At 66.4% G+C, this 52,261-nt stretch carries 43 protein-coding genes and 2 pseudogenes; 24 read left to right on the top strand and 21 right to left on the bottom strand.

All coding sequences use genetic code 11. The features are described 5' to 3' along the window. Nucleotides 1–98: 98 nt before the first annotated feature. The 4 genes and pseudogenes from ACFTZC_RS38870 to larB form a co-directional block, all read right to left on the bottom strand. Nucleotides 99–458, bottom strand: a pseudogene (locus ACFTZC_RS38870) (transposase family protein); the annotation flags it as partial. Nucleotides 459–577: 119 nt separating this feature from the next. After that, nucleotides 578–2,299 carry a condensation domain-containing protein gene (locus ACFTZC_RS38865; RefSeq protein ID WP_382898441.1) on the bottom strand — a complete coding sequence of 574 codons (1,722 nt, stop codon included), beginning with the start codon at nt 2,297–2,299 and terminating at the stop codon, nt 578–580. Nucleotides 2,300–2,907: 608 nt separating this feature from the next. After that, nucleotides 2,908–3,660, bottom strand: a complete 753-nt coding sequence (locus tag ACFTZC_RS38860; protein ID WP_382898439.1) for a hypothetical protein — start codon at nt 3,658–3,660, stop codon at nt 2,908–2,910. An 89-nt stretch (nt 3,661–3,749) separates the two neighbouring features. Further along, on the bottom strand, nt 3,750–4,421 hold the full coding sequence (larB, locus tag ACFTZC_RS38855; protein ID WP_382898438.1) for a nickel pincer cofactor biosynthesis protein LarB: 672 nt from the start codon (nt 4,419–4,421) through the stop codon (nt 3,750–3,752). A gap of 414 nt (nt 4,422–4,835) precedes the next feature. On the opposite strand from larB, the gene larC reads away from it, so the two are divergent. From larC to ACFTZC_RS38835, 4 genes are all read left to right on the top strand, one after another. Beyond that, a complete protein-coding gene (gene larC, locus ACFTZC_RS38850; protein WP_382898436.1) occupies nt 4,836–6,017 on the top strand; it encodes a nickel pincer cofactor biosynthesis protein LarC in 1,182 nt (393 codons plus the stop codon). Nucleotides 6,018–6,186: 169 nt separating this feature from the next. Next, entirely contained in the window at nt 6,187–6,891 is a 705-nt protein-coding gene (locus tag ACFTZC_RS38845; protein ID WP_382898434.1) for a thiamine pyrophosphate-dependent enzyme, read from the top strand. A gap of 8 nt (nt 6,892–6,899) precedes the next feature. Then, entirely contained in the window at nt 6,900–7,778 is an 879-nt protein-coding gene (locus ACFTZC_RS38840; RefSeq protein ID WP_382898432.1) for a transketolase family protein, read from the top strand. Nucleotides 7,779–7,949: 171 nt separating this feature from the next. Beyond that, nucleotides 7,950–9,041 carry an isopenicillin N synthase family dioxygenase gene (locus tag ACFTZC_RS38835; RefSeq protein ID WP_382898430.1) on the top strand — a complete coding sequence of 364 codons (1,092 nt, stop codon included), beginning with the start codon at nt 7,950–7,952 and terminating at the stop codon, nt 9,039–9,041. 93 nt (nt 9,042–9,134) lie between these two features. Here ACFTZC_RS38835 and ACFTZC_RS38830 read toward each other — a convergent pair whose 3' ends face one another. The 8 genes from ACFTZC_RS38830 to ACFTZC_RS38795 all read right to left on the bottom strand — a co-directional run bounded on the left by ACFTZC_RS38830 (nt 9,135) and on the right by ACFTZC_RS38795 (nt 17,700). After that, nucleotides 9,135–10,019 carry an aldo/keto reductase gene (locus ACFTZC_RS38830; protein WP_382898429.1) on the bottom strand — a complete coding sequence of 295 codons (885 nt, stop codon included), beginning with the start codon at nt 10,017–10,019 and terminating at the stop codon, nt 9,135–9,137. A 125-nt stretch (nt 10,020–10,144) separates the two neighbouring features. Continuing rightward, complete coding sequence (locus ACFTZC_RS38825; protein ID WP_382898427.1) at nt 10,145–10,399, bottom strand: acyl carrier protein; 255 nt, start codon at nt 10,397–10,399, stop codon at nt 10,145–10,147. 108 nt (nt 10,400–10,507) lie between these two features. Further along, nucleotides 10,508–11,407, bottom strand: coding sequence for a glycosyltransferase family 2 protein (locus tag ACFTZC_RS38820; RefSeq protein WP_382898426.1), 900 nt, complete (start codon nt 11,405–11,407; stop codon nt 10,508–10,510). Nucleotides 11,408–11,555: 148 nt separating this feature from the next. Then, nucleotides 11,556–12,548 carry a ParB/RepB/Spo0J family partition protein gene (locus ACFTZC_RS38815; RefSeq protein ID WP_382898425.1) on the bottom strand — a complete coding sequence of 331 codons (993 nt, stop codon included), beginning with the start codon at nt 12,546–12,548 and terminating at the stop codon, nt 11,556–11,558. 333 nt (nt 12,549–12,881) lie between these two features. Then, complete coding sequence (locus tag ACFTZC_RS38810) at nt 12,882–13,628, bottom strand: NAD-dependent epimerase/dehydratase family protein (protein WP_382898423.1); 747 nt, start codon at nt 13,626–13,628, stop codon at nt 12,882–12,884. A gap of 168 nt (nt 13,629–13,796) precedes the next feature. Continuing rightward, a complete protein-coding gene (locus ACFTZC_RS38805) occupies nt 13,797–14,804 on the bottom strand; it encodes an isopenicillin N synthase family dioxygenase (RefSeq protein WP_382898422.1) in 1,008 nt (335 codons plus the stop codon). A gap of 41 nt (nt 14,805–14,845) precedes the next feature. Beyond that, on the bottom strand, nt 14,846–16,042 hold the full coding sequence (locus ACFTZC_RS38800; RefSeq protein ID WP_382898421.1) for a cytochrome P450: 1,197 nt from the start codon (nt 16,040–16,042) through the stop codon (nt 14,846–14,848). Then, nucleotides 16,039–17,700 (bottom strand): carbamoyltransferase, encoded by a 1,662-nt coding sequence (locus ACFTZC_RS38795; protein WP_382898420.1) that lies wholly within the window; start codon nt 17,698–17,700, stop codon nt 16,039–16,041. The genes ACFTZC_RS38800 and ACFTZC_RS38795 overlap by 4 nt, the downstream gene beginning before the upstream one ends. 318 nt (nt 17,701–18,018) lie before the next feature. On the opposite strand from ACFTZC_RS38795, the gene mpaD reads away from it, so the two are divergent. The 16 genes and pseudogenes from mpaD to ACFTZC_RS38715 all read left to right on the top strand — a co-directional run bounded on the left by mpaD (nt 18,019) and on the right by ACFTZC_RS38715 (nt 38,266). Then, nucleotides 18,019–19,308, top strand: coding sequence for a daptide-type RiPP biosynthesis aminotransferase (gene mpaD / locus ACFTZC_RS38790; RefSeq protein ID WP_382898418.1), 1,290 nt, complete (start codon nt 18,019–18,021; stop codon nt 19,306–19,308). Between the two features lie 28 nt (nt 19,309–19,336). After that, the gene (locus ACFTZC_RS38785; protein WP_382898417.1) at nt 19,337–20,119 is read left to right on the top strand and encodes a sugar phosphate nucleotidyltransferase; all 783 of its coding nucleotides are present in this window, start codon (nt 19,337–19,339) and stop codon (nt 20,117–20,119) included. Continuing rightward, nucleotides 20,101–21,252 (top strand): CDP-glucose 4,6-dehydratase, encoded by a 1,152-nt coding sequence (rfbG, locus tag ACFTZC_RS38780; protein WP_382898415.1) that lies wholly within the window; start codon nt 20,101–20,103, stop codon nt 21,250–21,252. The genes ACFTZC_RS38785 and rfbG overlap by 19 nt, the downstream gene beginning before the upstream one ends. Then, nucleotides 21,249–22,538 (top strand): glycosyltransferase family 4 protein, encoded by a 1,290-nt coding sequence (locus tag ACFTZC_RS38775; protein ID WP_382898413.1) that lies wholly within the window; start codon nt 21,249–21,251, stop codon nt 22,536–22,538. The genes rfbG and ACFTZC_RS38775 overlap by 4 nt, the downstream gene beginning before the upstream one ends. Next, nucleotides 22,531–23,619 (top strand): nicotinate-nucleotide--dimethylbenzimidazole phosphoribosyltransferase, encoded by a 1,089-nt coding sequence (locus ACFTZC_RS38770; protein ID WP_382898412.1) that lies wholly within the window; start codon nt 22,531–22,533, stop codon nt 23,617–23,619. Before ACFTZC_RS38775 ends, ACFTZC_RS38770 begins: the two co-directional genes overlap by 8 nt. 8 nt (nt 23,620–23,627) lie before the next feature. Then, a complete protein-coding gene (locus tag ACFTZC_RS38765; protein WP_382898411.1) occupies nt 23,628–24,260 on the top strand; it encodes an HAD family hydrolase in 633 nt (210 codons plus the stop codon). Continuing rightward, nucleotides 24,257–25,699: a class I adenylate-forming enzyme family protein gene (locus ACFTZC_RS38760; RefSeq protein ID WP_382898410.1), complete on the top strand. Its 1,443-nt coding sequence runs from the start codon at nt 24,257–24,259 to the stop codon at nt 25,697–25,699. The genes ACFTZC_RS38765 and ACFTZC_RS38760 overlap by 4 nt, the downstream gene beginning before the upstream one ends. Continuing rightward, nucleotides 25,696–26,190 (top strand): chorismate--pyruvate lyase family protein, encoded by a 495-nt coding sequence (locus ACFTZC_RS38755; RefSeq protein WP_382898409.1) that lies wholly within the window; start codon nt 25,696–25,698, stop codon nt 26,188–26,190. Before ACFTZC_RS38760 ends, ACFTZC_RS38755 begins: the two co-directional genes overlap by 4 nt. 140 nt (nt 26,191–26,330) lie before the next feature. Beyond that, nucleotides 26,331–28,088, top strand: a complete 1,758-nt coding sequence (locus ACFTZC_RS38750) for an ABC transporter ATP-binding protein (RefSeq protein ID WP_382898408.1) — start codon at nt 26,331–26,333, stop codon at nt 28,086–28,088. Next, the gene (locus ACFTZC_RS38745) at nt 28,012–29,910 is read left to right on the top strand and encodes an ABC transporter ATP-binding protein (protein WP_382898406.1); all 1,899 of its coding nucleotides are present in this window, start codon (nt 28,012–28,014) and stop codon (nt 29,908–29,910) included. Before ACFTZC_RS38750 ends, ACFTZC_RS38745 begins: the two co-directional genes overlap by 77 nt. Then, nucleotides 29,910–30,653: an SDR family oxidoreductase gene (locus ACFTZC_RS38740; RefSeq protein ID WP_382898405.1), complete on the top strand. Its 744-nt coding sequence runs from the start codon at nt 29,910–29,912 to the stop codon at nt 30,651–30,653. The genes ACFTZC_RS38745 and ACFTZC_RS38740 overlap by 1 nt, the downstream gene beginning before the upstream one ends. A 32-nt stretch (nt 30,654–30,685) precedes the next feature. Further along, nucleotides 30,686–31,579 (top strand): transglutaminase domain-containing protein, encoded by an 894-nt coding sequence (locus tag ACFTZC_RS38735; protein WP_382898403.1) that lies wholly within the window; start codon nt 30,686–30,688, stop codon nt 31,577–31,579. Between the two features lie 58 nt (nt 31,580–31,637). After that, a complete protein-coding gene (locus ACFTZC_RS38730) occupies nt 31,638–32,690 on the top strand; it encodes a MupA/Atu3671 family FMN-dependent luciferase-like monooxygenase (protein WP_382898401.1) in 1,053 nt (350 codons plus the stop codon). A gap of 18 nt (nt 32,691–32,708) precedes the next feature. Further along, the gene (locus ACFTZC_RS38725; protein ID WP_382898399.1) at nt 32,709–35,330 is read left to right on the top strand and encodes a beta-ketoacyl synthase N-terminal-like domain-containing protein; all 2,622 of its coding nucleotides are present in this window, start codon (nt 32,709–32,711) and stop codon (nt 35,328–35,330) included. A gap of 85 nt (nt 35,331–35,415) precedes the next feature. Beyond that, nucleotides 35,416–36,522 carry an aldo/keto reductase gene (locus tag ACFTZC_RS38720; RefSeq protein WP_382898397.1) on the top strand — a complete coding sequence of 369 codons (1,107 nt, stop codon included), beginning with the start codon at nt 35,416–35,418 and terminating at the stop codon, nt 36,520–36,522. 492 nt (nt 36,523–37,014) lie between these two features. Continuing rightward, nucleotides 37,015–38,266 (top strand): annotated as a pseudogene (locus ACFTZC_RS38715) (IS3 family transposase). Between the two features lie 80 nt (nt 38,267–38,346). Here ACFTZC_RS38715 and asnB read toward each other — a convergent pair. The 7 genes from asnB to ACFTZC_RS38680 all read right to left on the bottom strand — a co-directional run bounded on the left by asnB (nt 38,347) and on the right by ACFTZC_RS38680 (nt 46,747). Then, entirely contained in the window at nt 38,347–40,167 is a 1,821-nt protein-coding gene (asnB, locus tag ACFTZC_RS38710) for an asparagine synthase (glutamine-hydrolyzing) (protein ID WP_382898395.1), read from the bottom strand. After that, the gene (locus tag ACFTZC_RS38705) at nt 40,167–41,102 is read right to left on the bottom strand and encodes a hypothetical protein (RefSeq protein WP_382898393.1); all 936 of its coding nucleotides are present in this window, start codon (nt 41,100–41,102) and stop codon (nt 40,167–40,169) included. Before ACFTZC_RS38705 ends, asnB begins: the two co-directional genes overlap by 1 nt. A gap of 231 nt (nt 41,103–41,333) precedes the next feature. Continuing rightward, nucleotides 41,334–41,759, bottom strand: coding sequence for an aspartate 1-decarboxylase (panD, locus tag ACFTZC_RS38700; protein ID WP_382898391.1), 426 nt, complete (start codon nt 41,757–41,759; stop codon nt 41,334–41,336). Between the two features lie 348 nt (nt 41,760–42,107). Further along, nucleotides 42,108–43,352 (bottom strand): MFS transporter, encoded by a 1,245-nt coding sequence (locus ACFTZC_RS38695; RefSeq protein ID WP_382898443.1) that lies wholly within the window; start codon nt 43,350–43,352, stop codon nt 42,108–42,110. Nucleotides 43,353–43,416: 64 nt separating this feature from the next. Continuing rightward, entirely contained in the window at nt 43,417–44,064 is a 648-nt protein-coding gene (locus ACFTZC_RS38690) for a methyltransferase (protein ID WP_382898389.1), read from the bottom strand. After that, nucleotides 44,061–45,227 carry a hypothetical protein gene (locus ACFTZC_RS38685; RefSeq protein ID WP_382898387.1) on the bottom strand — a complete coding sequence of 389 codons (1,167 nt, stop codon included), beginning with the start codon at nt 45,225–45,227 and terminating at the stop codon, nt 44,061–44,063. Before ACFTZC_RS38685 ends, ACFTZC_RS38690 begins: the two co-directional genes overlap by 4 nt. A gap of 149 nt (nt 45,228–45,376) precedes the next feature. Beyond that, complete coding sequence (locus ACFTZC_RS38680; RefSeq protein ID WP_382898385.1) at nt 45,377–46,747, bottom strand: DUF6002 family protein; 1,371 nt, start codon at nt 46,745–46,747, stop codon at nt 45,377–45,379. 196 nt (nt 46,748–46,943) lie between these two features. Between ACFTZC_RS38680 and ACFTZC_RS38675 the strand changes: the two genes are divergently transcribed. From ACFTZC_RS38675 to ACFTZC_RS38660, 4 genes are all read left to right on the top strand, one after another. Further along, nucleotides 46,944–47,465: a transposase family protein gene (locus ACFTZC_RS38675; protein ID WP_382898384.1), complete on the top strand. Its 522-nt coding sequence runs from the start codon at nt 46,944–46,946 to the stop codon at nt 47,463–47,465. Between the two features lie 122 nt (nt 47,466–47,587). Beyond that, entirely contained in the window at nt 47,588–47,896 is a 309-nt protein-coding gene (locus ACFTZC_RS38670) for a transposase (RefSeq protein WP_382898382.1), read from the top strand. Beyond that, the gene (locus ACFTZC_RS38665; RefSeq protein WP_382898380.1) at nt 47,893–48,810 is read left to right on the top strand and encodes an IS3 family transposase; all 918 of its coding nucleotides are present in this window, start codon (nt 47,893–47,895) and stop codon (nt 48,808–48,810) included. The genes ACFTZC_RS38670 and ACFTZC_RS38665 overlap by 4 nt, the downstream gene beginning before the upstream one ends. Nucleotides 48,811–48,823: 13 nt before the next feature. Continuing rightward, entirely contained in the window at nt 48,824–49,012 is a 189-nt protein-coding gene (locus ACFTZC_RS38660) for a hypothetical protein (RefSeq protein ID WP_382898378.1), read from the top strand. 741 nt (nt 49,013–49,753) lie between these two features. Here the strand turns inward: ACFTZC_RS38660 and ACFTZC_RS38655 are convergent. Beyond that, the gene (locus tag ACFTZC_RS38655; protein WP_382898377.1) at nt 49,754–50,611 is read right to left on the bottom strand and encodes a phytanoyl-CoA dioxygenase family protein; all 858 of its coding nucleotides are present in this window, start codon (nt 50,609–50,611) and stop codon (nt 49,754–49,756) included. A gap of 462 nt (nt 50,612–51,073) precedes the next feature. Beyond that, nucleotides 51,074–52,261: thioesterase domain-containing protein (locus ACFTZC_RS38650; protein ID WP_382898375.1), on the bottom strand; the 1,188-nt coding region annotated here is incomplete at its 5' end.

Below are 52,261 nucleotides of genomic sequence, written 5' to 3'. Positions count from 1 at the left end.
TCAGGCCGCCTCCTTGTGGATACCGCATGCTCCGGTGATACCGCACGGGCAACGAGCCGTCAGCCCCTACGACTCCACGAGTTCAACCTCAGTAGACCAGCGAGGCGTGCGGCCGCCCGGCCCCATAACTCCCGCGCCACCTGGGATATCTGCCAGGCAAGCCGCACCGTGCGGCTCTGATGGCGCTCCAGCAGTCCGGAAATCTGCTTGCGGAAGGTCTGTCTCCTGCAGCCCAGGGCTGGACAGACCAGCCGCCGTACCCGCATGTGGACGATGACCGGGCGGCCGTCGACCGGCACGTCCGTCACCGTCCGGCGGTGATACCCGTGCACCTTCGCCGTCGGCGTCCGGCACGCCGGACACGGCACCGCCACATCCCGCGTGCGGGCCGTGACCACCAGTGCGTCACCACCGTCCACCACGTCCTCGAGGACGAGCACCGACGGCCCGGAAAACACCGTCCCGACAAGGGAGTTGACATCCATCACAAGATCATGATAGTGGATGGCTACTCGGCGTCACCACCGACTACGGGCCAGACCCGTTCGTTTGGCAGACCCGCTCACTCCACGCCTTCTCAGTTTGGTCTCCCTGAACCGTCGGCCCATGCTGGCTGCGCCTCCCACGCCTTGCGGCTGGGAGTCTCCGGAGCGGCGGCGCAAACAACATACCGATTAGGGGTTACCGCGAATCTCTCTCCAGTCAGAGCCTTGGTACAGACGGAATGAATATGTTCGAGAGTCGTTGACGATTCATCCAGCATCAGAAATAGCTCCAACCTGACATCGCCGCCAGCGCCATCGGGAGCGAGGAAGAGCCCGATCTGACCGTCTCGAAGTTCAAAAGCAGCAAGAATTGCGCACCGCATAACTTCCACGTCGACCCAACAATCACCCATCTTCATCAGTCCGGGAGAAACTTGAGCGGGATCAATTTCCAAGTGTCGCGAAATGGTTTCAAGGTCGAGCGAGTCATCCGAAACGGCGGAAACAATCAGACTTTCCAAGTTCCGCGCGAACTCCGTCAACTCTGCCTCCGATAGTAACGCACTAAGTAAAGAGAATTTCATTGATGGCTCAATTTCCTGCAGCTCGAGATACAGATTATGGGAATACTTCCTTCCGTTATCGAGCCTCCGGTAAATGGAATCCTTCTTCATTTCAACAATTTCGCCAAAAGTGCACTCTCCTGCCAAAGCTGGCTGCTTCAAAGCCTCCCTTGTGATTATATTCACTGTGCAATCGAGGTCCGGGGTATATCCTGTAGCCACCTGATTCTCGTGCAGCATGGACGGGAACTGCCCCCAGTCAAACTCTGAATGCTTATGCGCCAGGAGGGTGCTGGCCCAGGTGCGCCGCACCATATCCCTGAAAGGGACCCCTCTGAAGCTGACCGAGAGCGCCACCCAATGGTACATGTTTCCGATGGCTCTGCGCTCCTCGATGGCTCTTCGGGTGGTCGAGTAAATCCCAAACCCACTCCTGTCTCTGCCGGTTTTAAGGGCCATAAGTGCGGCGAAGCTAGCAACGATCGGAGTCGTGGTGCTCACGCTGTATCGGGCGGCAAGGATGCGAGTTGCCGTTGTGATTGCCCTTGATTCGGCGTTTATTTGTATTGCGGCAGGACCCGTATCGGACCCCCTGACAGGAAACCAGGAATTAGGATAACTTTGCAGTTGTCGCTCCCAATATTCTTTAGACAGGGAGAGGCGGCGTTGGCTGGAATCACTGCCCTGGCGAGCCACAAGGTCCAGTGGGTTGAACTCCTTGGAGCACTCACGGCGATGACCAGTAAAAAATTCGTCAATTTTCTCCAGGAGGACTTGCTTGCTCCATTCGTCTGCCGAAAGATGTGACAATACAATAGACAGGTATCTCGGGTTACCCCCTGACGTTACTATGGCAAGTCTAATCGGCCACTCATCCCATCCGAAGCACATTCTCCAATGCCTGCGATTTACAGTCAAACAGGCTTGGCGTGGATCGTTGTCGCCGGTCCGATATATCTCTACAGGAAAATCTCCTTCTGCTGTGACGACTTGCTCTGGCTCCCCGAGCTCGTTAACTCGAAATTTGGTCCGTAGGGCTTCGTGTTGCGAAATCATCCATTGGATCGCCTCTAAAACTTGGGGCACGGATTGGCCGATCGGGACTTCGTAGATTGCAGGTATATTACTCGTATATGCCTCACCCCCATCATCAATATACATTTGATAGAACCTTTTTTGTCCCCATGTTAGCGAGCCCACTGCGGATCTATTGCCGTGAAATGTCACAGTTTCAATTGCTTGGCACTCCATAGGTCAGCTCTCCATTTCTGGTAGACCAAATCAGACTCGAAGCTGCTCGTGCGGCGAGGTCTCTGATGAAAGCACAAGAAATGATCGCCCAAATTCTCTCCAAATGGTAGCTTCGGCGGCGGTGCCGGCCAAGAGCGGGAGCTTTCAAGGACCACTGTGAACCGTTCCGCGATCGGTGGAGGCTCTATGCGCTGACTCCACCCGCCGGTCGGGACACCGATCCGACACACGTCCTGCATGGGTCGAACTGGCATCGCCGACACCAGTATCGTGCGACGTCCTGCCACCACAGATGGGGAAATGTCACAGCAGTGGCCATCGCCTGACAGGAACCTCATGAGTCACGAACTACAGCTGCCGTAACTATCGCGCCCTCGGCAGACCGTGCGATCCCCATGCGGAGCATCGGGCACACGGCCCGGGTGGAATGCCGCACGCACCTGCTCGCCATCGAGCCGGACTCGCAGGCGAAAGTCCAATTGGCACGTGTGCCGCTGCCGCTGCCGCAGGTCGGTCAGTCCGTCATCCCGACCGGACATCCAGCCCTGCTGTGCCCAGGTGAAGGGGGTTTGCCTCAGCGCCTCCAGGGTCCAGCCGTCCTTTCGCATTCAGTCAGAAGCTGTCGGGTCGAATGGTCCGATCCGGTCGGGACCTCTGAGGAAAGCGCTACCGGGCAGGTAGGGCCGCAGCTCGACAGGGTAGTCATGCCCGTCGGCGCGCCACCGGTCCACAGTCCAGGCTCGTACGTCCTCCCGCTGAGCGGGGGCCAAGCTGTGCAGGGTGGACTCGTCCAGTTCCACGACGATCCGCCCCGCGCGCACCCGACAGCGCACCACCTGAGGGGCGAGTCGTTGGGTCAGCTCACGCTCCACGTCGTGCACCAGGGCAAGTACGTGCGGCTGGATGGCGAGTCCGGTCTCGATACGGCTAGAGAGGCAGGGGGCCGACGGCAGTTCGGCGAGGTCGGTCAGTTCGAGTGCTCGGGCGAGGGACCGTACGGCCCGTTTGTCGAATCCTGCGTCGACGTAGGGGTGGCGTACGCCGTACCGCTGTGCTGCCTTCAGGCCGGGGCGGAAGTCATCCAGATCGTCGGTATTGGTGCCTGAGACGATCACGGCGTCGGTGCGGGGGGCGATGGTGCCGTACAAGTGGTTCTTGCAGTGGAAACAACGGTTGACCGGATTGTTGAGGTAGGCGTCGTCGCTGAACTCTTCGGCGTCGATGATGTGCAGTGTCCAGCCTTCTAACGTCGCGTGTGCGTGTACCCGTGCAGTCGCCTCCGGGGGCACTGCCGGTGAAATGGCATGGAAGATCTCGACTCGCACACCGGGCAGCCGGTGCGCGGTGACAGCGAGCGTCATGCTGTCCACTCCTCCGCTCACGGCTACTGCGACCCGCCCCAGTCGTGTCAGCTGGCTCTCCAGAGCGCCGAGTTGCTCCCGGACGTCGATCACGACGCTGACGGGCGGTCATAGGACAAGACCCGCAGCGCCGCGCAGGCAGCCCCGTATCCGTTGCCGATATTGACGACGACCAGGCCAGGCGCACAACTCGCCAGCAGACTGTGCAGCGCTGTCACTCCTCGCTGGGCGATCCCGTATCCGGTGTCCGCGGGAACGGCGATGACCAGACCGGGCACGAGTCCAGCCAGGACGGTAGGCAGGGCGCCGTCCATCCCGGCCACCGCGATGACCACCCTGTGTGCCTCGATGTCTGCGAGGCGTCGCTGTAGGCGCCACAGTCCCGCCACACCGACGTCGTGCACTTCCAGAGCGGCATGTCCGTAGAAGGCGAGTGTGCGCAATGCTTCCCGGGCGATACGGCTGTCGGACGTCCCGGCAGTGACGACCGCGATCTCCGCTGGCCGCTCAGGTGGCGGCGGGTCGCCGAAGAATGCGGTGCGTGAGTCTTCCTCGTATTGCAGCCGTTGCCGCCAGGGTGCGGGGAGCGCGGAGAACTGTTCCGGGCGCAGCCGCGTGAACAGCATCGTCAGCCCGGCCTCGTCCGCCTGCCGTAGAACGGTGACCAACTGCTCCACGGTCTTCGAGTCGCTGAGGACCGCCTCGCCTAAACCAATGCGCTGCCCCCGGGTGACGTCGAGCGTGACATCGGATCTCGTCATGTGTGTGCCTCCTGTGGGTACCGGCCGGCGCGCAGTGTGGTGGCGGCGGCAGATGTGTCACTTGCAGTCGTAGGGCACGAAGAAGCTTCTGCCCGACCAGGCGGCACCAGGCAACCGGGGCCGTTCCGTTGCGGAGCGACGGCCAGCAAAACATGGGCGTAAACGGTTGTCGAGACAGGTGAACAGCCGGGCGGAGGGGGTCGGTTGGGCGTCGTACGACTGCTGTCGGCGACCAGGTGGCGCTGATCGTCTCGCCCGGGCGGCCTCTATGACGGGCTTCGCCGACGGATCCGAGCGGACCATGAGAACACCGACCGTCGCCGGGCCGTCGGCACGGAGTCATGGCCACGGGATTGCATCCGCGTGGCCGGGAAGCGACAGTGGGGCGGTCGCTCTTCGTCTGGAGGCAGCCCGGTGACCACTGTCCTGTACCTCGACTGCGTGGGCGGAATCGCCGGCGACATGCTGCTCGCGGCGCTCCTCGACGCCGGCGCCTCGCTGGAAGCCGTTCACGCGGGGTTGCCGGACGTAGGAGTCGACGTCCGGGTGAACCGGGTACGGCGGGGCGGGGTGGACGCCGCGCTGCTCGTCGTCGACGCTCCCGACGACGGCCTCCCTCATCGCACTTGGCGCGACGTCAGGGCTCTGGTGGACTCCGCTCCTCTGCCGGGACGGGCCCGTGCCCGCGCCCACACCGCCTTCCGGCTCCTCGCCGAGGCGGAGGGCCGTGTGCATGGTGTGCCTGCCGAGGAGGTCACCTTCCATGAAGTGGGGGCGCTGGACGCGATCGCCGACATCTGCGGTGTCGCGCTCGCGCTGGAGAGCCTGGGCGTCGACGAAGTGATCAGCTCCCCGCTGCCCCTCAGCAGGGGAGCCACGGTCGGCGCTCACGGTGTGCTGCCGCTGCCCGCCCCCGCGACCCTCGAACTGCTGCGCGACGCCGAGGTGTACGGTGTGAGGCTGCCCGGTGAGACCGTCACTCCGACCGGCGCTGCCCTGGTCGCCTCGCTCGCCAACTCGTACGGGCCACTGCCCCGGATGCGGCTCGCGGCGACCGGCACGGGAGCCGGCCGCCGCGACTCCGCGCAGGTGCCGAACATCGTGCGGGCCATGCTCGGTACGACGACGGACCGTGTCATCTCTCACCAGGACATGCTGGTGCTGGAAACCAACCTCGACGACCTGTTGCCCGAACTCGTACCCGACGCGGTCGACGCCTGCCTGGCGGCCGGAGCGCGAGACGCCTGGACGGCACCGGCCATGATGAAGAACGGCCGTCCTGGACTCGTTCTCTCCGCGCTGGTGGATGCCGACCAGGAACGTGCCGTGGCCGAAACGATCCTCCGCCACACCAGTGCGCTCGGCCTGCGCGTCCGCCGCAGCGAACGCCGCTGGGAGCTGCGGCGCGAGTTCATCACCGTCGAGATTGATGGCTGGGCCCTGCCGGTGAAACTCGGCCTGCTGGACACCGAAGTGGTGAACATCGCACCGGAGCACCGTGACTGTGTACGGGTGGCTCGCGACACTGGACGCAGCGTCAAGGCCGTCTGGGCGGCGGCGCTGGCTGCGGCCCATGAACAGGTGTCCGCACGCTGACCGACGCGGTCGACTATTTCGTACCGGAATTCCAATCAGCCAAACATAATTCATCCGACACAGGGTTCCTGAGAATTTCAGTGTATAACCAGTTACTCTATTTGTCGAGCTGGGTGAATCCGCACCCCATTCGCTTGACCGCGTCATTCACGTGCCCAAAAATTCAGTCATGAGGGACGCTGCCGAGACACCTCCCGTTTTCTCCTATCAGGATCTGCCTCGTCTCATGTCGATGATGGCTGGGGACGAGAAACACGATGACAGTGCCACCTCGACACTCGACGTACTGTGGGTGCTCTATGACCGGATACTGCGGGTGTTTCCGGATCGGCCGGACGACCCGGACCGCGATCGATTTCTCCTGTCCAAGGGGCATGGGCCTACTGCGTTCTACGCCGTACTGGCGGCGAAGCAGTTCATTTCCGTCGAGGAACTCTCCTCTTATGGACAGGCCGGGTCCTCGCTGGGATTCCATCCGGATCGTTCGCTGATCTCCGGCGTCGAGGTGTCGAGCGGCTCTCTCGGGCACGGACTGCCGTTAGCCACCGGGATCGCGCTCGCCCTGCGTGCACAGCAACGCACGCGACCCCGGGTTTTCTGCCTGATCGGCGACGGCGAACTTGACGAAGGTAGCAACCACGAGGCGATCGCGTTCGCCGGATCGGTGAATCTCGGCGGCCTCCATGTGGTCGTCATCGACAACGACTCTTCGACACACGGCTGGTCGGGTGGGATCGCGACGCGTTTCGATCGTGAGAGCTGGTCCACCGCGGTCGTCGACGGTCGCGATCACGCCGACCTCGAGCGTGCCCTGACGGCGCCCCACCCCGACCGCCCTCACGCGGTCGTCGCCATGATGAAACCGAAGGAGTAGATAGGCCGATGCGCAGACAATTCGCCGCCACGGCCACCCGACTGCTCGACGAGGACCCCCGCACTGCCGTCGTCCTCGCGGACATCAGTGCTGTCCGGTTCACCGTGGCCTGGGCGCGGCACCCCACGCGAGTGATCAATGTCGGCATCAGGGAACAGCTCATGATCGGGGTGGCCGGCGGGCTCGCGCTCACCGGTATGCGGCCGATCGTGCATACGTACGCGCCTTTTTTGGTGTCCCGGCCGTTCGAACAGATCAAGCTGGATCTGGCCCATCAGGACGTCGGCGCCGTGCTGGTGAGCATCGGCGCGTCGTACGACCTGTCTGGCTGCGGCCTGACGCATCACGGTCCCGAGGACGTGGCGCTCCTCGACACCCAGAACGACTGGGATGTGTACGTTCCCGGCCATCGCGCGGAGGTCGAGCCGGTGCTGCGTGCGGCGGTCCGGGGCAATGGCCGTGTATACGTACGCCTGTCGGAGCGGACGAACCGTATGGCGTTCCGCCCCGAGGCCGGCCGAATGGAGGTCGTGCGACGGGGACAGCGGGGCACCGTCATAGCGGTCGGCCCCATGCTCGACCCCTGCCTCGACGCCGTGGGAGACCTCGACGTTAATCTGCTGTACGCCACGACGGTCCGCCCCTTCGACGTCACAACGCTGCGGTCCACGCTCACCACTCCTGACGTGGTCCTCGTCGAGCCCTACCTGGCCGGCACCTCGGCCAGGCCGGTCGACCAGGCCCTGACCGATGTCCCGCACCGACTGCTGCTCCTGGGCGTCGGGTGCCAGGATGTGCGCTCCTACGGAACCGTCGAGGACCACGACCGGCTCCACGGCCTGGACGCGCGGAGTCTCAGGCAGCGCATGGAAGCGTTCCTGCGCTGAGTTACCGGGTCCGCAGGGCGTGCCCAGCACGCCGTCACCGCACCAGCACTCGTCGCCGTTCCCTTCGGGGGAGCGGCCCGGCAAGGCCCGACCATCACTGGCCGCCCCACTCACCAGCCCGTTCAACCGTGTACGTGCGTCAAGGGCGTGCGCCGCAGAAAGGAGCACCGGATGTCCGGCAGGCAGGAACCTGGGCCCGCACCGAACCGGCAGGCTGCTGCCGAGCAGGACGGCCTGGGTCGCGTTCCCTTCGTCGACCTGGGGCTGGACCGGCCTCATGACCCGGCCCGTCGAGCCGCCAACGCCCGAGCCATCGGCCGCGCATGCGAGACGGGCGGATTCTTCCTCGCGACCGGGCACGGTGTTCCGCGCGACACGATCGCGGCCGTGTACGACGCAGCAGCACGTTTCTTCAGCCTCCCCGACGGGGTCAAGAGCACCATGGACGCGGAGCCCGGGGATCCCCTTCAGCGCGGCTTCATCCGGGGCGACCTGGAGAAGTACTCGCTGAGCAGGCTCGGGGAACCCGTGGCGGCGGGCTGGAAACCACTCCAGGATCCTGTTCTGGGCATTCCCAACAAGTGGCCGGCTCTGCCGGAGTTCCGCGAACCGTGTCTGGCCTACTACGCCGCCGTCGAGGCGGTGGCCATGCAGGTCACACAGCTGTTCGCGCTCGCCCTGGAGCTGCCTGAGAACTGGTTCCACGACAAGTTCGACCGTCACATGACGCAGCTCGCCGTCAACCACTACCAGCCGCACTCGGCGGCCTTCGAGGGCCGCCGGTTCCGCAACGACCCGCACCAGGACTGGGGGACGCTGACGCTGCTTCACCAGGGTGACGACGACACCGACGGCCTGCAGATCCTAGGTGAGTCGGAACAATGGCTGGACATCCCTTACAGCCCCGACACCTTCGTGGTCCACATAGGGGACCTCATGGCCCGTTGGACGAACGACCGGTGGGCGAGTGCCATCCATCGTGTGCTCAATCCACCGCCGGAGGACCGGCGCCGCGACCGGACGTCGCTCGCGTTCTTCTACCAGCCCAACCACGACGCGGTTGTCGAGTGCATACCGACCTGCGCCACCGAGTCCGATCCTCCGAAGTACCCACCGGTCGTCTCCCACGATTACATCGCGGCAAAGATCCGGCGCGCCTACGTGGTCGGTCGACTCGCCCAGGCCGGCCGGACACTGCAACAGGTCGGCGGCGTGCCCAGACTGCGCCCCGACGACGCCCGGCGGGCGGCTCCCCGATCGTAGGCACATCCGGTACGGCGATGGCCGGGAGGGGGATCCCCTCCCGGCCATCCGGAGAACGAGCACATGGAGAACGGAAACGGTCGCCGAGGCGGCTCAGGACAAGGAACCCGTCCGTGGCGGCCTGCCGAATCCGGACGAGTAGTCCGGCACACCGGTGAGCACGGCGGCGGCCTCGTCCGCCGTGTACCGGTTGGCCGCATGCTCCGCGGTGATGTACGCGGACAGCAGTCCACAGTCCCCGGGACTCGGCAGCCCGGTGACCGCGTCGTGGGACAGGGCCCAGGCCACCGAAGCGGTGATGTGCTCCTGTCGGGTCAATGGCTCGTACCAGGTTGTGTGCGACCGTACGCTGGAGCGCCAGTTGCGCAGGGCGCCCGCCTTGATGGCCATGAACCCCACGTCCTGGCGCCGGACTTCCTCGGCCAGGCTGAGAAAGTCGCGGTAGAACCCCTCTCGCTTGGCCAGGGCATGGTTCAGCGGTGTCAGCACCGAGTTGAAGGGGAACCGGCGCAGCGCTTCCAGATGCGTGGCGGGTGCGGCGAATCCATGTCCGGTGATGCCGATCGCTCGCGCCAGACCCTCGTCGCGGGCCCGCACTAAGGCTTCCAGAGCCCCTCCGGCGCCGGTCACCCGGTCGAGGTCGGAGGCAGTGCAGACCGCGTGCAGCTGAATGAGGTCGACATGATCCGTCCGCAGCCGCTCCAACGACTCGCTGATCTGCCGATAGGCCCCTTCGGCCGTGCGCTCGGCCGTCTTGGTCCCCAGGAAGATCCGGTTCCTGATGTCCGGCATCCACCGGCCGAGCCGCACCTCGGCGTCGCCGTACACACGGGCGACGTCGAAGTGGTTGACGCCCGCGTCGAGAGCCTCCTCGATGGAGCGGTCCGCTGTGTCCTGATCGACGGAGGCGAGCATCGAGGCCCCGTAGATGATCACCGAACTGTTGTGGCCAAGTCGGCCGAACCTGCGTTTGCGCACCGGATGTCTCCCTGGAGTTCGCTCGCCGATGGGTACGCATGACGGCTGCCCGGTGCCGTGCGTGCAACCGCTGAGGATCCGCGGCTGAACGGGTCACCGGGCGTCACGCGTCGCGGGGAGGGCCGTCAGACCTGGTGGCTCACGACGTAGTCCGCCATCTTCGCGATCGAGTCGAACCGGTCGGCCACCAGTTCTTCATCGGGGATCGACACGTCGAATGCCTCTTCGAGCCATACCAGGGTTTCCAGAATGCCTAGCGAGTCGAAGCTCGGGAATTCGCTCAGCACCCGGTCCTCGGTCAGATCCGAAATATCTGCCTCGGTAATCACCGTGGCAAGACGTTCGGTAATTGCTTTGACGACCAGCTGTCGATCAGCCACCTTGACTCCTTTTCGACCGGACATCCACCGCTGTCTATTCAAGATACAAATGGCCGTGAATCCTGACAAGGTAATGTCACCGCACGGGGCGGACGAACACCCGACCGGTCACCGTCTCGTGTGAAAGAAGGTGAGGCCCATGCGCTGCTCGAAGGACACCAAGCGGCGCTCCTGCACCGAGGCACACAACTCCTCCAGGGAAAGCTTGCCGAAAACAAAGGAGCGGAACGCGGCCGGTTCCACTCCCCGATGTTTCTCAGCGAAATACGTGAGGCTCACCCGCAGGGCGTCGAGCTTGCCCGGCGGAAGCGGCGTCTCCAGATGGTAGACGCGGGCCTCGGCGCGGTAATGATAGTGCGCACCGGCATGATGCATTCGCAGACCGAGTTCGATGTCGTCCACGCCCCACCGGACGAACCCTTCGTCGTATCCGCCTAGGTCCAGGGCATCGGCACGTCGGAAGGACACGTTGCGGTTGACGAAGCACAGCCACGGCGCAGGAAGTGCGTGGGGGTGCCGGTCGAACAGCTTCAGCGTTTGGGCTGCGTAGTAGTCGCGTCGGCTCCGTCGATTCAGGGGGCCCCAGTCGCCGCGGAGTGCTGCGTTCAGCCGCGCCCGGTTCTCCCGTGTGTCCAGGTTCGACAGGTAGGTGTTGAACCGGTCCCCGACAACGATCGCCGACGGGGTGTCCAGGTGCGTACTCAAATGCGTCGCCACCAGTTCCTCGTCGAATAGCACGTCATCGTCGAGACAAAGGATCACCTCCCCGGCCGCGGCACGCAGCCCGGCGTTGCGGGCGACGGTGTAGCCCAGAGGAGGTTGTCGTACCAGCCTGACGTCGAGTCCGCGATGTTCCTCCAACGCTGGTGCGAGATCGGTCTGCGACCCGTCGTCCACCACTACCACCTCCATGGCGCCGGGCAGGTTGCGTTGTTGTTGTAGTGATGACAGCAGCAGTCGGAGGCGATCGGGCCGGTCACGGGTGTTGACAACTATTGAGACGTCCATCGCATGATCCCTTTCCACGGTGTTCACATGCCGGGTGTTCACCTGCTGCGCATCCGCGGTTGAACACCCGGCGCTGCCCGGGCACGCCGGGGCCACACAGCCGCCGCCGTCGTCCTCGGCGCATCGCCTCGGACCACCTATCGGGACGTCAGGTGCTCTCGTGCTGCCGCTGTTCCAGTTCGTTCGCCAACTCCGCCCATGCGGTCGCGCACTCCCGTGCGATCCGGGCCACGAACACAGCACAGTGCGGGGGCACCTCGGAGGCCGTCGTACGCCACTGGTCCCGCGTCACCACCCGCTGGGCGAGCCAGCGCAGGAGTGTGCGGCCGGACTCCGTGTAGCGGACGGACGGGTCGCGGCGCAGGCCGTCGATGAGGGACTGAATATCCGCCTGCTGCTGGACGTGGCTCGGGCGGGACCCCGGTCGCAGAGCGGGCGAGGACGTGGTGGCCGCCTCGGCCTGCGGTACGGCGGGCACTACGTCCTTGCCCGCTTCGAACCGCGTACGCACGTCCCGTGCCGTGCCCAGCGAGATGCCGGCCTCCCTGGCAATCTGCCGGAGAGACGAATCGGGACGTGCCGCTATCACCGCGCCGGCTCTGCGGCGTCCCTCAATGGCGCTGACCGGATGTTTCCGTCCGTCCCGTCCGACGCGCGTGTGCGCCTCGGCCCCCGCGCTCTGCCGGATCGACGCGACTGTCCTGGCGGCGAGTCCGGTGGTGACGGCGATCGAGCGATCAGACTTTTCCGGGTGGGACCTGATGATCCGCGACGCGGCGGCCCTGCGATCGCCCAAGGTGAGCGGCAGTCCGTGCTCCGTATTGGCCTTCACTGCGAGGAAGAAGGCTTCCTCGCGGCTTCCGTAGAAGAACCGCGCGTCGATCTCCTCGCAACCCTTCATCCGGGCAGCGAGAACTCGGTGCATTCCGTCGATGACGTCAAGGTTCTCATGGTGGACAAATATCGGAGGAAGGTTTCCCTCGGCTTCCGCCAGGACACGGACGTGCTCGGGGTCCACGCCGTTCCGTCTGGGTGAGTCAGAATCCCGGAGTTCGCTGATCCGGATTCGGATGATTCCTTTACCTTCTTGTTCCTGCTCGGCGTCGACAGTCGATCCGGATTCATTTAGCCGATGAAACATTTGCGATCACCCCACGCGACACGAATCGATGCGGAATCATGGTGTTCGGCCATTAGGTCAAGGCATGCAAGCAAAAATTTATCCGTACTTGTTCCGGCAGACTGATGAGGTTCGGACGACCTGATACGCGGTCCTGTCATGCGACGTGCCCCGGCCATGCTCTTGCGGCATACGCAGATCCACTCCCGTTCGAATCGATGGGACGAAATCGGTTCCAGGTCAGGCCGGCGGAGCGAGGTGCTCAGGGCGGGCGCAGGTCAGGAGGCGCGCTGCCGCCGGACGGACCCAGGCGATGGTGCGGGACAGCCCTTGACGTGCTCCCACTGCGGGCTTCTAGCCGAGCGCGTCGAGCGTGAGCCGGATGTCGGGGCAGCGCACCGACGGATTGTCGGCCGGACGCGCGACGAACCGGATCGTGGACGCGGATCCGGTTAGCTCGACCACCAGGTCCGCGAGAGCCAGCACCGTCAGTTCGTCGTCGTTGCCGATGTTGACCGGGCCGGTCAGCGAGGAGCGGGCCAGGGCGACGAGCCCAGCGACGATGTCGTCCACATAGGTGAGGGAGTGGGTCTGGCTGCCGTCACCGGCGACCGTCAGAGGCTCCCCGGCCAGCGCCTGTTGGAGGAAGGTGGGCACCGCCCGCCCGTCGTCCGGGCGAATGCGGGGGCCGTACGTGTTGAAGATTCGAACGATCGCCACATTCGTGTCGTGTGCCTCGCCCTTCGCCATGGTCAAGACCTCCGTGAAACGCTTGGCCTCGCCATAGACGCTGCGCGGGCCGACCGGATTGACGTTGCCCCAGTAGCCCTCGTGCTGCGGATGCCGCAACGGATCGCCGTACACCTCAGAGGTGGGGGCGAGCACGAAGTGGGCGCCTCGCTCGCGGGCCAGGGCGAGAGCGTTGCGTGTGCCGAGACTGCTGGCCTTCATCGTTTGCAGGGGCAGACGCAGATAGTCCACGGGGGAGGCCGGCGACGCCAGATGGAACACCAGGTCGACGCGGCCCGCTACCTCCAGGCCCGCATTCAGGTCGGCCGGGCGACGTTCACCGACGAGCCCGTGCAGAAGTCGTCGACGCACATGATGTCGTACCCCCCCCGCGATCATTGCGTTGCAGAGGTGGGAACCCAGAAAAACCGGCTCCGCCGGTCACCACCGCCCGCGGTGGACGGTCCCGGGAACCGGGAAGACGCCGGTCGGCAGCGGGCTGCCCCGCTGCCCGATACGGACCCGGGAGCGGCGCGCCGGTCACTCCGGAGCGCCGGGTGCGGATGCATGCCGCATCAGGTGTTGCACATAGACCCTGCGGGCTCGCGCGGCGAAGTAGTCGCCGGAGGCGACCTCCCGATGGCGCGCCGGACTCCGTTCGTCGGCACAGGTGGGAATGCAGCTGATCAGCGCGTCGGCGTTGGGCTGGAGGAGGAAGGCGATCGAGATCCGGTCGCGGTGGCACTCGTCCGCCGGTGGGCACACAACACGGTGCCGAGTACTGAGCCAGCGGTCGTTGGCCCTGGTGGTCATCAGTCGGCCGAGGTTGACGACGAAGGTACCGGGGATGGAGGGGGACGTTCGCCCAGTGGCCCGCGCGGTCCAGGATCTGCAGGCCCCGCCCGGGGCGTCGTCCTGCTGGAGAAGGGTCGCCGTGCCGAAATCGGTGTGATCGGCGATCCGCAGGGCTCCGGGCGGCGCCGGTTCACTCAGCGGCGGGTAGTAGTCGATGCCCAACGGGGTCATGTGGTGGTCGAACTTGTCGTCGAACCAGCCCTCGGACAGCCCGAGCGCGGTCGCGAGCAGTCGCGTGATCTCCAGTGCCAGCGTGCCGACCGCGTCGTAGTAGGCGAGGCAGGTCTCGCGGAGTCCCGGCATGTCCGGCCGCCGGTTCGGGGAGGCGGAACCGTCGTCGGCGACCGCGCCGGGCTCGCCGAGGCGGCTGGCGCTGAACATCTCGATCCCGTCGTAGGCGCAGTAGCCGAGCTGCAGCAGATCCACGGGGTCGTTCGCGACCAGTTGTTTCGCCCGGTCGGGCCAGCCGAAGAACTCCCGTGCCAGCCTGTGCAGCCCGGTGATCGTCTCCTGCGGCACTCCGTGCTCGGCGACGACGAAGAAGCCGCTGGTCTCGCATGCCTTTGCGAGGGCACGTACCACCGCGCCACGCCGTATGGGATCGTGCGGTCCGGCGCGATCGAGGCCGATGACGGGGACATAGCCGTCCACCAGCACCACGTCCGTGCCGGTGGCCGGATTACTGTCTGGCACCTGAGCTCCTTCCGTCGTCGCTGTACGGGCGGGCAGTGATGTCACCAGGCAACCGGCAAAGCCCGCAGACCGTAGATGAGCATGTCGTCGAGGAACGACAGATCCGTAGAAGTGACGGCCGCCCGCAGGCCGGGCAAGCGAGAGAACAACTCGGCAACCGCCAGTTCCGCCTGCGCGTGCGCGACGAAACTGCCCAGGCAGCGGTGGACTCCGTGGCCGAACGCCAACTGCCCCTGCACATCACGGGTGATGTCGAAGCGGTCCGGATCGGGGTACACGGTCGGATCCCGGTTCACCGACGGCAGGCTCACCACTACCGCGTCCCCCTCCACTATGCGGCACCCCCCGAGTTCGAAGTCACGCGTGGCGACCCTGGCGACGCCGTGCTGTACGACGGTCCAGTAGCGCAGCGCCTCTCCGACGGTGGGCCCCGCCCACCGCCCCGGGTCCGTGCGCACGAGGTCCGCTTGGTCGGGGTGTTCGAGCAGCGAGAGCACGGTCAGCGAGAGCAGTCCGGCGGTGGTCTCCAGGCCCGCCACGACGATCAGGTTCGCCACTCCGACGGCCTCGTCCAGATCCACCTGCCCCTCGTCCAGCGCGCGTGCCAGGCGGCCCAGAACGTTGGCGCCCGGTTTGCGGCGCTTGGCGGTGATCAGCCGTGCCAGGTACTGGTTCAGCCGGCCCGCAGCGGCGGCCCGCTGCGCATAGCTCGCGTCATGCCGTTGCATGCGCCGCACGCACTCGACGAAGAACTCGCGGTCCTCGAGCGGTGTGCCGAGCATCTGGGAGGCGGTGATCGCTGGCAGCGGCAGCGCCACGTCCGCCACCACGTCGGCAGAGCCGTCCCGGGCGCCCAGTCCGTCCACCAGTCCGGCGACGGTCGCGGCGATCGCCGGGCGCGTCCTTTTCACCCGGCCCGCAGTGAATTCGTCGGCCACCAGGCGCCGCAGACGGGTGTGTTCAGGCGGATCCATGGACAGGAAGTGGCCGGGTATTGGCCGTTTCGAGGCCAGAGGGAAGGCAGGGAAGCCTGGCCGAGCCGTGTCCGAGCTGAACGACTTGCTATCGGCGAGGATGCCCCGCGCTGACTGCATGCCTGTCACCAGCCATGCTTCGCCGCCGTATGCGAGGGGACAGCGCCGCAGCTCCGCCCCGTCCTTGGGCCGGTATTCCGGCGGAGGGGTGTAGGGGTCCGGCCGTTTCAAGGGAAAGACCGGAGCGCTCTCCTCCGCTTTCATGCCTCACCTGCCTTGCGGAGCACGGTGTCCCCCAGCGCCAGGAGGTCCATATCCGTGGCCAGGAAACAGCGCAGCGCATCCTCGGGGGTCTCGACGATGGGTTCCTCATTGTCGTTGAACGACGTATTGAGCAGGACGGGCACCCCGGTGATCCGGTCGAACGCGGTCAGCAGGTCACACAGCCGCGGGTTGAGTCCGGGTACGGCGGTCTGTAGCCGGGCGGAGCCGTCCACATGGGTGACGGCCGGAATCACTGCCTGCTTGTCCGGCAGGACGTGCGGAACCAGCAGCATGTACAGCGCGGGTGTGCCAGAGGTGAAGTACTCCGTCTGCCGATCGTGCAGCACGACCGGCGCGAACGGCCTGAACCATTCGCGGTGCTTGACCTTGGCGTTGATCCGGTCCTTCATGTCGGGGCTACGTGGATCGGCCAGGATGCTGCGGTTCCCCAGCGCTCGCGGACCGATTTCCGACCTGCCCTGGAACCAGCCGACCACGGCACCATTCGCCAGCTCGCCAGCCACGTACACGAAGAGATCCCCCGGATGTTCCACCCGCAGCAGGTCACCGTACGGGGCGATCGCAGCCCGGATCCGTTCCTCGCTGTACTCGGTTCCCAGGTACGGCGAGAAGGGCACGGGGGCCCAGGGCCGCTGTCCCAGGCCGTAGTGGCCGTACAGGGCTGCCCCGACCGAGGTGCCGCTATCCCCTGCGGCAGGGATGATATGGATCTCGTCGAAGGGTGTCTCTTCGAGAATCCGGTAGTTGGCTACGCTGTTGAGCGCGACACCGCCGGCCATGCAGAGCCGTCGGGCGCCCGTGCGCTCGTACAGCCGGCGCGCGAGTTCGATGACGATGCGTTCGGCGTGGGCCTGCACCGCGAAGGCAAAGTCGGCCCGTATCTCGTCGGCGGCTTCAGCGCCCGGGGCCCGGGCCAGCTCCTGGACGATAAGGTTCTCCAGTTCGCGCAGCTGGGCCCGCGACTGCCGGAACTCTCCGTCCTCCAGTTCGTAGAGCCCGGCAAGGCTGGGCACGTACCGCGGTGTGCCGTAGGGCGCGAGGCCCATGGCTTTGCCCGGGGCTCCCACGGAACCGACAGTCCGCAGGCCGATGTACTTGGCCACTGCCTCGTACATGCCGCCGACCGAGTTCTCGCACTGCTCGTCGATACGACGCTCCGCAGGCGTGATCAACCCGTGCACCGCGTGCAGCGGGCGCAGACCTTCCTCGTCGGCCGTGTAGCACGTGATCGTCTCGCCGTACCGCTGTCCCCGCACGGTGTGTTCCGAGCCCCGGCCGTCCATCACTAGGACCGCCGCGCGCTCGAACGGCGAGGTGTGAAAGGTGCTGGCCGCGTGTGCTAGATGGTGGCCGATCCACTCGACGCGGTTCTTGAAACGCAGCGCGTAGACCGGGTTCAGAAAGTCATTAGCGACGACCAGATCAACGTCGGCGGACGTGATCCCGGCTTCGGCGAGCACGTAATCCGCGGCAAGGCAACGCTGCAGACGCGGACCGAGTCCGAAGCCGACCTTCTTCCGGGTCAGCCGTTCCTCCTCCACAGCCGAAACGATCCGTCCGTCCTCCACGAGACAGGCACTAAAATCATGGTGAGATCCACCAAGGCCGAGCACGCGCACAAAGTACCTACCTTCCATGCGAGTATACCTGATTCCGGAATAGGAATAGACAATTCAACGACCGCACGGACTGAATTAATCAAGCTGCTGGATTCGCGCCACGAGTCACATGGATGTATAGGTGGTTCGCTTGTGCACACGATAAGAGCATGACTTGATGTTCGGGGCATGTCAAGGTCGCTAATCAGTGCCTTACTCGCCTGCTACCGTCCCCGCCTTCGCCCCCTTGACGCCCTTCCATGTCCCCTGCATCATCATTTGGGTTCCAGTGATTCATCGGCCATGTCAGCTCATGCTTTGCGCCGTCAACGGACAATCGGTCGCTGGGAGAAACCTGTGAAAGTCGATCCTCAACGATATCCGCTATGGGAACTCCTAAACGCGCCCGGCGGTTTTGGTCGGGATGCAGCCACTGCCGTCCGGGCGGAAGGAAGAAGAGTGCTCTTCGCTGACGGCACATGGCGATTGTGTGCAACCAGTGGTTTGTGGAATGTGAATCTTGGGTACGGGAACCGTCGGGTTGCCAATGCCATATACAAGGCATTGGTCGAATCGTCGTACCTCTCTGTCTGGCGGGGAGGACACATGCTCGCGGTCGACGCGTCCAGGGCGCTACTCGAGATCTGCGGGGCCGAACACTTCGGCAGCGTCATCTACTCAACGTCCGGCGGCGCGGCGAACGACCTCACCATGAAACTCGCACGTCAGTACTGGGCGCTGCACCGGCAGTTCCGGCGGCAGATCGTCGTCGGACTCAGGGACAGCTATCACGGTCTGACCTACGGGAGTCACGGCCTGACCGGGATGCGGCTCGGGCAGGGCTACTACGGCGTCGACCAACGATCGATCCGTCATGTCGGCCACCAAGACAGCGCCGAACTCGCCGAATTGCTCGCCCGCGAAGGCGACCGCATCGCGGCGGTCGTAGTGGAACCGGTGCTCGGCACCGGTGCCCACCCGCTGTCGGACACGATGCTCGCCGATCTGTGCCGACTACGCGACGAATACGGATTTCTGCTGGTCGCCGACGAGGTGGCCACCGGATTCGGCCGCACTGGCAGCTACTTCGCCTCCCGCACCTGGCCCGGCCGCCCCGACGTTCTCCTGGCGTCCAAGGGCCTCACAAACGGCACGTGCGCTGCGGCGGCCGTCCTCGTCTCGCACCGGATCTGCGAGGTGTTCGAACGGCATGACGCCTCGCTGACGCATGCGGAGACACAAGCTGGCACACCACCCACCTGCGCCGCGATCCTGGCGACCGTCGGCGAGATGGAACGCCTGCGGGCGCTCGACCGTGCGGCGCAAGTCACCCTGTGGATCGACGGACTGCTGGCGGATCTGGCCGATCACCCCCTGGTGGCCGGCGACCGCGGCACCGGCTGTTTCCGCGCCTTACGGCTGGCCGTCGACGGCGTGGACCTGCCGCCCGAGGACGTGCAGCACGTCGCCGACGAGGTCCGCCGCGCCGGTGCCCTGGTGTCCGTTGGCCCGGGATGCGTGCAACTGGCCCCAGCCCTCGTCTACGAACGTGAGGACGTTGAGCAGCTGAGCCAGGCGCTGAGCACGGGACTCGACAGGGCTGCCGAGGCACTCTCCGGACGACGCTCCGTGCATTCCACTCCGTGACCAGAAGGGTGATCCCTTGCTCCGCCCAGTGAAACGGCAGGAGCCGCCCGCCCCGCCGGTCGTACTCCTGTGCGGCGGCCTCGGTCTGCGGCAGCGCACCGAGGGCGACGACCTGCCCAAGCCGCTGCGCCCGCTCCCCGACGGCCGCCCCCTGCTCCTGCACGTCATGGACTACTACCGAGCCTTCGGGCTGTGCGAGTTCATCCTGTGTGTCGGCTACGGGGCAGAGGACATCGAGAAGCTGCTGCTGAACGAATTCCTGGTGCGGCCGGACGCGATCGACGCTGGGGCCGGGTGGCATCGCTTCGAGGCGGCGGGCCTGCGGATCACGCTGGTCGACAGCGGGCCCCGGGCCGCGAAGAACCTGCGGCTGCTAGACGCCAGGGAGCACATAGGAGAGGGCCCCTTCCTGCTCGGCTACGCGGATGTGCTCTCAGACTTCGACCTGAACGCCCTGGTCGAGCGCCACACGGCCACGGACGGACTGCTCACGCTGGTTGCGACGCGCGTCCGCTCACGCTTCGGGGAGCTCGTGGTCGACGGAGGAACGACGGTCACCGGCTTCGAGGAGAAACCACAGCGGCCTGCTCTGGTGTCGGCCGGCTACTTCATGTGCGCGCCGGAGCTGTTCGACGCGCTTGCCCCCGACACGGAGTTGGAGACCCACGTACTGCCAGGGCTGGTCGCAGAGCGGGCCGTGCACGCCGTCGTCCACGAGGGACTGTGGCTGCCGCTCGACACGTACAAGGACTTCATCGACGTCGAGGAATTGATGAAGAGGGAGGGTTTTCCATGGCTCGAACCGATTTGACCGCGCACCCGGCGGCGCGGCCCCGTGTCCCGGCGGACACCTGGCGCGGCCAGCGCGTCCTGGTCAGCGGCCACAGCGGCTTCGTCGGCTCCTGGCTCACCACCGCCCTGCTGAGTCTGGGGGCCGAGGTCAGCGGATTCGCCTTGAACGGCGACCGGCATAGCCGTGACCGCGACGCCGCCCTGACCACGTTGGGGGCGACTGCGACCACGGGTGACGTACGGGACTTCGCGGCTGTGCACCGGGCGATGTCCGCGCGCCCCTTCGACGTCGTCTTCCACCTGGCCGCGCAGCCCCTGGTGAGTGTCGGCCTGAGCGAACCGGGCACCACGCTCGCCACCAACGTCGGGGGCTCGATCAACGTCCTTGAGGCGGCCCGCCTGTGCCCGCCCACCGTTCTGGTGCACGTCACCTCGGACAAGTGCTACCGCAACGAGGGCTGGCGAAGGCCCTACCGTGAAGTGGATGCCTTGGGCGCGGGCTGCCCGTACAGCACCTCCAAGGCCGCTGCGGAACTCGTCTTCGAGACCTATGCCGGTCTGTTCAGGGCAGCGGACCGGCCGGTGCGTGCCGCCTCGGTGCGCTTCGGCAACATCATCGGCGGCGGGGACCACGCGGCCAACCGGCTGGTGCCCGACGTCATGAGGGCGCTGCGGGCGCAGCAACCGGTCCGGCTCCGCAGACCCGGTGCGGTACGGCCCTGGCAGCATGTCCTGGACGTGGTCGCCGGCCTGCTGCTGCTGGCCACAGCCCTGGCCGAGGGGTCGGTCGGACCGGGGGAGGTGTTCAACTTCGCTCCTCCCGGGGACGGCGCGACCGTGCACGAGCTGGTAACCTCAGTCGTCGCCGCGTGGCGCCGCAGCGGTGGCCCGGCCGTGCCCGTTCTCGTCGACGAGGACGCGTGGTTCGCCGAGGCGGAGTTGCTGCGGCTCGACGGACGCAAGGCTGCGGACGCGCTCTGCTGGACGCATTCCTTCGGCCTGGAGGACTCGGCGCGCGCCATCGTCGAGTGGGACCGCGCGGTGGCGGCCGGGCTGCCACCGGCCGACGCGATCTCCCGCCAGGTCCACGGGTTCCTGATAGCGCCTGTCCCATCACCACAGACCGGCCGACGGAAAGGCGACCACTCGTGACCGGAAACCAGCGCGTCTTCGTCTTCTCCCGCGAGTACCCGCCCATCACGGTGGGCGGTACCAGCACCGTGGCCCGCAACGTCGCCGTCGGCATGGCGGCCGAGGGATGGGACGTCACCGTCGTCACCACCGGTCCACAGTCGCGGACCGAGGAACGTGAACGGACCGACGGGGTGCTGGTTCACCGGTGCGGCACGGACACCGTCTACAACGCCGTCACCGGCATGGCCGGCCACGGCATCCGCGTCCACCGCCGCCTGTACGCGGCCGCGGACCTCCTGGCCGCCGAGTTCGGACCGCCGGCCGTGGTCGTCCTTCCCGACCTGTTCTGCTATCCCGAGGCAGCCATGTTCGCCCGCCGTCACCAGGTGCCGGTCGTCAACATCCTGCTGCAGGACTTCCGGGCCATCACGCCGTACGACCGCGACACCCATCATGTGACGACCGGAGTGTCGGCCACTCGTCAGCACCTGCTGGACCTGGAGCGCAAGGCGGTGCACGAGAGTGACCACACTGTGTACATCAGTCGGGCACTGTCCGATGCCGTGACCGGCTACTACCCCGCTGGCCAGGCACCGCACAGCGTGGTGCACCTCGGTGTGGATCCGGTCGAGATCGCCGCCGTGGAGGCCGACCCGCAGTGGCGACGATGCCGGTCCGAGCTGCTCGGCGCCGCCCCGGACCGCCCCCTGCTGGTCGCCTGCGGCCGACTCGTCCCGGTCAAGGGATTCGCCCCGCTGATCACCGCGCTGGACCTGCTGGGCCCGGTGCCCCGGCCTGCCGGCGGAGCAGCGGTCCTGCCCCACCTGGCTCTGGTCGGCATCGGGCCTGAAGAAGCCCCGTTGCGCCAGCTCGCCGCAGAGCTTGGAGTGGCGTCCCGGGTCTCCTTCCTCGGTGACGTGCCCCGCGCCGAAGCGCTCGGCTGGATGTCTGTGGCCGATGTCGTGGTGGTCCCCAGCCTCTGGGAGTCCTTCTGCTACGTGTGCGCCGAGATGATGGCGTTCGGCCGCCCGGTCGTGGCCTCGGCCGTCGACTCGCTGCGCGAGCTCGTCCCGAGCACGGAGTACGGATATCCGGTGGCCGTCGATGGACCGCTGGGCGAACGTTCCCTCTCTCCCACGAACCTGGCATACGCACTGAGGGAGGCCCTCACCCACCCGGACGAAGCCGAACGGCGCGGTGCCGCGGCCCGGGCCAGGGTCGCCGAACACTTCACCAACGCCCTCTTCGCCCAGGGGATATCCGCCCTCTGCCACGACCTTAGGTCGGCGAACGCCAGTGCGTGAACACCCCCTCGGCGCCCCCACAGCCCGGAGTCCCAACCAGGACAGCCTCATCGAGGATCTCTGCTCGGACGTCACCGCCGCGGACCCACGCAGTGCCCGCCTCTCCGTGGTCCGCCAGCTCACCCGGGCCCGCACCCCGGGCAGTCTCGGCAGACTCGACGATCTGGTGCATCGCATCGCCGGCATCCGGCGCACCGCCACCCCGGGTCCACTGCCGGCCGCAGTGAGTGTGCTGGCCGGCGACCACGGAGTTGCGGCACATGGCGTGTCCATGCACTCGCACGGGTTGACCAGCCAGGTCCTGCGGCTCGTCGCGGCGGGCCGGGCGCCGGTGAACATCCTGGCCGCCCGGATACCGGCGAGGGTGGAATGCGCGGACTTCGGCCTGCTGGAGCCGGTGGGAAACCAGCGGTACAAGGTCGCTCCCGGCACCAGCGACATTTCCGGGCAGGACGCCATGTCACCGGCCCAGGCACGGCAGGCCGTGCTGAACGGCGCCGCGTACGCCAGGTGTCGCCTGGCCGGGGCGGCGTTGCTGGCGGTCGGTGAGATCGGAGTGGGCAACACGACGGCGGCGTCCGCGCTCGCGGTCCGGTTACTCGGTACCTCTCCGGCGCAAATGGTGGGCGCCGGCTCTGGAGTGGACGCGGACACCGTGGCGCACAAGCGCGGACTAGTCGAGCAGGCGCTACGCCGGACCCGGAAGGTGCCGGACGATCCGCTGCGGCTCCTCGCGGCCCTGGGTGGGTACGAGATCGCGGGAAACGTCGGGGTCGTCCTCGCGGCGGCTGGGAGGCAGCAGGTCACGGTGATCGACGGCATGATCACTGCGGTCGCAGCCTTGATCGCAGTACGCCTGTGCCCAGCGACAGCCGACGCCGTCGTCGCCTCGCACTGCTCGGCGGAACCGGCCCATCGGGCGCTACTCGACGCGCTCAGCCGATCACCCCTGCTCGAACTGGGCATGCGGCTCGGCATGGCCTCGGGGGCCGCGCTCGCCCTCGGCGTGATCAACTCGGCGTTGGCGGTCGCAGACCTGACGCCGCCTGCGGCCTCGGTGGGCCTGGCGGCACGCCCGTGATCCGCGGTGTGGTATTCGACCTGGACGGCACCCTGGTCGATTCCTGGGTCGTGCATCGGTACTGCCTGCGGCAGGCGGCCGCAGCCGCTGGGCTGGAGGAACCGAGCGCGGCGCGGATCGCGACGGCCCAGCGGGCCACCGACGTCGCGACGCTGCGGGCCCTGGTTGGCGAGGAGCGTCTTGGCACGGCCCTGCCCGTCTACGGGCGAGCGCTGCGCGAAGCCCTCTTACGCCGTCCGGTACCGGCGATGCCGGGCGCCCGGGCGGCCGTCGAGCGCCTGCGCGAGGGCGCATGGGTTCTTGGCGTATGCACCGGACGGTCCCGCGAGGACGCCCAGGCGCTGCTCGATGCGAGCGGGCTCGCTGTCGGCCTAACCGTCGCACGGGAGGACGCTCCGCGTCCCAAACCAGCGCCAGACGGGCTGGCACGCGCGCTGCGTCTGTTGGGGCTCACAGCGGACGAGGCCCTGTACGTCGGCGACAGCACGGTCGACGCACAGCAGGGCCGTGCCGCCGGGATCCGCACCCTGCTGGTCGGGCCGCACGGAGCGGTCTTGTCCGGCGTCCCCGCCCCGGACAGTGCTACCTGGATCGCGGGGCTGCGCGATCTCCCCACGCTGCTGCGAAAGGAGCTCCGATGAGTATCGAGAGTCTCTACGAGGCCGTCCGTGCGGGCGCCGGGAGGCATGCGGACACTGCACTGCTCGCCGAAGGGAGGACGTGGGCCTACGGCGAACTGTTGGATGCGGCAGATGCGTTCGCGGCGCAGCTCCGGCGTCGCCCTGAGTCGGCCGAGCCGTTGGTCGCGGAGTTGGCCGATCCTGTAGGCACCGCCGTGGTCACCCTGGGGTGCGACCTGGCCGGCGTTGCCCTGGTCCACCGGGATCCCTCCTCACCCGCGCCGGTGGCAGGCCCAGTGGTCCACGACGGCCGTGCCCGGGCAGTCGGCCCCGATGAGGTTCCCTGCTTCGACGGGCGCCTGTGGCTGCATACCGACGGCCGGTCACCGCTGCCCCCTGACCTGCCGGACGGTGCGCAGATTTTCCTCACCTCGGGGTCCACCGGGACCCCGAGGGCCGTGGTGCGCACGGTCGACGCGGTCCGGGCGGACGCCCTGCGGGTCGCCGGCTTCCTCGGCTACGCGCCGGACGCGCCTGTGGTGTGCTCGGCGCCCTTCTTCCACGCGTACGGGTTTAACTACGGCCTGATGGGCCCCCTGCTGACAGGGGCGACAGTGCGCTGGTGCCCGTCGCGGACGGTTCCCTCCCAGCTCGCGCGCTCCGTCCAGGAGTGTGGCGCGCGGACACTGATCGCCCTACCTGCCCACTACGGGCTCCTCGCGGCCTCGACCGGACTGGCCGATCCCGTCTGGGACACCCGGCTGGCCACCTTGCGGGCGGCCGTCTCCGCGGGCGCGCCGCTCGCGGCGGGCGTGGCCCCCACTGTGGTGCAACGTTTCACGTTCGGCCTCTACAACTGTTATGGGTCCTCGGAGGCCGGTGCCGTGACGCTCACCCCTCTCACCGGCGACGAGGAAGGCGGCTGGATCGGAGCCCCACTGCCCGGTGTGACAGCCCGTGTCGAGCCGCTCGACGAGGCGTCGAAAGTGGGCGAACTCCTGTTGCGTACAACCTCGTTGGCCGCCTTGCGGCTGGGACCGCGCGGCACGGAGCCGCTGGCCCGGGACGACGGCTGGTACCCGACCGGGGACCTCGCTCTCGCGCAGACGCCGGGCGGGGGGATCCGGCTCGTCGGCCGGGTGACGGCCGTCATTAACGTCGCGGGGAAGAAGGTGAGCCCCGGAGAGGTCGAACGGGTGCTGGCCGCCCACCCGCAGGTCGCGGACGTCCAGGTGGTCGCCGCTGCCGACCCGGCCCGGGGACAGGTGCCCGTTGCCCGGGTCGTCCTGCTGGATGAGTCGGCGGCATCGCAACTGACCGGCTGGTGCCGGCAGAGGCTGGCGCCGCATCAGGTGCCCCGGCGTTTCGACATGGTCGAGGAGATCCCCCGGTCGGCGACTGGGAAGCCGCTCGCCGTCGCGACGGCCCAGGAACCCACGGCGGCCGGGGAGGCGCGATGATCCCGGAGCGCGGCGGACTCGACTCCGTACGGCGCCTCATGCTGACCACCGACGGCACGGTCACCCCCATGCTGGAGCACCTGGTGGGCGAGCGTCTCCTCGTCGCCCGGTTGGTCCAGTCGTACGGAACGGCCGACAACCGGACACGTACAGTGCTGGCCACGTCCGGTGACGGTGAGTTCCTGTTCCGCTCCAGCGAGTTGGTGGGCGCGGATTCGGGGACAACCTACGTCCGGGCGACCTCGGTCGGCGTGCCCCACGCCCTGCCGCCGGCGGTGCGAACCGGGCTGCTGCGCACCCAGGAGCCCATCGGGCGTCTGCTGCGACGGAACCGGACGGAGACCTTCCGGGAAATTCTCGATGTCGACCTACGGACCGGCAGCGGGTCCGCCGAGGCATGCCGCCGCTACCGGATCTTCGTCGGCGGGGCCCCCGCGCTGCTCATCACCGAGACCTTCTTGTGGGATCAGCTGCGTGACGCCTTGGCATAGATCATCTTGTAACGTGCTCAACTCCGCTACAGGGAAGTCATTTCGTGTCCTCAACACAACCGCATACAGCCCAACCGGACGCTCCTCCCACCAGCCCACCACCCAGCTCTCTGCTCGGTTGGCTGCGCAGCCGGGAGGAGGTGAAGTTCTTCTCGGTGCTGCCGCGCGCGTCCCGCGCGCTCGGCTGGGCGTGGTGGGTTCTGATCGTGTCTCGCGGCATATTGCCTGCCCTGTTCTCTGTCACAGTCGCGGCGGTGGTGAATGCCGTCAACGAAAACGATTCGCTTGTGGGGCCGGTGATCGCGGCAGGCATCGTGTTCGTGACGGTCCAACTGCTCGCGCCCCTGCACTCACAAGTGGGTGCCAACCTCGGTGAGAGACTCTCGTACTGGCTGCACGACCGACTCCTGATCGCCACGACCGGGCCGACGGGCCTCGCCCACCTGGAGTCGCGCAGACTGACGGACCGGTTGACCGGCGCACGCGACTTCGACCTGGGCATCGCGGGACCGCCGATGCACGTCTCGCTGGGCATCATCGCGGGAGGGCTGGTCGAGGTGGTGGCCGGGCTGGGACAGACCGCCGTTCTCGCGGCCTACGCCTGGTGGGCGCCCTTGCTGGTGGGTGGCGCCTGGGGGGCGACCCACTGGCTGCTGCGGGAGAGCAGCGTGTGGGGAGACCGAGACGAGGGCGAGGTGCTCGACGCCCAGCGGCGGGCCGAATACGCCTACCGGCAGGCCGTCGGCTCCCCTGCGGCAAAGGAGCTACGGCTGTTCGGCCTGAGCGAATGGACGGTGGCCCGGTTCAACGTCAGCAGGCGCAGGCTGGTCGATCTGCGCTGGCAGGCGACACGGCTGCGGCGCAAGCCATTGCACTGGACGGTCGTCATGCTGGTCACGGCCAACGGCGTGCTGCTGTGGTCGCTGGCGAGCGATGCGGTGTCGGGCGCTGTCGGCACCGGCGAGGTGGTCCTGTACGCACAGGCCGCAGTGGGCGCGAGCGCCCTGGCCTTCGGCGGCCTCAGCTGGGCGCTGCCGCCAGCCGCACACTCGGTGGCGCTGGTACTCGCGCTGGAGGCGGAGATGGCCGAGGCTGGGCGACTTAGCTCGGGCGAGCGCGACGCGGACGGACTCCCCGGGAAGACCCTGCGTTTCCGACAGGTCGCCTTCACCTACCCGGGAGCGAGTCGGCCGGTACTCGAGGGACTCGACCTGACCATCGAGGCGGGCACCTCGCTGGCGGTGGTCGGCCTGAACGGCGCGGGCAAGACCACGCTGGCCAAACTGGTGTGTGGGCTGTACGAACCCATGCGGGGCGTTGTCGAGGCCGACGGCGTCGACCTGCGAGACATCGACCCGAAGGCGTGGCGCCGTCGCGTCACTGCGGTGTTCCAGGACTTCGTCCGCTACGAGATGCCACTGCGCGACAACGTGGCGCCACTGGAAGCCCCGGACGAGACGATCCTGGCGGCCCTCGCCGACGCGGGCGCCGCCGGAGTCGCGGAGCTGGACACCGTACTGGCCCGCGGTTATGACGGCGGCACGGAACTGTCCGGCGGGCAGTGGCAGCGGGTGGCGGTGGCACGCGCGCTGTGTGCGGTGCGGCAGGGCGCGGGCGTCGTCGTGCTGGACGAGCCGACCGCGCAGCTGGACGTCAAGGGCGAGCGCGAGATCTTCGAGCGCATCCTCCGGGCCACCAAGGGATGCACGACGCTGCTCATCTCTCACCGCTTCTCCACCGTGCGGCACGCAGACCGCATCTGTGTGCTGGAATCCGGACGCGTCACGGAACTGGGCACGCACGACGAACTCGTGGCCCTCGGTGGCCGCTACCGGCGGATGTTTGACCTGCAGGCATCCCGATTCGTTTCCGAGGAGCCCGATGCCACCGGCCACTGACCGCCTGCCGTCCGCAGCGTCGGCCCTCTTCCGCTCCCTGCGGATGGGTTACCAGGCCAGTCCCGGCCTGATCCTGGTGGCCTTCGCGACCACCGTCGCCGCGGCGGCGCCGGACGCGCTGATCGCCGTGGGCCTCGCGGAACTCGTGCACGGCGTGATGACCGGCGACGGTGGGCGCATCGCGCAGGCCGTGACGTTCGTCGGAGTACTGGCCACGGCCGGCTGGCTGCTGGACGTCGTCAGCGACCGCGCCAACCGCCGCTTTGCCGACCGGGCCGCCGTCGTGCTCGAGGCGCACGTGGCCCATCTGCAGTCCTCGGTGGTCACGATCGAACACCACGAGCGCCCCGATCACCTGGACCGGCTTTCCGTGCTGCGCGATCACGCCAGCGCGCTGAGCATGCTGTACCAACAACTGTTCTCCACTCTCGGCGCGGTTGTCCGGTTGGGCTTCACGCTGGCCCTGCTGATGTCGGTCCATCCGATGCTGGGCCTGCTCGGCTTCGTAGCCGTTCCGGGCGTGCTGGTCTCGCACTGGCGTTCCGGCGCGGAGAAGGCGGCCGAGGAGGCAGGAGCCCGGCACGAACGACGAGCCCGGCACCTGTTCACGCTGGGCACGTCGGCAGCCGCCGGCAAGGAAATCCGGGTCGCGGGTGTGCAGCGCTGGCTGCGCGACAGGTACCGGGACGACTGGAGGAGGCGCTATGTGCCGCTGGCCAGGGCGAGGTGGACCTCGGCGGCCTGGCAGTCCGCCGCCCAGGCCGTGCTTGGGGCCGCTTTCGTCGCCGCGGTGGCCTACACCGCGCGGGGCGGCGTCTCGGCGGCCGGGGACGTGACCCTGGTGCTGACGGCGGGCAGCCGCCTGTCGCAGTACATCGGCCAGACGGTCAGCCAGACCCAGTTCTTCCGCGCCATCTGGGTGGACGTTTCCCGTCGGCTCGCCTGGCTGGAGGACTACGCCGAAGCGGCCCTGGCCGCGGCCGACCTCCCGGCCCCCGAGAACCTCGGCAAGGGCATCCGTCTGGAGAAGATTTCCTTCCGGTATCCCGGGACCGACCGGCTGATCCTGGACGACGTCAGCCTCGACCTCCCGGCGGGGAAAGTGGTCGCCGTCGTCGGTGAGAACGGGGCCGGGAAGTCGACCCTGGTCAAGCTCCTGTGCGGCTTCTACCGCCCCTCTGCGGGAAAGATCACCGTCGACGGGACAGACCTGGGCAGAGTCCGCCCGGCCGACTGGCGGGACCGGCTCACTGGGGCCTTTCAGGACTTCTTCAAGTTCGAATATCCGGTGCGGCAGTCAGTGGGCGTGGGAGACCTCCCCAGGATCGCCGACCTGTCCGCCGTCAAGACCGCCGTCGCCCGTGCCGGGGCCGACGATGTTGTGGAGAAACTGGAGCGCGGCCTGGACAGCCAGCTTGGAGCAAACTGGGACCAGGGCACCGATCTCTCGCACGGCCAGTGGCAGAAGATCGCGCTCGCCCGCGGGTTCATGCAGGAGACACCGTTGCTGCTGGTCCTAGACGAACCCACGTCCGCGCTGGACGCCGAGATCGAGCACGCGTTGTTCGAGAGCTTCGCGGAGGCGGCACGTTCGGACGCAAACGCCTCGACGGGCCGCATCACGCTCCTCGTCTCCCACCGGTTCTCCACGGTGCGCATGGCAGACCTGATCGTGGTCCTGGACGGGGCGCGGGTGGCCGAGTACGGAACGCACGACGAACTGGTCGCCCGGGGGGGGCCGTACGCCGAGTTGTACGGCATTCAGGCGTCCTCTTACCGCGAGGGCTATGGCATGAACGGGACACCGAAGGAGACCGGCTGATGGAGAAACCGCTGGACGGCAAGGTGGCGGTCGTGACCGGTGGTTCGCGAGGGGTCGGTCGAGGGATCGTGGCCCGTCTCCTCCACGACGGCGCGGTGGTGGTGATCGGGTTCCGGGAAAGCGTGGACCTGGCACACGAGATGGTGGCCCGGGCAGAAGCCGGCGAGGGCCGGGCCCACGCCGTCCAGTCCGACCTGAGCCGGCTGGACGGCGTCCGACGGCTGTTCGCCCGGGCCGAGGAGTTGACCGGAGGACTCGACATCCTGGTCAACAACGCGGCCGTGATGCATCGTGCCAAGTTCGCGGACACCACGGAGGACGCTTTCGACAGCACCATCTCCCTCAACGTCAAAGGGGTCTTCTTCGCCATCCAGCAGGCTGCCCACCGCATGCGCGAGGGGGGGAGAATCGTGAACATTTCGTCCGCCGCGACGGCCCTGGCGCACCCGTCGCAGGCTGTCTACTCTGCCAGCAAGGCCGCCGTGGACCAGCTGACCCGGGTGGCGGCGAAGGAACTCGCTGGCCGGGGCATCACCGTCAACACCGTGTCACCCGGCGCCGTGGAGACGGAGGAGGTGTCGGCTTCCGTCAGACCGGAGGTACTCCGGCAGTGGCGCAGGTCCAACGGATTCGGTCGGCTCGCCCAGCCGCAGGACATCGCCGACGTCGTCGGATTCCTCGTGGGTCCCGACGCACGGTGGCTCACCGGCCAGAACCTGCTGGCCTCCGGCGGGACACTCTGATGACGGCGACCGTTCCGGGCCGGACCAGGTCCGTGCCCGGCGAGGAATCCCTGTGCCGCGTCGTCGGACGTCTGCGGCGGATCCCCGATGGGTTCCGCGAATTCACGCAGACCGGCTCCGACGCCGGACGCAGGCACGGCATCCACGCCGAACTGCTCGACGCCCTGGTTGTGTCGGGCCTGCCATACCGTGCGACGGGCGCTGGCCCACGGTTCGACGGGCTGGACCTCGCCAACGTGTCGCTCGGTCTTGCCCTGCCCTCACCTCGGTTCATGGCGATGCGCGGCTGGTCGGCCGCCATCCGTTCGGCCGCGCACGCCGCCGCGGTGACCTACGTCGTGACGGTGGAGCCCAGTTGTCCAAAGGACTCCCACCCGGGGCTCTGCTCCGCCGAGCCTGCTCCCCACTTGCGGCAGCTGCCCGGGTACCGCGCATCGTCGCGCGGCGCCTTCACGCTTACCCGGCGCGTACATGGCCAGACCGCACACGTCCGTTCGGACGTCACCCGGCTCACCGACCTCGTACAACCGCTTCATTTTCATCTACTTCCTGACGGCCTGCGCGCGGATCTCGGCTTTCTGCGCGAGACCCGTCTCGCCGACTGCGGTCTCGCCGCGCGTCACCTCGTGGCGGAGGCGGCGGCGCTGGGGCTCCGGGCCCGGCGTTCCTTCGGCCTGTTCATCTCCGCGCCCTACTCGATCCCCCACGCATGGTTCGACCTGTACCTAAACGACGCCTGGGTGCCTTTCGACCCGCATCTGCTGAACGTCCTGACCGGCTGGGATCTGCTGCGTCCGGGTGAGTGGCCGCCCCACCGCTCGATCGGCGATGCCGCCTGGCGGCTCGGCGAGGACGAATTCATGATCGCCACGCATATCGAAGGAGTGGCCGCGCTCTCCTTTCCGACCCGGGCCGACGGCACGTGACAACGCGGCCGAGCCCTCTGCCGTCCGGCCCTCACCTCGATGAAGGGATGTCTGGTACATGGATGAGAGCACCAGAGGAACCGTCGGTCCCGAAGGCCGGACGGGTCCCTCACTCGGGCTGTACTTCTTCTCCGCCCTTGAGGAGAACGTCGCCGACGCCGACGGATACCGGCTGCTGCTGGACGCGGCACGGGCCGCGGACGACCAGGGCCTGCGTTTCGTCTGGGTCCCGGAACGACACTTCACACCCTTCGGCGGCGGCCACCCCAACCCTGCGGTGCTGGCGGCGGCCATCGCCGCGGTCACCCACTCGGTCCGTATCCGGGCGGGCAGTGTCGTCTTGCCCCTGCACGATCCGCTGCGGGTGGCCGAGGAATGGGCCGTCGTGGACAACCTCTCGGGCGGACGTGCGGAGATTTCGTCCGCCACCGGATGGAACGCCCGGGACTTCGTCCTGGCCCCGGAGAACTTCACGGACCGTGCGGAGCGGGCACGGCACGACCTGCGGACCGTCCAGGATCTGTGGCGCGGAAACGCCGTCCGCAGGAAGGGCCCGGACGGCGTCGACCACACAGTCCGTACCTACCCCCGTCCGGTTCAGCCTGGTCTGCCGTGCTGGATCACGGCCACCGGAAATACGGACACCTTCGCGTATGCCGGTGAGCTGGGCGCCGGTCTGCTCACCGGCTACGGAGCCTTCACCACGCGGCAACTCGGGGAGTGTATCGGCGCCTATCGGCGTGCTTACGCCGCTCACCACGGCGGACGGGGCCGGGTATGCGTTATGGCGCACGCCGCGATAGGCGCCTCGGGCGAGGAGATGCGGCGCCGTGCGGAGGGTCCACTGCGCCGGTACCTCGCGGCCTTCCTGAGCCAGGGCGACCCGCCCGCCGACACCCTTCTCGGTGAGAAGCGGCTCGTCTTCGCCGCGCAACTCCATCTCCGCGGCCGCTCCCTCATCGGCGACCGGGCCGAGGCACTCGAGACGGTGCATCGGATGCATGCCGTGGGCGCGGACGAGATCGCCTGTCTGGTCGACTTCGGACTTCCCCGGCAGACCGTCCTGGACACAGTGGCCGAACTCGCGGCCATCCATGCGCACCTGTCGTAACCCCTGAGCGAAGGGATCATGATGTCGTCCGAACCCCACCGCCCGGCCAACTCGTCGGCCACGCCCTCCCGGGCTGCCGTGCTGTCGTACGTCCGTGAAGTGATAGCGGGCGTCACCGACACCACGACGGCCGCACTGACGTCTCCGGACGCGCTGCGCGACCTGCGCATGGACTCGCTGACACGGATGAACGTCACGTTGGCCTTCGAGCGCGACCTCGGAGAGATGCCTGCCACCCTCATGTTCCAGAACCAGACGGTCGAAGACCTGGCGGACCACTTCCTCGCCACCCGTCCGACGCCGTTGTCGGACGTCGTGGCGAACAGCGAACCGACACGTTGCCCGGCAGCCCCGAGGGCAGCACACCAGGCCGCTCCGCCGTCGGCGACGCCGGACCACAGGTCGCGTGACAGCGAGGACATCGCGGTCGTCGCGGTGACCGGACGCTATCCGGGGGCACCAGACATCGAGTCGCTGTGGCGCAATCTGCGGGACGGTGTGACCGCCATCACCGAGGTGCCCGCAGACCGTTGGGACTGGCGGGAGTACTTCGACCCCCGGCGCGGTCAGCCGAACATGTCGTACGGCCGCTGGGGCGGCTTTATCGACGGCGTGGCCGACTTCGACGCGGAGTTCTTCGGCATCCTGCCGAGCGAAGCCGCGAACATCGATCCTCAGGAGCGCCTCTTCCTCCACGCGTGCTGGAACCTTCTAGAGCAGGCGGGTCACCTGGGCTTGAGCACCCATCAGCCGGACACGGGTGTCTTCGTAGGCACCATGAACTCCACCTACGGCAAGATGGGCGCCGCCGAATGGCCGCTCGGAAAGCTGACCGGAGCCAATTCCGCAGCCTGGTCGATCGCCAACCGTGTCTCCTACGTCTTCGACTTCCACGGCCCGTCCTTCGCGGTCGACTCGGCGTGCTCGTCCTCCCTCGTAGCCGTCCACCTGGCCTGCGAGAGTCTGCGAAGTGGGGAGTGCGCGGCAGCCATCGCCGGCGGTGTCAACCTCATCCTCCACCCCTCCCACCTGGTCGGTCTCTCAGCGACCGGCATGCTAGCGTCCGGCAAGGCATGCCGGGTGTTCGACGCGGCGGCCGACGGCTACGTGCCCGGCGAAGGTGTCGGCGCGGTACTGCTCAAACCTCTCGCGGCCGCCCTGGCCGACAATGACCACGTCTGGGGGGTGATCAAGGCCGGTGCTCTCAACACCGCTGGCCGGACATCCGGTTTCACGGTGCCCAACCCGACCATCCAGTCGGACCTCGTGACCACCGCCATCCGTCGAGCCGGCATCACGCCAGGTGACATCTCCTACTTCGAAGCCCATGGCACCGGTACGAAGCTGGGCGACCCCATCGAAACCGCGGGCCTGGCCCGCTCGCTGGAGCCAGGGCGGCCGGACGCCCAGACGTGCGCTGTCGGCTCTGTCAAAGCGAACATCGGGCACCTGGAGGGGGCAGCGGGGATCGCGGGTCTGACGAAGGTCCTCCTCCAACTGAAGCACCGTCACATACCGCCGTGCGTGGGCCTCGACACTCTCAATCCGCAGATCTCCAGCACCTCGTCCGTGCTGCACTTCCCGCGTTTCCTGACGCCATGGCACGGCCCGGAGGGTGAAGCGGACGGGCATCCGCTTCGCGCCGGCGTGAGTTCCTTTGGCGCGGGGGGAGCTAACGCCCATCTGATAGTCGAGGAGTTCGTCCCATTGCACCCGGTGGCCGGTACGCCCGCGGAACACGACGCGGCAGGAGGGAGCGCCGAGCACGTAGTGCTGCTTTCGACCCGTACCGTTGAACAGTTGCGCGCCCTGGCTGCCGAAGTCGCCGGGAACCTCCCTGACACACCAGAAGCGGGGGACTTCCCGGAGCGCCTGGCGTACAGCACCCAGATCGGGCGGAAGGAGATGGCCGAGCGGCTGGCCGTGCCCTTCACCGGCCTCGCGCAACTTCGCACCGCATTGGAGGACTTCATCGCAGGCAAACAAACCGCTGCGGTCATGACGGGTTCGGTCCTCGGAGGGAACTCGCGAAGGCTCCAGCCCTACGACGAGGACGACCAGGCTTATGTTGACGCCCTGACCCACAAGCACCGTGCCGACAAGCTCGCCCGGCTTTGGGTCGACGGCGCGCCGGTGGACTGGTCCCGGCTGTGGACCGGCCGACGACCGTACCGCGTCAACCTGCCGTCCTATCCCTTCGCCATGAGGCGCTTTTGGTCCCCGGCCGCCCCCACGGCGACGGCCCTCTCCGCCACATCCGGGTCCGTGTCCGCCCCACCGGTGTCGGCGTCCGCTTTCTTGGCCTACGGCATCCCCGTCGACTCGTCCGACCCCGCTGCCAACCCGGATCAGCGGGCCACGGTGGAAGGAGATCTGCGGCTGGCCGCCTGCGGGTTCCTACTGGTCGATCCCAGTGAGGTCGACATTGACGCGGATCTGATGGAACTCGGCTTCGACTCCCTCACGCTGGTGCAGTTGATAGATCTGATCGAGGAGACCTACGACATCGCACTCGAAGCGGTGGTCGTCTTCGATCATCCGACTCTACGGGCGATCGTGGACCACCTGCTGCACGAACATACCGCAGCCGTCGCCGAACGACACCGCCGGGGCGCAGGGCCCCAGGGCGGCGAAGAGTGAAACACCGCAGCCCGAGGCTCCGGTGGCAGTACCCCCGACCGGGTGGCTGGCCCGCTCCGGCGCCCGCTCTGACGCGGAGGCATTTATGACGCTGAACGCATACTACACGCTCGGCCGTTCCGGACTGCGGGTCAGCCGACTGGCACTCGGCACCATGACCTTCGGCCAGGCGGGCTGGGGCTGCGACGCCGGGACTGCCGGACAGATACTCGACACCTATCTGGAGGCCGGCGGCAATTTCGTCGACACTGCAGACATCTACGGCGAGGGCGTCGGCGAGGAATTGGTCGGCAGCCTGATCGCCGAACGCGGTGTCCGCGATCGTACGGTGCTGGCGACCAAGTTCACCCTGAGTGCTCGGGCAGGCGACCCCAACGCCGGTGGCAACGGTCGAAAAGCCATGCTGCGCGCTCTGGAGGGCTCGCTGCGCCGACTTGGCACGGATTACGTAGACCTCTACATCCTGCACGCTTGGGACGCGCACACCCCGGTGGAGGAGGTCATGCGCGGACTGGATGATCTGGTCTCCTCGGGCAAGGTGCGCTACGTCGCCTTCTCTAATGTGCCCGCCTGGTATGCGGCCCGAGCCCAGACACTCGCCGAGTGGCGCGCGTATGAACCCCTGTGCGCGCTGCAACTGGAGTACTCACTCGTCGAGCGCGGCATCGAGTACGAATTTCCCCCTCTGTGCCAGGAGTTGGGCATGGGGCTGATGACCTGGGGTCCTCTTGCCAGCGGGCTGTTGTCGGGCAAGTACTCTGGCGCGTCCGAGAGCGGCGGGCTGCCCGACGGGCGTCTCAAAACCACCGCCGCCCGCACACCGCGCACCCTGGACAAGCGGACCGAACGCTCCTGGGGCATCGTTGCCGAACTGACCAAGGTAGCTGGCGAAATCGGGCAAAGCCCGGCTCAGGTTGCGGTGAACTGGGTGGCCAACCGCCCCACCGTTACCTCAGTGCTCCTGGGAGCCAGCAAACGCCACCAAATCCAGTCGACCGTGGCTGCACTGAGCTTCAACCTGCCCGACGACCTCCAGGCACGACTGAACACAGCCAGCGCCCTGCCCCGCACCGCGCCGTACGGCTTGTTGCCCTGGCTGCAACGGAGCGTCAATGCCAGAACTCGGGACAAGCCCGACGGACCACGGGCATTGCGCGATTGGGTCGGTCCGGTTCGCCGGTCTCGTGAGTGACGCGGCGTCATGTTTGTTGTGTAACAGGGAAAATTGGGGAGCAGAGCAGGCACGGTGCTGGTGATCACGTGGCGAGACCCATGAGGACCGAGCGAGACCGTGCCTGTCCGGACATCATCGCCCATCCCTTCTTCCGCAACTGGAGCAACTGGACTCCCAGACTGATCCCTTCACCTCCAGCGGTGGTTTGTTAAACCGAGGCGTAGAGGTTGAGAGGTTGTCTTCTGGTGACGGCTTCGAGTAGTTGCTAGAGTTCGGTGGGTGGGGGCGTGTTGGACCATACCTGCCACCAGCGACGTAGCACGATGGACGGGGTCAGCCAGCTGCGGACCGTGCGGAGTGTTTGTGGCCAGCAGGGTGCAGGGGGCTGGTGGGGTAAACGTGGGCCCCTCTCTGGCCGCCCAGGTGGGTCGGCTTCGGCGGAGGGCTCGGCTGGAGGGTCTGAACCGCCCCGGTTCGAATGGAGATTCGATTTCATGAAAGGATCGAGTCATGGCACGACCTTCCCGTTACCCGCTTGAGCTCCGCCGCCGTGCGGTGCGCATGGTCGCCGAGGTGCGCGACGATCACCCGACCGAGACGGCCGCTCTGCAGGCGGTGACCGAGAAGCTCGGCATCGGCTCACGCGAGACGCTGCGGAACTGGGTGAAGCAGCAGGAGACCGACGCGGGGACGCGTCCAGGGACGACGACGGACGAATCCGCCCAGCTCAAGGCGTGAAGAAGGAAAACGCCGAACTCAAGCGGGAGAACGAGATCCTGAAGGCCGCGGCGAGTTTCTTCGCGGCCGAGCTCGACCGGCCACACACACGCTCGTAGCGTTCATCGACGAGCACCGGGACCGCTTCGGCGGCGTCGAGCCGATCTGCAGAACACTCACCGGACATGACTGCAAGATCGCCCGTTCCACGTATTACACCCACAGGAAACGCCTTGAAACTCCCTCCGCCCGTTCCGTGCGCGACGAGGAACTCAAAGAACGGATCCAGGAGGTCCACACGTCCAACTACCGTGTTTACGGGGCCCAGAAGATCTGGCGCGAGCTGAACCGGCAGGGACATGCGGTGGCCCGCTGCACCGTCGAGCGCCTCATGCGGGAACTCGGCATCTCCGGCGCTGTCCGCGGCAAGAAGGTGATCACTACACTCCCCGGCGGACAAGTCGAACGGGCTCCCGACCGCCTGGAGCGCGACTTCGTCGCCAAGGCCCCGAACCGCTGCTGGGCCGCGGACTTCACCCACGTGAAGACCTGGGCCGGCGTCGTCTACATCGCCCTGGTCATGGACACCTTCTCCCGCCGGATCGTCGGCTGGTCCGCGGCCACCGTGAAGGCGACGGGCTTCGTCCTGGACGCTGTGGAGATGGCGATCTGGCAGCGCGACCGCGACCAACATCCCGTTCAGCGAGGCGAGTTGATCCATTACTCGGACGCGGGGTCGCAGTACACGAGTTTCCGCCTCGCCGGGCACCTGGACGCCGCCGGCATCGCCGCCTCGATCGGATCAGTCGGAGACGCCTACGACAATGCCCTGATGGAAAGCACGATCGGTCTGTTCAAGACCGAGCTGATCAAACCCCGGCGGCCCTGGAAGACGCTGTCCCAGGTCGAACTCGCCACCGCTGAATACGTCGACTGGTACAACCACCGCAGGCCCCACGGTGAGATAAGCCACGTCCCACCGGCCGAGTACGAAGCCACCTACTACACCGAACTCACGAAACCCCAGGTCACAACCACAACCTGAGATCTCTACCGAACCCGAGGCGGTTCACCCATTGTCGTCTCCTCGCTCTCGATCCGTCCGACGCCCGGGAACCGGACCCCTCATGCCGTCCACGAGATGTTGTAGCTGCGCATCCAGCGATCTACCTCGATCAGGGGCAGAAGTAGGTGCAGGTTGTCGGCCATGGTCATCATGCGGCCCTCCCCAGCGGCCAGTTCCCGTACCTTGCGCACGTCGAGCAGCCCGGCGAGTGGCGAGTCGCCGTCGGCCAGCACGGCATCCAGAGCAGCTCGGACCGTCTTGGCGTGGGCTGGCGAGAAGGTGGCGGGATAAGCGCTCTTGCGACGTTCGAGCACCTTGGCCGGGAGCAGGTCGGCTACAGCGGCTCGGAGCAGGCTTTTCTCGCGGCCGTCGGAGACCTTCATCTTCCACGGCACGTTCCACACGTACTCGAGGAGCGTGTGATCGCAGAACGGCACCCTCACCTCCAAGCCCACGGCCATGCTCATCCGGTCCTTGCGGTCCAGGAGATAGACGAGTGGCCCCTGGAGGCTCAGGTAGAGCACTTCGCGCATCCGGGCTTGAAGGCCGGACTCGCCGGTAAGACGCGGGACGCGGGCGAGCATTGTGGCGTAGCGGTCACGTTCGTCCTCGTCCGGGTGAATCCGGGCCCGGACATCGGGTGTCAGGCAGTCCGTGAGTCGGGGGCTGTTGCCGAGCCAGGGAAAGGTGTCACCCCAGACAGTTTCGTGATCAAAGAACCAGGGGTACCCGCCGAACACCTCGTCGGCCGCCTCCCCGGACAGGGCAACCGTGGACTGCTCCCGGATCGCCCGGAAGAGCAGGTACATGGAGGAATCGAACTGGCCGAGGCTGGGCGTGTCCCGGGCGGTCAGCGTCTCCGGTACGACCTCGGGCAGTGCCTCCGGGGCGAGCATGAGCGAGGTGTGCTCGACGCCGAGGTGCGCGGCTGCCGCGAGGGCGAACGGGGTGTCGCGTTCGGGACGCAGGGTTGTGGCGTGGAAGTCGTCGTCGGCGCCCTGGAAGTCCACGGAGAAGGAGCGCAACCCCGGCGGCTGGTATGCGGCGGCCAGCGCGGTGATCGCCGACGAGTCTAGGCCACCCGACAGCAGCGTGCACAGCGGCACGTCCGCTATCAGCTGGTGGATGACGACGTCCTCCAGGATCTCGCGGACCCGGGCCGCGGTGGTCGCGGCGTCGTCGTGGTGCTCCCGGCTCACCAGCCGCCAGTAGGGCGTCTCGTGGGCGCCCACGCGGTCGAAATGCACCATGTGGCCCGGCTGTACCTGACGCAGATCAGTGAAGGGCGTCTCCCACGGCATGGACAGGCGGGGGTTGAACAGGATAGGGAGCTTGTCCTCGCTGGTGCGGGCCGTGAACAGCGGGTTGGCCAGGACTGCCTTGGGCTCGGAGCCGAACAGCAGGCCCCCGTCGTAGACGTGGTAGTACAGGGGCTTCACCCCGAGCCTGTCCCGCACCAGGAGTAGTTCCTCGCGGCCGGCGTCCCAGATCGCGAAGGCGAACATGCCCGTCAGGTGATCGACGAAGGCCGCGCCCCACTCCAGATAGGCGTGCAGGAGCACCTCGGTGTCGGACACCGTCTCGAACCGGTGCCCGCGTGCCGTCAACTGTGACCGAAGCTCACGGAAGTTGTACACCTCGCCGCTGTACGTAAGCACCACTGGCGCCCCGGTCGCACGCGGGTGCACCACCATGGGCTGCTTGCCGCCCTCCAGGTCGACGATGGCTAGACGACGGTGACCGAGGGCGACGTGTGGGGCGAGCCACACCCCGTCCGCGTCCGGACCCCGCCGCTGCAGAGAACCGGTCATCGCCTCCACGGTCTGCCGTTCCAGGGTGAGGTCACGGGAGAAATCGATCCAACCGGCAATGCCGCACATCAGGCGCTCCTGGTGCAATCGTCAGGGGAGTTCGGGTGGACGGCGGGCCGCTGTCGCACGGTGTCCGGGAGACTGGCGAAGAAGTCGTCGAAATGGACGAGGCGCTGCCCCCGAACCCTGGGACATCTCCAGCGCAGGTCGAGCCGGGGCGGACGGTCATCGTCGTGGAAGTAGACCGCCTCGAAGCCCTGCTCCTGCCCGAACGCGAGAACGGGGTTGGCAGCGAGGAAATCACGGACAAAGGGGTTGTCTCGGCGGACCCGCAGCATTAGCCGCTCCCCGCTGAAGTGGTTGCGAGGAAGGGCCACTTCAGGGGGCATCTTCCGTTTGAACTGGAAGATCCCCTTGCTCAGGAACGGCTCGCACTCCGACAGGTGCACCCGGGTGAGGCCGTGCTCGCCTGCCCATTGCAGGATCAGCACGTACATCGCCGAGTAGGTGCCGGAGGCGTACGCCTCGTCGTCAGCCCGGGCCACGCCAGCCAGGCGGACGACCAGCGTGCCTCCTTCGAGCCAGCACAGCATACCCGCCACCCGGCGGCCCGACTCGCACAGGAAGAACAGCACCCCGCGTCGGAAGAGACACACTGGCGCACTGTCCCGGCCTTCCGAACGGGCGGCGTCACCATGCCTGTTCACCAGGGACAGCCGGTGCATACCGTCGTAGAAGAACGCGAAATAGTCCTCGCCGGCAGCCACTTCGAGCGTGCGGTTGTGGGAGCGCACTTCGTGTGCGTGCTGCTGTCGAGCCTTGCGCGAGAGCCTGCCGAGCACGTCCTGTGGTTCGGGCCCGACCGGCACCGCCAGAGTGACCCGGAACGGCAGCAGCAGGCTGTGCCGCGGCAGCCGGGTCGGGACGCGGTCGCGCAACATCCCGACCGCGAGGATGTCGGCGCCCGGGGCGGCCTGGCTGTGCATCAGATCGGCCCAGGTCATGCCCTGCCGGGTGCGCTGCGGACGACGCCGTACCGCGCCGCTGCTCCAGGAATGGCAGCACGTGCGTCTGGCCCTGCGGCAGACCGCCGTACGCCAGCACCGGACCTTCGCCATCCGGCCGGGATAGCGTGACCCGAGGCCGCGCGGCGAGGGCGGCGTCGGCAAGGGTGTGAGCCCGTACGACGCGGGGGTCGGTGCTGTTGTTCCAGACGTAACGCCAGGTCGGTGGGATCACCCCGCGTCCACCGTGTCCCCGGCGATCAGACCGGAGCCGGCGGGAGCGGACGTGAGGGCGGCGTCGCGGCCTGCGACACGGTTGCGCTCGTCCACGAACACCACGCTGGGCACGATCTTGGCCGCGTCCTTGTCAGGCACCGTCGCGTAGGCGTAGGCGTAGGCGATGACGAGGTTACCGTTCTGGACGAGGCGGGCCGCCGCACCGTTGACGCCGATGATGCCACTGCCGCGCAACCCCTCGATCACATACGTCGCGAGCCGGTTGCCGTTGTTGATGTCCGCCAGGTGGGCCAGCTCGCCGGGGAGTAGATTGGCGGCGTCCATCAGATGGGCGTCGACGGTGAGCGAGCCGACGAAGTTCAGATCGCACTGGGTGACCGTGGCGCGGTGGATCTTGGATTTCAACATCGTACGGAACATGGATGTCTCCCTAAGAATGTGAGGAGGTCCGGGTGTGGCTGGCGTTTGTTTGCCGTTGATGGTTCGAGAAGAATGGCCGCCCAGTTCTCCCGGACGCTCCGACCAATGATTGAGAACTGCGGTCATCGCTGGTTGGGGACCTGTCGGCGGGGTGCTCTTCGGATCCGAAGTACTGGTCACGAGGGATACGGAGCGACGGGCTTGAGCACGCGACAGGCGCGGATTTGGGTCGGTATCGACGCCGACTCGGCGGTTAGGGGGCAGTTGCGCAGCTTGGACCGCGACGCCTCGGGAGCACCATGACGAAGTACGGGCACCGGCGGGAGTTGGCCTGCGTGTTCGGCACGGTCACCGTGGAGCGGTGTGCCTGGCCTCCTGGCGCGCCGGCTTCGCGGAGAGTGTTTCCTCGTATTCGCCGGGGCGAGGCCGACCGCCCTGTTGCCGAAGCAGACCTGGTCTGAGAGTCACGGTAACAGCCAGGGAGGCCGTGGCCATCGCGGCCATGGCGCTCGTGGGCGACGTCAGTTCGGCTAGCGAACCCGCCAGCGTGGCGCCCACACCCTGCATGGCGAGCATGCCGGAGCTGTGCAGTCCCAAGGCGTGCCCGCCGAGTTCCTCGGGCGTCGTCGCCATCAGACGATCCAGCAACAGGAGGGTCGAGGAGTAGCCGAACGTCGCGAGGGTGACGAGCGCGAAGGCAACCGGCAATGCTGGTTTGAGAGCGAAGAACAGATGGGGGACCGCGAGAAGCGCGCACAGGGGGACGACGAGTCTGTCCCTCCGCCCGGGCGGGAGGAAGCGTCCAACGATCACGTCCCCGGCCAGCATGCCCAGAGCGCCGCAGGCGAAGAGCGTGCCCGCGTCCCGGGGAGCGTACGGAAGGTAGAGGGACTCAACTCCGACGATCAGGCCGTTGGGGATCCATAAGGCGAGATAGATGCACCGGCGGGTCGCCGAGGACCAAAGGCGCGCGTTGTTCCGCCAGGTGTCACTGACCGACGGCTTCCCAGCGGCTCGGGATGGTCGGCGTGTGAGCCCGAAGCGCGTCACCATGGCAGTGGAGAGGTAGACGACAGCGGCCAGGTACAGCGTGCCGGGCGGCGACAGGACAGTCAGCAGCACACCTCCGATCACGAAGCCGCCGATCTGCATCATGCCTACAGACATATTGAAGACGGAACGGCCGAGTAAATAGCCTTTACTTGTGAGGATTTCGTTGAGCAGCCCGTATCGCATCCCGCCGTAGACGGAGCCGAGTGTTCCGAGGGCCAGAAGCACCACGAACACTGCCCACACAGGCAGCCCAGGGACTCCCTGAATTGCCGTGCCCAGTCCGAAGAGGAGAGTCAGCCCCGTCATGGCGGCACGTGGCGGTAGTCGATCCGCACCTGACAGAAAGGTAGTGGCTCCGACCAACTGCGCCAAGGCAGGGCCGAACATGGCCAGAGACGACAGCAGTGGCGAGTTCGTCTGCTCGAAGACCATAGTCCCTAGCGCGAGACCGCTCATTGTCTGTGCCGCGGTGTGCCCAGCCGAGATAAGAAAAAGAGGTGTGAACTCGGGAGTGTGGAAGAGTTCTCGATACGTCAGCACGTAGGGAATGCTCCTGGAAAGACGGCAAGTCGTCAGGAAATGGTGCCTCGCGGAGGAAACGGCGTCATCGTGCAGCATTCTCGGGCAGCGTTGACCACAAGAAGTAATAGTCCTCGTAACCGAGGCCGCAGGTGAACACGCCCACGATCTCAAGGCCGGAATCCTCTATCATGTGCGTGAAGTCTGAGGGTTCGGAGAAACGGTGGTTCTCTTGGATGAGGATCGATCCTCCGGGGCTGAGGAACCGGGGTGCATCAGCGTAGAAGGAGCGATGGATAGACCAGTCCGCATCGCTCCAGATCAGGGGTGAGTGGCTGTGCTGGTAGTCCGAGGCCGGCGCAGCAGCGTTGACGTGCGGAGGGTTCCCGACCAACAGGTCCCAACGAAGGTCGGTGGGAACCTGCGCAAAGCTGTCGGACAGGTGAAAGCGCACCCGGTTCTCCAGACCGTTCTCCTGAACGGTCCGTGTCACAGCCGCTTGAGCCGCAGGGTTGACATCGCCGAGGTCCAGGTGTTTGCACAGCCCGGCGGCCAGGAGGGAGCAACCAATGAAGCCGGGCCCGGCACACCACTCGAAGACGTTCTCCACGCTGCCGAAGTGTTCGCTGACGAAGGGGGCATAGGTGCGGCCAAAGGTGTCACCTCCACCGTCCAGCTCCGCCGTGTAGGACACTTTCACGGGGCCGTATTCCGCCCGCAGATATTCCGTCATGGCATGCTCCAGGAGTTGTTCAGCGGACGCCTGAACCGGGAGGCGGTCGAGGCATCCCCTGGACCAACGGCGAGAAATGTGTCGAGGTGGATTTGCCGGACGCGTTCCACTCCGGGAGATTTTGCGGAGTAGTCCAGGCGAGCAGGGCGGCTGGAATCATGGAAGTAAATAGCTTCCAGGGTGGTGTCCTCCGCCTCAGCCAGCATCGGGTTGGCGACCAGGAAGTCACGGACCTTAGGCGTATCTTGCCCCACATGCAGCCACAATCGTTTCTTCCCGAAGTGGTTCGGCGGAAGAAGTACACGGGTTCCAAAGCGACGCTTCCACTGGTACGTTCCCTTGCTCAGAAAGGGTTCCGTCCCTTGGAAGTCGAGCTGACGTACGTCATTTTCCGCTGACCACTTCACAAGGAAGTGGTAAATGGCCTTGAAGGCGCCACTGTTGTAATGTTCTTCGGATCCGCCGAGTACGCCGAGCAGGCGTAGGGTCATGATGTGGGATGCGCCGTCCCAGTGGCACAGAGCCCCGCCGATGCGCTCGCCGTCCTGTGACAGGCTGAACATGCGCCCGGTGCGGAAAAGGCACTCATATGCAACGTTCTTCGCCTCTGTTCGTTCTCGTGCGCCGTGACGCATGCGCATGGTGGGGCGATAGAGGTGGTCGTAGAAGAAATCGAACCAGGCAGGGTCGTGCTCGACCGTCCAGGTCCAGTCGTGGTGCCGCATGTCCCGGTTGAACTGCCAGCGTTCGCGTTTGGAGATCGTCTGGCGTACGGAATCCGGATCTCCGTCGGTATCGATGACGAAGTGGACGCGCATCGGCATGATCAAAGAGGCTGACGTCGGCAGCCGCCGGGCCCGCACGGCACTGGTACCCACGATGGTGATGTCGGCGTCCGGCAGTCTCTTCGGGCATCTGAGCGCCTTTCCGGTGATCTCGGTCGTGGTACGTTCGGCCGACTGCCCGTCTTGCACTTCGCGGCGAAGCTCGGTGAACTCCAGGGTGTACGCAAGCCCTTCGGCAAGTCCGGCATAGGAGACGGAGGTGCCGCCCAGCCGTGAGCTGACAGCAGGGAAAACTGCCCCGTCACGGGTGTCAATGGCGGTGCGCAGCCGGGTCAGGATCGGGTTGTTGTCGTTGCGCCAACGGTAACTGAGATGCATGCGTAGTCGACGGTGCATGGACGTGCGTGATGGTAGAGCTGATGCAGGCACAGAAATGACCCTCCGCGATCATCGGTCGGAACTGTGAAGGAGGCACGGCGCAGCTCATTTGCCCGTGGTCGTCTGTGCGACAGCGATGCATCTACGGGTCACGACTCGGCGGCCTTGAACACAATGTCTTTGAGCATGTCGCCGTTCTCCACCGTGTGCAGCGCCGCGAAGGGGAGAGGCGCGTAGTCGTGCAGGCTGTAGCAGCCCGAGCCGTGTACGACGATGTCCTCTTCCGAGATAAGACCCCGATCAATGGCGTTGAGAATTCCGGTCATCGCCATAACCAGCGACCACTCGCGAATGACGCGCGGATCAGCGGGCAATTTCACGCTGGCGTGCTGCAGTAGCGCCTTGATCTGCGGATACCGTTTGAGGCATTCATGCAGGGATACGACGATGCCACCACCGCCATGTGTCTGGATCAGGGCGTTCATGAGGGGGGAGGTCACAGGAGTACGGGTGTAGAAGGTTGTGTCGAGCGTTTCTCCCGGATCCATAGTCATATAGGGGAACCGGGGGTCAGACTTCTGCTCAAACAGGCCCGTCCGCTCGTCGTAGCTATATTCCGGATGCCCGACCTTATCTGTATTTCCGTGGTAGAGACTGAGCACCATGTCCGGAGTGCCCAGATGCTGCACCAGGAAGTAACGTGGGTGCGGAATGCGGCGGCGCAGGGATTCGTCGAGCAGTTTGTATCCTTGTGCGTGCCCGAGCAGGCCGTACGCGCTCGATACCGCGTGAACATGCAGTCGGGGGAGGCCCGAGGGGAAGTGCTCGGCCTCGGTAAAGGCGCGGATGACATCGGCGGCCCGGTAGTTGTTCAGGTCAAGGGTGTACCAGAGGTTGACGCCGGTGGCGTCCTTGAAGGCGGTTCCATAATTCTCGACCACGTGACGCGCCAAGGCTTTGACACTGGACGGCTCGGCCCCGGAGTATATCGCTACAGGATTACGGACTTGTGACTGAGAATTGCGATATAGGTCGGATTCCCATAGCTTCGGTGCCGATCCCTTTGGGACGATGACAGAGACGCTCAACTGCTCGGGTGAGACAAGGTTGAACTGTATGGCGCGCTGTACCGCATCGCGCATCGCGGTGGCCTTGTTGGCCGAAGACGGCGTCAGGATCATGATGCGCTGGCCACTGTCCTGAATGAATCGAATCGCACGGGCGACCAAGACCAGCGAAGCAAAGGTCTTCGTCGTGCGGGTGCCTGGATTTTGTGCCAGATCGAGGAGCGCCAGGCGCTTCCCTCGGTACTCACCGAGCCGGGCATAGGAAAGACTTGACGCCGAAAAGTAGTTTCGGACCTCCGGAGTCAATTCTGGGAGTTCGGTACCCGGATTGAATTCCCGGGAGTCACTTGCCTGATGGCCGCAGAGTAGACTCAGAGTCGAGCCGATGCGAGAGTAGTAATGTTCGATTGGATTCTCGATCCGGATCGCTTTCCGGCCGTCCTCGGTTGCCATCTCGTGCAATTTTCTCCTCGACATTCGATGTTGTATGTGGAGGCGGAAGGCACCGCCACTGAGGGTTGCACCCTCAGAGATGGAAAGCGCTTACCCCTAGCCTACGTGACGGCATGCCGCCTGCAAGTGAGTTTTCCCGGTTTGGCTGAATAAAGGCTGTCCCGTAACTGCTGATCACGGTTGAGATGATCTTGCCGTGTCTGGTGTGATCACGGCGTCGGAGCCGTCCTGGATAGCCACGTTCACCGGCCTGCGCCCGCGTCAGTTCGGCAAGCTGATCACCGCGTTGCGGCGTGAAGGTGCGGACCCGGTCCGCAAGGGCCGACCCTGGAGCCTGCCGCTGAAGAACCGGGTGCTGCTGGTAGCCGCGTACTGGCGGACGAACCTCACGCTTCGGCAGCTCGCCCCGCTGTTCGGTGTCTCGAAGTCGGCCGCAGACCGCATCGTCGACCACCTCGGACTCGCGCTCGCGCTCCAGCCCCGCAAACGGTTCCGCAAGGACATCCTGCTGATCGTGGACGGCACCCTGGTCCCCACCCGCGACCACCAGGTCGCCGAGCAGTCGAAGAATTACCGGTACTCCATCAATCACCAGGTCGTCATCGACGCCGACACCCGGCTCGTCGTTGCTGTCGGCCGCGTTGCCCGGGAACCGCAACGACTGCAAGGCGTGGGAGCTGTCCGGCGCCCAAGCCGCCGTCGGGAAAACCACGGTTAACGCGGATGGCGGCTACCAGGGCACCGGCCTGGTCATCCCGCACCGCCGCGAACTGAGGTTCCCCCGAGATGCGGAGTGTGTTGACAGAGGGTCAGATGGTTCTCATGAGAGGAACATCGGCCATGGCCGCTCCCAGAAAGTACTCGCTGGAGTTGCGTGAGCGTGCAGTTCGGATGTACCGGACATCCGACCCGAAGCCGCAGATCAAGAAGCTGGAAGTCGACCTCGGCGTGCACCCGGAGGCCCTGCGCGGCTGGATCCGGCAGGCCGAGGCGGATGCCGGCGAGCGCGACGACAGGCTCACCACCGACGAGCGGGCCGAGCTGGTGGCGCTGCGTAAGGAGAACGCCCAGCTCAAGCGGGCCAACGACGTGCTGCGGACGGCCTCGGCGTTTTTCGCGGCGCAACTCGACCCGACCCGGCCCAGGTGACGGCGCTCCTCGACGAGCATCCCCGCCTGGGAGTCGAGTGCGTCCTGCGGGAACTGCACATCGCCTCCTCCACCTACTACCGCTGGCGCCGCGCGGAGAAGGAGCCGTGCGAACGGCGGCGCCGCGACGTCGAACTGACCGAGCGGATCAAGGAGATCCACGCGGAGTCCGGCGGCAATTACGGCTCGCCGCGCGTGCACGCCGTCCTCAGACGCGAGGGCACGCGCGTGGGCCGCAAGCGGGTCGAGCGCCTGATGCGCGAGGCCGACATCGCAGGCGTCAGCCCGCGACGGAAGGGCTTCACGCGCCGCGATCCCAAGGCCACGCTCGCTCCGGACCTGGTGAACCGGGACTTCACCTCACCGGCGCCGAACCGGTTGTGGGTCACCGACCTCACCGTGATCTCCACCGGTGAGGGACCGATGTGGCTCTCGGCGATCCGGGACGCCTTCTCACGCCGGGTGGTCGCGTGGGAGACCTCTGCCCGCGCGGACGCCGACCTGGTCCTGACCACGCTGGAGTACGCGCTCGCGTCCCGTGAGGTCGAGCCCGGCAAGCTCATCCATCACGCCGACCACGGCTGTCAGTACACATCCATCAAGCTCACAACCCGGCTGATAAGAGCGGGAGTCGAGGCATCCATGGGTTCCGTCGGGGACTCGTACGACAACGCCCTCGCGGAGAACCTCTGGATGCTCGTCAAAACCGAATGCATCCGCGGCCGCACCTTCACCACGAGGGCCGAGGCCAACCTCGCGCTCTTCGAATACATCGACGGCTTCTACAACTCCCGCCGCATCCAGGAACGGCTCGGCTTCCTCAGCCCGATCGAGTTCGAGGAGAAGCACTACGCCGAGCAGGCGACGGCCGAACCAACGAACCTGAACACCCACCAACCCCTGCTGACCAGCTGATCAGCACCTCCGCATGACGGGGGAACCTCACCCGATCTCCCTGACCGTCCCCGAGATCCGCCATCTGCTCACCGCGGTCTTCGCCCCGCCAGCCGCGACCGCGGCCAGGCTGCTGCACTGGTCCATCTGGCGCAGACGCCACCAGGCAACAGCCCGGCGCAGCCACTACCCTCGGCGGTCTCTCGACGAACCTGCTGGATAGGCCACGAAACCAGACTGGAGTACTAAGCGTCACTTCCACGACGGGCACACCGAGACCTGGTGGGCCGCTGATGCCCGCCTGGGCGGCTACGGTCCCGACTCACCCTGCCGACTGGTCGTGGCCACCACCGACCCGGCAGGTCTGCCGAAGAAGGCCACCTGGTACCTGGCCACCAGCCTGCCCCACCCCGACGCACCCCATGCCACCACCGGCCCGCACCCGCCGGCCGGCCTCGCCGAGATCGTCTGCCTCTACGGCCTGCGGCCGTGGATCGAGCAGAGCTACAAGATAGGTCAAGGACGAACTGGGCTGGGCCGACTTCCAAGTCCGCTCCGACCGCGCCATCCGCCGCCATCAGACCCTGGCCAACTGCGCCTTCTCCTTCTGCTGGGACCAGTGGTTCGCCCCACCCGGACCCCTGGATGCCACCGCGCCGGATCCATGTCCCGAGGAGGGGCCAGAAGGGGGCCCAGCCGAACCACACCGGCCCCAACAGCCCTGCTGGCCCAGGGCGTTACGGGCTATCCGCTCCTGGCTCACCCCCGACGTCACCCTCAACCGATGGGGCGAGCCTGGACGGACACTGACCCACCCTCCGAGCTCCAGGCCCTGATCGACGCAGTCACCACCGGACACGGCATTGACCTCTACCGCCGGATTTAACGAACTACCGGTAACCGGAGCACCCCGCACGATTTTCCTCTCCTCGAGGTGATCAGCACAGCTACTCTGGCGTACCTCTCATGAATTCACTTCCTTTGGAATCGGTTGATCGGTGGCCTCGGGCAGCAGGGTTGGAACAGCGAGCGGCTGCAGCGGCGTGTAGTCCCGGGCGGCGAGAAAACTGGGCAGCGGATTCGACACGTCGCCCAGGGTGTTGTCCGTGCGGTTGTACGTAATGAACAACATGCCCCTGTCATCAGGGGACATGTTGGAGCCGGAAGCGTGCACGATCAGCGGGTCGAAGGCGAAAACCGTGCCGGCCGGGCCCTTCATCGCGACGATGCGGCTGTCGCGGGTCAGTTCGGCCAGGTGCCCGGCGTCGAGGGTGTAGTGGAGGTCGGCGTTGAGGTGCGACCGCCAGTCGGGCTCCGTCGAGCGGCCGACGCTCTCGCGATCGCCGCGTTCGGGGTCGATCATGCCGATGCGGTGGGACCCGGGCAATACGAGTAGCGGTCCGTTGAAGTCCGTTGCCTCGTCGAGCAGGATCGCGATGTTGACCGCCTGCGACGTACGCATTCCGTCGCCGTGGTGCCAGAAGATGTAGTCTTGGTGCCACGGCCAGACGTCGCCTTTCAGAGCCTTCTTCGCGTTGATCTTGAACTGATGGACGTAGACGTCACCGCCCAGGAGTTCCTTCGCTGTTTCCAGAACCTTTCTATGGCGCACCAGCCGGGCGAACACCTCGTCGGTCTCGTGGCATCCGTGCACTCCGCGGATAGTCCTGCCATCCTTTTCCAGAATCATGCCCGGGGAGTCTTGCTCAAAGGCGAGCACACTGCGTTTCGCCAACAGAGCGAGGTCGTCGCCGGAGAAATTTTCGTAGGTGGGCAGATATCCCTGGGAGGAAAAGAAATCGCACTGAGGCTGGGAAAGCATGCCGCCGGCCTTTCGTAGAATTCGGGTGAAAAATAGACGGAGTGTTCGATGCGGGACAGGCTCTGCTCTTTGCCGAGCAGTCCATCGTCTGGTAAGGAAACGGTGAGACGTCACGGTCGCAGATCACCAACTGCAGCGCGCTCGGGTGGCTTTCACGTTATACCGGCCCTTTCCCAGAGCCTTTCTGAGAGACTCTTCGATATCGTTGATCGTCCGCCACTTCAGTACTGACAGAGCCTCCGCCGCGAAACTCAAGGCGTCCGCGTCATCCGCCCTCTCGGCCGTGTTCGCTGCCTCCTACCGTTCCGCTCCAGATTCTGTGCGTAAGGGGAATTACTCGCACCATGGCGCTGCCGCACGTCTCGGAGCCCCGACGCGCGACGGCTTGGAGAGCGGGGTCCTCGGGGGAATGGTCACAGGTCCTCCAGAGTCGGCACCGCAGTCGCCCTCGCGAGTAGCTCCTCACGTAGAACAGGCAGTGTCTGAAGCGCGCTCTGTAGTCGTGGCGCGTACGGGTCTGGGCAGCCGGTCGGCGATGATCGGGCCGATCACAGACAGCGCCCCGGGCCGAGTCAGTTCGCCATGTGCACAGTCCACGGGGACGACCTCGATGTCCCCGCCAACGTGCTCGCGCCAGGCATGCGAGAGAGAGCGCGAACCTTCCAGCTTGTCGGCCGTCGCGGTGAACAGCAGCATGTCACCCCGGAACACACCCAAGGGGACATTCGCGAACAGGGTTCGCATCTCGTTGAAGACCTTGATCAGGAGCGAGATCTCCAAGTCAGCGAGCCCATGGAGCCCTCCGTCAGGCAAGACCTCTTCCCCGAGGGATTCTGCCAGCGTCCAGAGAGCATCGGTTTCACCTGTGGCCGTCGCCTGCGACTGGGCACTGCGGAGTCTTGGGTAGCTGTCCAGCAGCGCGAGGAAATCAATCTCCTCGCCTTCGTCCTGAAGCCGGACCGCGACCAGGTGGGCGATCAATCCGCCGACAGACCAGCCGAGCAACGCGTAGGGGCCGTTGGGCTGCTGTGTCCGGATGCGTCGTACGTAATCGCTGATCAACTCGTCCACCGATTGCGATGGGAAATCCGGGGTGCTGAGCCCAGCCGCCTGCAAGGCGTATAGAGGTCTGCCATCGTCCAGATACGACAGTAGACCCGAGTAGACCCAGCCGACGCCCGCCGCTGGATGGATGCAGAACAGTGGGCTGCCCTGACCGACCCTCAGCGGCAGCATCGGCGCGAGGGGGTCGGCCGTTCCCGCCGTGTCGAGCTTGCCAGCCAGACCGGCAGGCGTCGGAGTGTCGAACAGGTCGCGGATGTTGACCTCGGCGCCGAGTGCCGTCTCGATCCGGCGGACCAGCTTGATCACCATCAGTGAATGGCCGCCCAGGGCGAAGAAATCGTCGTCGACGCGAATTTCGGGCCGATGCAATACTTCGGAATAGATTTGGCAGAGTGCCTTTTCTGCTGTGGTGACGGGCAATCGGCCAGCCGGTTCCGCAGCAGGTACGGGGAGAGCGTTTCGATCGAGTTTTCCGTTGGGGTTCAACGGAATCCGATCGAGCATGACGAATGCGGACGGGACCATGTAATCCGGTAGTTCGCCGCTGAGTTTTTTCCTCAGTGATGCCGCCGTCGGTGATGCGTC

The organism is Streptomyces sp. NPDC056987 (assembly GCF_042673865.1).
Taxonomy (GTDB): Bacteria; Actinomycetota; Actinomycetes; order Streptomycetales; family Streptomycetaceae; genus Streptomyces.
This window is presented reverse-complemented; position numbering and strand designations above follow the sequence as displayed.

Excerpts from the sequence above, each read along its gene's own strand:
- ACFTZC_RS38860 (WP_382898439.1), bottom strand. The coding sequence starts at position 3,660 with ATGACGCTCGCTGTCACCGCGCACCGGCTGCCCGGTGTGCGAGTCGAG.
- ACFTZC_RS38725 (WP_382898399.1), top strand. The coding sequence starts at position 32,709 with ATGATGTCGTCCGAACCCCACCGCCCGGCCAACTCGTCGGCCACGCCC.
- ACFTZC_RS38815 (WP_382898425.1), bottom strand. The coding sequence starts at position 12,548 with ATGTTTCATCGGCTAAATGAATCCGGATCGACTGTCGACGCCGAGCAG.
- ACFTZC_RS38680 (WP_382898385.1), bottom strand. The coding sequence starts at position 46,747 with ATGGCAACCGAGGACGGCCGGAAAGCGATCCGGATCGAGAATCCAATC.
- ACFTZC_RS38835 (WP_382898430.1), top strand. The coding sequence starts at position 7,950 with ATGTCCGGCAGGCAGGAACCTGGGCCCGCACCGAACCGGCAGGCTGCT.
- asnB (WP_382898395.1), bottom strand. The coding sequence starts at position 40,167 with ATGTGCGGCATTGCCGGTTGGATCGATTTCTCCCGTGACCTCACCCTG.
- ACFTZC_RS38740 (WP_382898405.1), top strand. The coding sequence starts at position 29,910 with ATGGAGAAACCGCTGGACGGCAAGGTGGCGGTCGTGACCGGTGGTTCG.
- ACFTZC_RS38690 (WP_382898389.1), bottom strand. The coding sequence starts at position 44,064 with ATGACGGAATATCTGCGGGCGGAATACGGCCCCGTGAAAGTGTCCTAC.
- ACFTZC_RS38655 (WP_382898377.1), bottom strand. The coding sequence starts at position 50,611 with ATGCTTTCCCAGCCTCAGTGCGATTTCTTTTCCTCCCAGGGATATCTG.
- ACFTZC_RS38755 (WP_382898409.1), top strand. The coding sequence starts at position 25,696 with ATGATCCCGGAGCGCGGCGGACTCGACTCCGTACGGCGCCTCATGCTG.
- panD (WP_382898391.1), bottom strand. The coding sequence starts at position 41,759 with ATGTTCCGTACGATGTTGAAATCCAAGATCCACCGCGCCACGGTCACC.
- rfbG (WP_382898415.1), top strand. The coding sequence starts at position 20,101 with ATGGCTCGAACCGATTTGACCGCGCACCCGGCGGCGCGGCCCCGTGTC.
- ACFTZC_RS38845 (WP_382898434.1), top strand. The coding sequence starts at position 6,187 with ATGAGGGACGCTGCCGAGACACCTCCCGTTTTCTCCTATCAGGATCTG.
- ACFTZC_RS38800 (WP_382898421.1), bottom strand. The coding sequence starts at position 16,042 with ATGAAAGCGGAGGAGAGCGCTCCGGTCTTTCCCTTGAAACGGCCGGAC.
- ACFTZC_RS38795 (WP_382898420.1), bottom strand. The coding sequence starts at position 17,700 with ATGGAAGGTAGGTACTTTGTGCGCGTGCTCGGCCTTGGTGGATCTCAC.
- ACFTZC_RS38730 (WP_382898401.1), top strand. The coding sequence starts at position 31,638 with ATGGATGAGAGCACCAGAGGAACCGTCGGTCCCGAAGGCCGGACGGGT.
- ACFTZC_RS38685 (WP_382898387.1), bottom strand. The coding sequence starts at position 45,227 with ATGCATCTCAGTTACCGTTGGCGCAACGACAACAACCCGATCCTGACC.
- ACFTZC_RS38660 (WP_382898378.1), top strand. The coding sequence starts at position 48,824 with ATGACGGGGGAACCTCACCCGATCTCCCTGACCGTCCCCGAGATCCGC.
- ACFTZC_RS38670 (WP_382898382.1), top strand. The coding sequence starts at position 47,588 with ATGGCCGCTCCCAGAAAGTACTCGCTGGAGTTGCGTGAGCGTGCAGTT.
- larB (WP_382898438.1), bottom strand. The coding sequence starts at position 4,421 with ATGACGAGATCCGATGTCACGCTCGACGTCACCCGGGGGCAGCGCATT.
- ACFTZC_RS38865 (WP_382898441.1), bottom strand. The coding sequence starts at position 2,299 with ATGGAGTGCCAAGCAATTGAAACTGTGACATTTCACGGCAATAGATCC.
- ACFTZC_RS38705 (WP_382898393.1), bottom strand. The coding sequence starts at position 41,102 with ATGACCTGGGCCGATCTGATGCACAGCCAGGCCGCCCCGGGCGCCGAC.
- ACFTZC_RS38840 (WP_382898432.1), top strand. The coding sequence starts at position 6,900 with ATGCGCAGACAATTCGCCGCCACGGCCACCCGACTGCTCGACGAGGAC.
- ACFTZC_RS38720 (WP_382898397.1), top strand. The coding sequence starts at position 35,416 with ATGACGCTGAACGCATACTACACGCTCGGCCGTTCCGGACTGCGGGTC.
- ACFTZC_RS38760 (WP_382898410.1), top strand. The coding sequence starts at position 24,257 with ATGAGTATCGAGAGTCTCTACGAGGCCGTCCGTGCGGGCGCCGGGAGG.
- ACFTZC_RS38820 (WP_382898426.1), bottom strand. The coding sequence starts at position 11,407 with ATGGACGTCTCAATAGTTGTCAACACCCGTGACCGGCCCGATCGCCTC.